Here is a 55,970-nt window from a genome sequence, read left to right as displayed (position 1 = left end):
ACACCGACCGCCGCGTGAGCGAAGGCAAGCCGGTGGCGCCTAGTTTCCTGCTGGCCTGCGTGCTGTGGCAGGACGTCAAGCAGGGCTGGGAGCAGCGTCTGCAACAGCGCCAGCATTCGTTCCCCGCATTGCAGGACGCCATCGACGACGTGTTCAACCAGCGCATTGGCGACGTCTCCGGACGCGGCAAGCTGGCTGCCGACATGCGCGAGATCTGGGTCATGCAGCCACGCTTTGAAAAGCGCACCGGCGTCACGCCGCTGGGCATGGTGGCCCAGGCGCGTTTCCGTGCCGGTTTCGACTTCATGCGCCTGCGCGCCGATGTGGGCGAAGTCGAGGAAGCGCTGGCCAGCTGGTGGCAGGAGTTCCAGCATGCCGACGACGATCGCCGCGACGACCTGATTGCCCAGGCCCGCGAAGAGCTGCGACTGCGCCAGAAAACGGCAGCCCCCGCACCGCGTCGCGCGCCCAAGTCCGAGCAGGCCGCTGCCGCCCCCGCGGCCATCCCGGCCCCCGCGGAAACGGCCGAAGCCGATGACGGTGCAGCGCCCAAGAAACGCCGCCGCCGCCGTCGCAAGCCCACCGAAGGTGCCGAGAGCGCGGATGCAGGCCCGGTCGACAAGGGCGCAGCCCGCGACACCACCGACGACGCATCGCCTTACTGAGTGCCATGGCCGCAGTCAGTCCCCAGGCGCCGGAAGGCGCCGAAGTGTCTGCCTGGATAGGCCTGGGTGCCAATCTGGGCGACCGCGGCGCGGCGCTGGCGCAGGCCGTTGAGGCCCTGGCGGCCTTGCCCGCCACGCGCCTGATCAAGGTCTCTGGCCTGTACGCCAGCGCGCCCATCGATGCGGGCGGACCGGACTACCTCAATGCCGTGGCCGAACTGGCCACGCGGCTGGAGCCGCTGGCCTTGCTGGATGCCTTGCAGGCTATAGAGCAGGCCGCAGGGCGTGAGCGGCCCTACCGCAACGCACCCCGCACGCTGGACCTGGACCTGGTCCTGTACGGCGAGCAGCAGATCCGGAGCGAGCGCCTCACCGTGCCGCACCCACGCCTGACCGAGCGGGCCTTTGTGCTGCTGCCCTTGGCCGAAATCGCACCCGAGCGGGTCACGCCGGCGCAATGCCAGGCCGTGCAGGATCAGCGCATAGCGAGAATTCAAGGCCCTGAGTGGGCGGACTGAGCGTCTGTCTCACGAGATGCAAAAAACCCCGGTGCAGTCAAACTGCACCGGGGTTTTTTGTTGGGCAAGCCAGGGTCAATCCACTTTCGCGCCCGAAGCTTTCACGACCTGCTGGTACTTCTTGCGCTCGGCGGCCATGAACTGGTCGAAAGCGGCGGGCGTGGTCGGCACGGGCTCGGCCATCAGCATCTCGAAGCGGCTCTTGGTTTCCGGCGCCTTGAGGGCGTCGGTGAAGGCCTTGTTGAGCTTGTCGATCACGGGCTGGGGGGTGCCAGCGGGAGCGACCAGGCCCCACCAGGTGTCGATGGAGAAACCGGGGAAAGTCTTGGACAGGGCCGGCACGCCGGGTAGCAGCGGGCTGGGGGCGAGCGAGGTCACGGCCAGGGCCTTGAGCTTGCCCGCGCGGATGTTGGGAGCGGCCGCGGCCAGGTTGTCGATGTTGAAGTCGACTTCACCCGACAGCAGGGCCAGCTGGGCGGGATTGGCGCCGCGGTAGGGCACATGCAGCGCATAGATGCCTGCTTGCTGCTTGAGCATTTCACCGGCCAGGTGGCCGGAGCTGCCGTTGCCGCCGCTGCCGTAGTTGAGCTTGCCGGGGTGGGCCTTGGCGTAGGCCAGCAGGTCGGCAATGCTGTGGATCTTGTTGCGCTCGGCGAACGCGGCGTTCACCACCAGCACATTGGGTACGCGCACCATCTGGGTGATGCCCGCGAAGTCCTTGCCCGCGTCATAGGGCATGCGCGAATACAGCCAGGGGTTGACCGCGTGCGTGGCCGTGGCGGCCAGGCCGATGGTCAGGCCATCGGGAGCGGCCTTGGCAATCGCATCGGCGCCGATGTTGCCGCCAGCGCCGGCCTTGTTTTCAATGATCACCACGCCCAGCGTGTCGCGCACGCGTTCGGCCAGTGCACGCGACGTGATGTCCAGTGGACCACCGGGCGCATAAGGCACGATCAGGCGGATGGGTTCCTGGGCTTGGGCGAAGGGGGCTGCCAGGGCCGCGGTGGCGGCGAGGAGCGAGAGGAGGAGACTGGTGCGACGATTCATTACTTGTCCATTTTCGCAAAAAAGCTGCTCTTTGTCCTCCGGGGAAACCAGTGAACGCAGCTTTCGTGCGTGAATGCGCGAAACATGTCGTTGGGCTGTGGCCTGGCCGTGGCTAGGCTCAAGCTTTGTGCGCTTGCGGGCCGACCCTGGGGGCAGGGACGGCCGCTCTGGGGTTTCAGGCCGGACCGTGCTTGTCTGCTTCAGACGTGAACGCGTCGGCGTAGAACTCATCGTCCGGCAGACCGGCCTGGCTGGTGTAGCTGGCGCGGGCCGAATCCACCACGATGGGCGCGCCACAGGCATAGACCTGGTAGGCCGACAGATCGGCAAAGTCGTCGAGCACGGCCTGGTGCACGTAGCCGCTGCGGCCGGTCCAGGCGTCCTCGGGCAGGGCGTCCGAGACCACGGGCACATAGCGCAGCAAAGGCATTTTCGCGGCCAGTTCGCGCACCCAGCCATCGAGGTACAGGTCTTGGGGACGGCGGCCGCCCCAGTACAGCGTGGTCGCACGGGTCAGGCCGTTTTGCTGCATCTGCTGGAGCACGGCCTTGATGGGCGCAAAGCCCGTGCCCGAAGCCAGCAAGATGATGGGCTTGTCGCTGTCTTCACGCAGGTAGAAACTGCCGAACGGGCCTTCGACGCGCAGGATTTCCTTTTCCTTCATGTCCGCGAACACATGTTCGGTGAACTTGCCGCCGGGCATGTGGCGGATGTGCAGTTCCAGGCCGGGCGTGCTGTCCTGCAGGTAGGGGGCGGTGGCCATGGAATAGGCGCGGCGTGCGCCGTCGCGCAAAATGAATTCCACGTACTGGCCCGCGTGGTAGCGGAATTTCTCGGTGGCGGGCAACTGCAGGCGCAGCTGCATCACGTCGTGGGACATCTTTTCCAGCCCTGCCACGCGCACCGGCATCTTGCGGACCGGGAAAGCGCTTTCGTCGGTGACCTGGCGCGATTCCAGCACGACATCGCTTTCGGGCGTGGCGCAGCAGGTGAGCACAAAGCCCGCGGCTTCTTCCTCGGGGCTCAAGGCCTTGGCTTGGTGCGGGCCATGCACTACGCTGCCGCTGAGCTTCTTGCATTTGCAAGAGCCGCAGGCGCCGTCCTTGCAGCCATAGGGCAGGCCCACGCCGGAGCGGATGGCCGCGGCCAGAATGGTCTCGTCGCCCTGGCTGGCAAAGGCGCGGCCACTGGGCTGCACGGTGATTTGGTGGGAGGCGTTCGCAATCAAAGTCATTCGGTATCCTAGGAGCTTTTTCTGGGCTGGCAGGTGTGCCGTGGCCGGCCCGCACAACAGGTTGAATTTTGCCCTCAAACCAAAACCCTCTCGGGGCGCGACCGGCGCGGTTTCGCCGTCAGCGTCTGCTGATCATCGGCTGTGGCGATGTGGGCCTGCGCGTGGCCAAGGCCCAGCGCGGTGTGCGCCTGCTGGCGCTGACCTCTTCGCCCGAGCGCTGCGCGGCCCTGCGCGCGCAGGGCATCACGCCCTTGTTGGGCGATCTGGACGATCCGCGCAGCCTGCGGCGCCTTGCCGGCTTGGGCACGCGTGTGCTGCACCTGGCACCGCCGCCGCCGGTTTCCGAGGAAACGCCCCAGTGGTGGCTGGACCCGCGTACCACGGCCCTGGTGCGGGCCCTGCGCCGGCGTGCCTTGCCCCAGGCGCTGGTCTATGCCTCGACCACGGGCGTCTACGGTGACTGCGGCGGGGCCTGGGTGGACGAGAGCCGGCCAGCGGCGGCGCACACCGGGCGGGCCATGCGGCGCGTGAATGCCGAGCGCACGCTGCGCTGGGCCGGCCGCCAGGGTCTGCGCGCCAGCATCTTGCGCATTCCCGGCATCTATGCCCCCGACCGCGCTGGCGGCACGCCGCGCGCGCGCCTGCTGCGCGGCACGCCCGTGCTGCGCGCCGAAGACGATGTCTATACCAACCATATCCACGCCGATGATCTGGCGCGGGCCTGCGTGGCGGCGTTGTGGCGCGGGCGTGCGCAGCGCATCTACAACGTGGCCGACGCGAGCGACATGCGCATGGGCGATTATTTCGACCTGGCCGCCGACCTCTACGGCCTGCAGCGCCCGCCCCGGGTGTCGCGTAGCCAGGCCCAGGGCGAGCTGCCCTTGACCCTCCTGAGCTTCATGGGCGAGTCGCGCCGGCTGCGCACCCAGCGCATGACGCAGGAGCTGCGCGTGGCCCTGCGCTACCCCACGGTGGCGCAAGGGCTGAGATCCTGAGCGGGATCAGCGCGGGTAGATATTGCCCTGGCGGTCGTAGCAGCGAAAAACGTTGCACTGGGTGATTTCCGGCCGCGGCTGCGGGCGCGCCGGTGGCGCGGGTCGCACCGGGCGGTGCGGCACCACGATGTAGGGCATGGCGGGCGAGAGCTGCTGGTTGCGGGACTGTTCCAGCTCGCCATAGGCTTGCGGTCCCAGGCAGTCCAGTTCCATCTGGCGCTGCGCGGCAGCGATCTGCAGGCTGTAGGCCTGGGTGTCGTCGCTGGCCTGGTTCAGCAGCTTTTGCAACTGCTGGCGGGACTGGGCGCATTGCACGGTCTCTCCCGGGCCTGGCGCCCGGGCCGGCGCCGGCGCTGGACGGGCGGCAGCGGCCGCCGCTTCCTCGCGCTGCTGCTGCGCCTTGCGTGCCAGGGCTTCGGCGGTGCGCTCGCGATCGCGCGCAATTTCTTCGGGGCTGCGCGCCGGCACGACTTCTTTCGCCTGGCGGCCCGCATCGCAGGCGCCATCGGTGTAGCTGATGGCGCCCGTGCGCGGATCGGTGCAGCGCAGCACCTGAGCTTGCGCCGGAGCGCAGGCCAGGCACAGCGCACCCAACAGGGCCAGCAGTGCTGGCCGGGTGTGGCGGCTTGGGGCAGGCACGTTCATGCTCGCTGGTGAGGGAAGAAACCGGCGCCGGGCTCAGCGCTCGCCGCGGCGTTCGCCATCCCCATCACCCCGGCGCTCGCCGTCGCGGTTGCCCCTGCGGCCATCATCGCGGTCGTGTGGGCGCTGCTGCTGCTGTTGCTGCTGCTGTTGTTGGCGCTGCTGTTGCTGTTGTTGTTGCTGCTGCTGGCGTTGTTGCTGCTGTTGCTGGCGCTGGGCCTGGTCGCGTTCGCGTTGCATGCGCTCGCCGTCGCGTTCCCGTTCGCGTTGCTGCTGTTGCTGTTGCAGCTGTTGTTGGCGCTGGGCCTGGTCGCGTTCGCGCTGCATGCGCTCGCCGTCCCGTTCCCGTTCGCGTTGCATGCGATCGCGATCACGCGCCATCTCCGCGCGGCGGATCTGCTGATCGCGCATTTCGCGTTCGCGTGCCATGCGGGCACGTTCCTGTTCGCGGAACTGGTATTCGCGCCAGGCACGTTCGTCGCGTCGGTCAGGCACGACGTACACCGGCCCGCCGGGATAGATGACGGCGGGTTGTTCATACACCGGCCCACTGCGGTAGACAGCTCCGGGCTGGTCATAGATCACAGCGCCCGACGCGTCGTAGGGGCCGGGCGGCAGCACGCAGCCCGTGAGCAGGGCCGTCAAGGCGCTGGCAGAAAGAAGGCGGATGGATGTCGTGCGCATAGGAGCTCCGTATGGTGCATTCGCTGCGGCGGTTCAGGCCGGGAATGGGGTGGGCACCCAGCCCTGCAGGCCTGTGGCGCAATTACCGTCGGCGCGTGCCGCGTATCTTCTTCTTATACGCGCGGCGCGGGGTTTTGGTTGACCGCGCCAGGTGCCGCCATGCCGACTTTGCCGGCGCGCCATGGTTGTTGCTGAATGTACGCTGTCGGCGAGTTGCATGGTCGAGGTCGCGGTCTTGACAGCTGTTTGCCGGCGCAGGGGTCTGTTGGCCGATAGAATCGGATACGACCCCTGTAGTGGGGTCAGCGTTCTCAGGGCGGGGTGCAATTCCCCACCGGCGGTATCTGTGGCCTGTCTCAGGCAGTGACCACAGCAGCCCGCGAGCGCCTGTCTCCCGTCCTGCAGCCATGCGGGGCGAGAGCCAGGGTCAGCAGACCTGGTGAGATGCCAGGGCCGACGGTCATAGTCCGGATGAAAGAGATCGCGCAACACCACGCAGCCGCAGTGCGCCTGGATTTCGGCCCTGTGGCCGCGCAGCTTCGCGCGCGCCCTGATTCATGTGGTCAACGTGTTAATTACTTGTCATGAATCAGACTTCTACTGCTGTTACTTCTTCGGTTTCCTCTTCGGTGGCAACCGCTTCTCCCTGGGCTTCGGTGGCGCGCGATAGCCGCGTCGGCGTGATCTGCGCCAGCTGGCACACGGATGTCGTGCACCAGGCCCGCGACGCGCTGGTCGCCGAGCTGGGCCAGCAAGGCATGCCGACCGGCCACATCGCGCATTTCGACGTGCCCGGCGCGTTTGAAATCCCGCTGCTGGCCAAGCGCCTGGCGCAAAGCGGCCGTTTCGACGCCATCATCGGCTGCGCCCTGGTGGTCAACGGCGGCATTTACCGCCATGAATTCGTCTCCAGCGCCGTGATCGACGGCCTGATGCGCGTGCAGCTCGACACCGATGTGCCCGTGCTGTCGGCCGTGCTCACGCCGCGCGACTTCCACGAACACGCCGACCACCTGGAATTCTTCCGCGCGCACTTCGTCAAGAAGGGTGTGGAAGTGGCCCAGTCCTGCCTGGCCGCGATCGCGCAGCTGCAGCGCGTCGAAGGCTTGCTCGCCGAGCAGGCGGCCTAAGCCGGCGGTCCGCTGGGCGCCTGCACGCCAGGCAGTTCGGTCAGATAGCTTTGCAAGGCCGCGATGGCCTGGCGCACCTTGGCCGGCTGGCCGTCGCGCTGGGGCGTCATGGCCCAGATGTCCAGCCCGCCCAGCGTCCATTGCGGCAGCAGCCGCAGCAGCCGGCCCTGTTGCACGGCTTCGCTGATGTCCATGGCGCCCAGCAGCGCCGGCCCCAGACCGGCTTCGCACATTTGCTGCAGCGACCAGTGGTTGTTGCTGGTGATGTGCGGCTGCAGCTGCCAGTGGTGCGCCGCTTCCTGGGGGTGGCGGCATTCCCATTCCAGGCGGCCGCTCATGCCCAGCCAGCGCGCGCCGCTCAGCTGCGCCGGATGGCTGGGCTGGCCGTGCTGCGCCACCCAGTCCGGGGCGGCGCACAGCCACCAGGGCATGTGGCCCAGCCGCCGCGCGGTCCAGCTGGAATCGCGCAAATCACCAAAACGTATGGCCATGTCCACGCGGCCTTGCACCAGATCGATGGGGGCATCGTCGACCAGCAGCTGCAGTCGCAGCGCCGGGTGGCTGGCCAGCCAGGTGCCGAGCGCGGGAGCGATATGGCGGGCAAAGCCCACGGGGGCCGCCATGCGCAACTCGCCGCTGGGCTGGTCGCGCTCGGCCGCCAACTCGGCGCGCGCCTGCGCGGCGGCGGCGCACATGGCGGCGCACTGGGTATGGAAGCGGCTGCCGGCATCGGTCAGCGTCAGCTGACGGGTGGTGCGGTGCAGCAGCGTCACGCCGCCTTCGCGTTCGAGCTGGCGCAATTGCTGGCTCACGGCCGAGGGGCTCATGCCCAATGCGCGCGCCGCGCCGCTCATGGAGCCGTGCTGTACGACCTGGGCGAATATCGCCATGCGTTTGAAATCGTCCATGAATGCCTTTGATTGTGAAGTTCAGCTTCAAAGAGATTGTGGACGGGACGGGCTAGTCCTGTGCGGTGTCGAGATTTAAGCTGAGACCTTCTTCACAGTCTGCTCAGGAGTCGATATGAAAGTCGCATTGATTGGTGGCACGGGGTTTGTCGGATCGGCCCTGCTGGACGAGTTGCTGCAGCGCGGCCACCAGGTCGTGGCCCTGGCCCGTGATCCGCAAAAATACACCGCCCGTCCCGGCCTGAGCGTGGTCCGCGCCGACGTGCAGGACGCGCAGCAGGTGCAGCAGGCCGTGGCCGACTGCGATGCCGTACTCAGCGGCTTCAACGCCGGCTGGAACAATCCCGCGATCTACCAGGATTTCATGAACGGTTCGCGCGCCATCCAGGCCGGCACCAAGGCCGCGGGCGTCAAGCGCTACATCGTGGTCGGCGGTGCGGGCAGCCTGTATGCGGCGCCGGGCCTGCAAATCGTGGACACGCCGGAGTTCCCTGCGGCCTTCCGCGATGGCGCGCGCGCGGCGCGCGACCTGCTCAAGGAGCTGCAGGACAGCGAGCAGCAGCTGGACTGGACTTTTCTCAGCCCGCCCATAGGCTTTCATCCGGGTGAACGCGGTCAGCGCACCGGCCAATACCGCGTGGGCAAGGACCAGCCGCTGATGAACGGGGGCCAGCCCGGCACCATCTCGGCGGCCGATCTGGCCGTGGCGGTGGTCGATGAACTCGAACGCCCGGCCCATGTGCGCGAGCGGTTCACCATCGGATACTGAAACTTGCCCGGCGGCTCAGCTGGTGCATTGGTGGCGGGCTGGCACAAGACAGGGCGGTGGTTGGGGACACTGCCGCAGGCCGGCTGCACCGCTGCTGCGTGGCAGCTATGCTTGATCCTTGGGCGCAACTTTTGCGGCGCCCAGGCGGGCGGCAACGGCTGACGCAAGCCTTTTGCCAGGCTTGGCCGCATGCCCACCGGTCCTTTCGAGTTTGAAATGCGCGCACCGCGCGCTCCCCATGTCCACACCAGTTCCTCATCCCCGCACCGCCTGGCTGGCGGTGGTCGCCTTGGCCATTGCGGCCTTTGTTTTCAACACCAGCGAATTCGTACCCGTCGGCCTGCTCAGCGGCATAGGCGCGAGCTTTGGCATGCCCGCCGAGCAGGTCGGGCTGATGCTCACCGTCTATGCCTGGATCGTGGCGCTGGCCTCGTTGCCCTGCATGCTGCTGACCCGCAAGATCGAGCGGCGCCGGCTGCTGATGGGCGTGCTTCTGGTGTTCATCGTGAGCCATGGATTGTCGGCCGTCGCGAACAGCTACGCCTTGCTGCTGGTCAGCCGCGTGGGCATCGCCTTGTCGCATGCCATTTTCTGGTCCATCACGGCCTCGCTCGCGGTGCGCCTGGCCCCAGAGGGCAAAAAAGCACAGGCCTTGAGCCTGCTGGCCGTGGGCACGTCGATGGCCATGGTGCTGGGCATTCCGCTGGGCCGCATGGTGGGCGAACTGCTGGGCTGGCGGATTACGTTCGCGGCGATTGGCGTGGTCGCGGCGCTGGCCATGCTGTGCCTGGCGCGGCTGCTGCCCCTGCTGCCCAGCGAGAACGCAGGGTCGCTGAGCAGCGTTCCCATGCTGCTGCGCCGCCGTTCCCTGGCCTGGCTGTATGTGCTGCTGGTGGTGGTGATCACCGCGCAGTTCACGGCCTATAGCTATATCGAACCGTTTGTGCAGACCCTGGCCGGCCTGGGCAGTGACAGCACCACGCTGGCGCTGCTGCTGTTTGGCGGCATGGGACTGGTCGGCAGCCTGCTGTTCAGCCGCTGGGGCATGCGCTATGCGCGCCGCTTCCTGCTGACCACCTGCGCGGGACTGGTCCTGTGCCTGTGGTTGCTGCTGCCCGCGGCCGGCCATGCCTGGAGCTTGCTGGCCGTGATCTCGGTCTGGGGCGTAGGCATGCTCTGCTTCGGTCTGGTCATGCAGTCCCTGGTGCTGCGCCAGGCTTCGGATGCCACCGACGTGGGCATGGCCATGTTCTCGGGCATCTACAACATCGGCATCGGTGGCGGCGCCTTGCTGGGCAACCAGGTCATTGCGCACTCGGCGCTGGCTAATATCGGCTGGGTGGGTGGCGGCTTGGCCCTGCTCGGCCTGTTGTGGTGTGTCTGGGCCGGCGCGCGCTGGCCTGGTTCTGCCAAGGCCTGAGGGAAGAGCGCTGCGCTGACTTGGCGGGGCCTGGCGCAAGGCGACAATGCCGGCTGTTTCACTTGCCGGTGCTGTCCATGTCCTTCAGTCAAACTTTGTGGCAGGCCCACGCGGACCTGTTTGAATCCACCTTGCAGCTGCCGTTCAACCGGGAGCTGGCCGCCGGCACGCTCAGCCGCGAGCGGTTTTGCCATTACATGATCCAGGATGCGCATTACCTGGTGGCCTATGGCCGGGCGCTGGCCGTGACGGCGGCCAAGGCCGACCAGGCCGAAGCCCTGGTGCAGTTCGCGCAGGCGGCGCATGAGGCCGTGGTGGTGGAGCGCAGCCTGCACGACGGTTTCATGCGCGATTTCGGCATCACGCCCGAGCAGTTCGCGCGCACGCCGTTGAGTCCGGCCTGCCAGCACTACACCAGCTATCTGCTGGCCACGGCCTGGAGCGCCCCGTTCCCGGTGGCGGTCGCGGCCTTGCTGCCGTGTTTCTGGATCTACGCCGAAGTCGGCCGCGATATCCAGAGCCGTTCGGCACCCCACAACCCTTACCAGGGCTGGGTCGATGCCTACGCCAGCGAGGAATTCCACGCGCTGGTGCGTGCGGTCTGCGCGACGGTGGACCGGCTCGCGGTCGACGCCACGCCGGCCACCCTGGCGGCGATGCGCGCCGCCTACACGGACGCGGCCCGGCTGGAGTGGATGTTCTGGGACAGCGCCTACCGGTTGGCCGATTGGCCCGTGGCCGGGCCGCGTTGAAGACTTCTCAGCCGCGGCCCAGCAGGGCCAGGCACAGCGGCATCAGCAGGGCCGTCGCCACACCGTTCAAACCCATGGCCAGGGCGGCAAAGGCGCCCATGGTCGGGTGGATTTGCAGGCCCCGGGCCGTGCCGATGGCATGGGCCGCCAGCCCCAGGGCGAAGCCTTGTTCGGCCGGGTCGGTGGAGCGCAGCAGGCGCACCAGCAGCGGTGCCATCATGGTGCCGGCAATGCCGGTGATGGCCACGGCGACGGCCGTCAGCGAGGCCGTGCCGCCAAAGCGTTCGGCCATGGGCAGGGCGATCGGGATCGTGGCCGATTTCGGCGCCAGCGCCATCAGCGTCGCGTCGCTGGCGCCGAGCAACCAGCCCAGGCCCAGGGCCGACAGCAAGGCCACGCAGCAACCCACCAGCAGGGCCACGCTCAGCGGCAGCCACAGCGCGCGTATGCGCGCACGCTGGGCATACAGCGGAAGCGCCAGCGCCACGGTCGCCGGGCCGATCAGCAGGGTCAGCAGCGACACGCCGCTGCGATAGGTGGCGTAGGGCGTGTCGGTCAGCAACAGCACGCCGACGATGGCTGCCACGGCCGTGAACACCGGAATCAGCAGCGGGTGGCAGCCGCTGCGCCGGTACAGCGCCATCGCGGCCAGATAGCAGCCCAGCGTCAGTACCAGCCAGGGCAGCGCGGACGTGGAGAGCCAGGCGAAGGGGGCGGTCCAGGCGGCGCTCATTCCTGGGTGCCCTTGGCTTGCAGGCGCAGCATCCAGCGAAAGCTCAGCAGCGTCGCCACAAAAGTCAGGGCCGCGCCGACGATGCAGGCCAGCAGGAAAGGCTGCCACTGCCGGGTCAGGTTGTCGAATTCAAGCATCACGCCGGCCACCACGGGAATGAACAACAGCATCATGTTTTGCAGCAGCGTGCTGCCCACGCGCTCCAGCGCTGCGGGTGTGCGCCCGTAGGCGATCAGCGCCGCGAGCAGCAGCAGCGTACCGACCAGGGCGCCGGGCAGGGGCATGCCGGTGAGCTGGACGATGGCTTCCCCGGCCAGTTGGAGGGCAAACAAGGCGGTGATGGCGTAAAGCATGGGTAAAGCTGGAAGTGACTGCGAGCGACGTGCCGGGCCATGGCGCGTCTGAAAGTGAAGGCTTCGATCATCGCAGGCCCGCGCAAAAACTGCCGGACCAGGCTTGCACATTGCAGGTCAAGAGAATACTCTGAGGCTCTGGCTGCAAAACCTGCAGCAAGGAGAAGTCCATGACCGTTAGTTTCCACGCACTGAATTTCGAACCCACCGTGGATGAGTTGGCTGTGCTCAAAAAACTGGAACTGGGAGAGTCGATTTCCCTGGAATCCGCGGCGCGCGAGCATGTGTCCAGGCGCTTGCTTGAGTGGGGCATGGCCCAGCAGGATGGTGCGGGAAAGTGGTCGTTGACACCGCTGGGGCGTGAATTGATTCGCCGCCGGGATTGAAGCGGGGGGCCTGCCGGCCTCTTGCCTCAAATTGCGGCAAGGCAGTCTGCTTCTAGCCAGGTCAAGGGCTTGGCTTGGCTGTGCACATGCTTGTCACAGCTTATCCACAGGTTTGTTCCGCGCATTTGTGGAGAAAAAGCGCTGCCCTGCAGAGCATCTGCGCCCCAATTAACGCACAACAAGGCGCTGCGCGCAATTGGTAGCGGCCCCGGTCGTTTGCCGCGGGCGCGGAAAGCCGGCCGCGGCGTGACGTGTTGGCGTACCAGATGACGGAGTTATTCAGTGCTGTCGCCGTTGTTGGCGAGAAAGTCCAGGGCCAGGACGTTCATATGGCCTTGCGCGCTGACAGCGACGTCGATGCTGATTTCCGAGGACTTTTGCATCAAGGGCGAGCTTTGGACGGTTTCCAGCATGCTGTTTCTGTCGCCTTCATCCTGCATGGTGGCGACATCCTTGTAGGAAAGCGCGTGGACACGGATGACGCCGTCTTCGCGGCTGATGCGGAATTCGACTTTGCTCTCTCCTGGGGAGGGGCACAAACCCAGTGCGCCGGAGACTCGTCCTGCGCTGTCGAGAGGCAGCGATGCCTCCATGATGATGCCGAAGATGGATTGGTTGCTCAGCTCGACGATGGCTTTCCTTTCCTGCGGCGTGCAGTGCATGGCGTTCAGTGCATCCTCGAGTTGCGCCAGCCGGGTCTCTGTGCTGCCTTCGAGCGCGCAGCCGTTGACCAGGTAGCTGCCGCGGCCTATGTCTTTTTCCAGCTGAGGTTGTAGCGCTTCATCTTCCCGGTTGGCGCGCAGTTCAGCCAGGACCCGGCCCTTGTCGCAGTAGATGATTTCACGCGACAGGCAAAAGCTGTCTTCGGGCATGGCCGAGTCCAGCTGCAGGGTGTAGCGCTCCTGGCCGTCTTCTCGAGAAGATTGAAATCTATCCTTGTGGCCTTCCCCCGCCATCGCCTGCAGCGCAAGAAAAGCCGTGATCTTCACTTGATCCGTGGAGGCTGGGGAGTACATGTCGAAAAGGTGCTTCTTGACTTCCGCGCGCTGAGTTCCGCAGAACCAGTCAGACACCTTGTCCAGAATACGCGTGACGACGGAGCCGATCTGGTCCCGGCTGCTGGCATTCTTGACGGTGGCTAGCTCCTGCGATGACACCGTGCTGGGATTGAACGTTGCGGAGAGGGCGGTGGTTACGGTCATGGACGGCTTTCATGCGGTGGTAGGGACGCAAGTTCCCGGGGTCATGGTGGGTAACACCCAGTGGCCACGGGTTCCATCCGGGACAGGGCCGGCGCAGCGGCTACCCGCGCCCACCCCCCGGCCCTTGCCTGGCAAAACCCCGCCCGCTCAACGCTTGAGCAAAATCCGGTTGCTCAGCCCCTCAGGCTTGCGCAGCAGCGGCGCGGTGCGCGCCAGGCTACCCCGTGCGCGCGCAGCAGAAGCCGGGCAGGCGCCGGTGGCCATGTAGGTCAGCGCTGCCGCCATGCGCGCCTCCCGCGGATCACCGAGCGCGTGTTCGAAGTCGTCCGGCGCGGCGCAGGTGGGGGGCATGCCGTCGCTGTAGTCGCCGAACCCCTTGGCGTTCTCGCTCTTGAACTGGATGCTGAAGTAGGTGCTGCCGCAGTTGGCTGCAGCAAAGAAGCCGTAGGGCTTGCCGCAGGTGGTGTCACCGATCTGCACCACATCGATGTCGATGCCGCGCAAGCCATTGATGATGGATTCGCTGGCGGAGCAGGTGTCAGGGCCCGTCAGGACATAGACGCGGCGCAGGTTGAGGCTGGGCAGTTGTTCGTCGTTGGGGATGGATGCACCGAAACCCGTCGAATGAAAGAGCAGGGGCGTGCCAACGCTGCCGTTTGCCTCGATCTTGTCATTGAAGACGGAGCGCTCGAACACCTTGCCCTGCGTGTTCATTCTCCCGGCAATCATGTAGGCGAGCTGGCTGGCGATGTCGAGATAGCCGCCGCCGTTGTAGCGCAGGTCCACGATCAGCTCGGTGGCGCCTTCCGTGCCCATCTTGTTGACAGCGTTGACCAGTTGCCGCTCCGCCGTGAGGAAGTGGTTGTTGAACTGCATGTAGCCGACCGTGCTGCCGTTCGGACCCGGGAAGGTCTTGACGTTTTGCACGGGCACGGAAGTCACGTCGACCGACTGCAGTGTGATGGTGCGCTGCACGCTCGCGCCGGCGTCCTGGATGGTGAACTCGGTGTTCAGGCCGGTGATCGAGGGGAAAAGCGCGGCGTTGAGGGCGTTGATGCCTTCGAGGCTGTTCTCGTTCACCAGGTCGATGCCATTGATTTCCAGCAGCCTTGTGCCGCGCGCAATGCCCGCCGCTGGCGAGCCGGGCTCGACGTAGGCCACGATGAGCTCTCGGGGCGGGGTGTTCTGCAGCCAGGCCCACTGCATGCCATAGCCCGGGGCGGCGTCGCCCGTCGAAAGCGCGTTCCACACGTCGGAGGGGTAGGAGAAATGGAACTGGTCCTTGGGTATCCCCGAGGGCGTCAAGGCCGTGGTCTTGAGCAGCTCGAAGTAGTCCAGCGTGGCATGCAACGCGGGGTTGTTGTCCACGATTTCGCTGTACCAGAGGTAGCTTTCGTTGCTCCAGGAGCGCAGCCAGTTGTTTTCGTCCAGCGTGCTGCCGCTCTTGTCGGGAAAGGGATTGCCGGTGTAGGTGTCTATACCCGTGCGTGGCGCGGCGCAGAGGTTTGCATAGAGGTAGCTCGGCGCGAACACCCCGGCCACCCAAGCCGTCGGGAGGGGCGGACCGCCGCCGCTGCCCGGCTTGCCGGGCGTTTCGGGTGGCGTGGTGCCTGGGCTGGCGCCGTCCCCGCCGCCGCAGGCGGTCAGCAAGGCAAGAGAGCAGGATGCAAGCAAGCGAGTCAGCCAGAGGCTGGAGGGGTAGGTGGCAGGCACGGCAAAGTCCTTGAAGGGTCCATGGGGGGCCACGAGCCCGGGCAGGCTGCTGTGCGCCGCTACACATTGAAATATAACGGATGCTGATTTGGGCCTTTCGGCCGCTTGCCCGCCCCTTGGTCTCTCGCTCAAGGCGTCTGCAAAATCCTGTTGCTCAGACCCGCGGGTTTGCGCAGCAGTGGCGCGGTCATCCGGCCCTGATCCAGCCGTGGTTATGCGTGGACAACCAGGCCAAACAAGGATTTCTTCGGAAACGAAAAAAGCCGTTAAGTCATTGAAAATTAACGGCTTTTTTGCTTTGGTGCCGGGGCCGGAATCGCAAACTAATCTGTAGGCCGCATGGGTGCTAGTTTTCAGTCGATATGTTTTAAAAAATACCGACAAAAATACCGACATTTTTGAATCTGTCTGGCCTGTTGTGAAGATGAGACGTGCTGAGCGTTGCTGACAGTCAGCGATTGCTTGGGAGGGTGTCGGGTGCGCGGTAGTATCCAGTAACAACTACCTGCTGTCTCTGGTCGCCCAAAGATGGCGCGATCCGCCGCATGCACAAGACAAATCTCTCTGAAAGCGACATCTGCGACAAGTTCATTCGCCCTGCCATGGAGCAAGCAGGGTGGAACGGCTTAGATCAGATTTTTCGCGAGTACCCCCTGCGGGCCGGACGCGTTGTGGTTCGCGGCAGCAAGGCTTACCGCGATAAGAGTTCAGTGCTCAGGGCCGACTACGCCCTGTTCTACAAGGCCAATATTCCCCTGGCGGTCGTCGAAGCCAAAGACAATAAACATGCCGTAGGCGCTGGCATGGCGCAGGCCATGAACTACGCCCAATTGCTCGATGTACCGTTCAGCTTCTCCAGCAATGGCGACGGCTTCGTGTTCCGCGATGCAACCATGTCCACCGGCGTGCTGGAGCAAAACCTCACCCTCGAAGAATTCCCATCGCCGCTGGAACTGTGGCGCCGCTACTGCGACTGGAAGGGCTGGTCCCCCGAGGAAAGCCGCGTCGCCGGGTTCGACTACGCGCCCCACAAAACCCCGCGCTACTACCAACTTAACGCTGTGAACCGTGCGGTAGAGGCCATCGCCGCTGGCCAAAACCGCGTGCTGCTGGTCATGGCCACTGGCACCGGCAAGACATACACCGCGTTCCAGATCATCTGGCGCCTGTGGAAGAGCGGCGCCAAGAAGCGCATCCTGTTCCTGGCCGACCGCAACATCCTCATCGACCAGACCATGGTCAACGACTTTCGCCCTTTCAAGGGCGCTATGGCCAAACTCAGCCCCAATGCCAAGGGTGTTGAGCGGGTCGATGCGCAGGGCAAGGCGTCGATGGAAGACGTGGACCTGGCCGTCAACAAAACCACCAAGTTGGTGGATAAAAGCTACGAGATCTATTTGTCGCTCTACCAGGCAGTCACGGGCACCGAGGAAGAGCGCAACATCTACAAGCAGTTCAGCGCCGATTTTTTCGACCTGATCGTGGTGGACGAATGCCACCGCGGCAGTGCGTCGGAAGACTCCGCCTGGCGCGACATCCTTACTTACTTCAGCAGCGCCACGCAGATTGGCCTCACGGCCACGCCCAAGGAAACCAAAGACGTTTCCAATAGCGAGTACTTTGGCGAGCCCGTCTATACCTACAGCCTCAAGCAAGGCATCGAGGATGGTTACCTCGCGCCCTACAAAGTCATCCGTGTGGACCTGGACAAGGACACCTTCGGCTGGCGCCCCACGGCCGGCATGACCGACAAACACGGCCACGCCATCGAAGATCGCATCTACACCGGCGCCGACATGAACCGCAAGCTGGTACTGGAACAGCGCGACGTGGCAGTGGCCGCCAAGATCACTGAATACCTCAAAGCGACCGACCGCTACGCCAAGACTATTGTTTTTTGCGAAGATATCGACCACGCCGCGCGCATGCGCCAGGCTCTGAGCAATGCCAACGCCGATCTCTGCGCGACCCAACCAAAATACGTAGTGCAGATCACCGGAGACAACACCGAGGGCAAGCTGGAGCTCGACAATTTTATCGACCCCGAGAAGACTTACCCCGTCATCGCCACCACCTCCAAGCTAATGAGCACCGGGGTAGATGCCCAAACCTGCAAGCTCATTGTGCTGGACCAGGGCATCAAGTCCATGACGCTGTTCAAGCAGATCATCGGGCGGGGTACCCGGCTACGCGAAGACCTGGGCAAGACCTGGTTCACCATTCTCGATTTCAAGCGCGCCACCGAGCTGTTTGCCGACAAGGACTTTGACGGCGAGCCCGTGCAAATCTACGAGCCCGGTAGCGACGAGCCCGTGGCGCCGCCCGAACCGGCAGTGCCAGGGGCCATCCCGGGTGGAGCCAACCCGCTCGGTGATGCGCCAGTGCCTCAAGACCCTTTGGGCCCCTTCGCGGGCGGTGGCGGTGGCGCCCCCGACGGCCCCAAGAAATACATCCTTGGCAACAACGTCACCGTGGCCGTGGCCCGCGAGCGCGTGCAGTACCTCAATGCCGAGGGAAAGCTCATCACCGAAAGCCTGCGCGACTACACGCGCATCAACCTCCGCAAGCGTTTTGACTCGCTAGATCAGTTTTTGCAGGCTTGGCAGCAGGCCGACCGTAAGGCTGTTTTGCTGCAGGAGCTTGAAGGGCAGGGCGTGCTGCTGGAGGCCCTGGCCGATGAAGTGGGCAAGGACCTTGATGCCTTTGACTTGCTGCTGCATGTGGCCTACGACCAGCCACCCCTCACCCGCAGCGAGCGCGCGCGCCGCGTGCAAAAGCGCAACGTATTCACCCAATACGGCCCCGTGGCCCGCAAGGTGCTCGAAGCCCTGCTCGACAAATACGCCGATGAAGGCATTGCCACCATCGAGAGCAACGAGGTCTTCAAGCTCCAGCCCTTTACCGATCTGGGCAGTCCGGTGGAGCTGGTGCGCAGCTTCGGTGGTCGCCCCCAATACCTGGGTGCGTTGCAGGTGCTGCAGCGCGAGCTGTACGCTACGCACCCGGGCACTTGATAGCGGCCCCCTCAGTTACTCTGTTTTTGATAGCTGCCAGCGCTTGCAAAGCAAGTGGTGGAGCTTGTATTTTTTCAAAGTTTGCAATCCATGTCCAACCTCACCCCCATCATCAAGTCAATCCAGGACATCATGCGCCAGGACAGCGGCGTCGATGGCGACGCCCAGCGCATCAGCCAGCTCACCTGGCTGCTGTTTTTGAAGGTGTTTGATGCGCTCGAAGAAGAGCTTGAACTGACCCGCGACAATTACCAAAGCCCCATCCCCGAAGCCATGCGCTGGCGCGTCTGGGCGGCAGATGCCGAAGGCATGACCGGCGATGCGCTGCTCGACTTTGTGGACAACCAGCTCTTTGCCACCCTCAAAAGCCTCAACGCCGACCCCGTGCGCAACCCGCGTGGCTATGTGGTGCGCGGCGTGTTTGAGGACGCCTACAACTACATGAAAAGCGGCCATCTGCTGCGCCAGGTAGTCAACAAGCTGAACGTCATCGACTTCAACCGCCAATCCGAGCGCCACCAGTTCAACGACCTGTATGAAAAAATCCTCAAGGATTTGCAAAGCGCCGGCAACGCGGGCGAGTTCTACACCCCCCGCGCCGTCACCCAGTTCATGGTGGACATGGTCAACCCGCAGCTCGGTGAGGTGGTGCTCGACCCCGCTACCGGCACCGGCGGCTTTCTGGTTTGCGCCATCGAACACCTGCGCAAACAGGTGCAAAACACCGACCAAGAGGCAGTGCTGCAAAACAGCATTCGCGGCGTCGAGAAAAAGCAGATGCCTCACATGCTCTGCGTCACCAACCTGATGCTGCACGGCATTGAAGTGCCCAGCCAAATCCGCCACGACAACACCTTGGTGCGGCCCCTGCGCGACTACACCCAGGCAGACCGCGTGGATGTGGTGCTGACCAACCCACCCTTTGGCGGCGTGGAAGAACCCGGAATCGAACAAGGCTACCCCGCCGATGTGCGCACCAAGGAAACGGCCGACCTGTTTCTGGTACTCATCAAACACATTCTCAAAGTCAACGGCCGCGCCGCTGTGGTGCTGCCCGACGGCACCCTTTTTGGTGAAGGCGTCAAAAGCCGCATCAAAGAGCAACTGCTGGCCGAGTGCAACCTGCACACCATCGTGCGCCTGCCCAATGGCGTGTTTGCGCCCTATACCGGCATCAAGACCAATCTGCTGTTCTTCACCAAGGGCCAGCCCACCCAGCATGTTTGGTACTACGAGCACCCGTACCCGCCGGGCGTGAAGAACTACAACAAGACCAAGCCCATCCGCATTGAAGAATTTGATGCCGAAAAAGCCTGGTGGGGCGTTGAAGCCGACGGCTTTGCCAGCCGCGTGGAAAACGAACGCGCTTGGAAGGTCAGCATCGACACCATCCGCGCCGCCAACTGGAACCTCGATCAGAAAAACCCCCATGTGGGCGAGCAAGTCAGCCATGACCCCGCCGTACTGTTGGTCGACTACAACCGCCTGCAGCAAGAGGCGCAGGTACTGCGCGATAAGCTGAAAAACATCCTCGCCCAGTCTTTATCAGTCAAATCAGCCGCTGGCGCTTGAGGAATAAGCGTATGTTGCTATCAAATTTGGATTTATTGGCCACTGCACTCGGCGGTGTCACCCGTCTGCGCGAACTTATCCTCACCCTGGCCGTGCAAGGCAAGCTGGTGCCGCAAGACCCGGCGGACGAGCCTGCGGGTGAACTGCTGCAAAAAATTCGGACGGAGAAGGACCGGCTGATTGCGGAGGGCAAGATCAAGCGGGATAAGCCTTTGACGAGAATCGCTGAGGAGGAGAAGCCGTTTGAGTTGCCAAAGGGATGGGCATTCTGCCGACTCGGCGAGCTCCTGCTTTCGATTCGGAGCGGCGGCACGCCTAGCAAACAAAATCCCGATTTCTGGGGTGGCAGTATTCCGTGGGCAAGCGTTAAAGACCTTTATTTCGGCGAACCAATTTCCGATACGCAAGATCGAATCACTCAAGCTGGTTTGGACGCCGGTTCAGAATTGGCTCCCGCTGGCTCGATTTTGATTTGTACGCGAATGGGCCTCGGCAAGATCGGTGAAGCCCTCATTGATGTAGCTATCAATCAGGATCTGAAAGCAGTATTGCTTGGTGTCGGTGTCGATAAGCAGTACTTCATCAATTACTTCAAGACTCTAGCCGTGGTTGGCTCGGGGATGACCGTCGCAGGAATTAAGCAAGACGAATTGCTGGGATTTGTTGTACCCCTTCCACCTTCAACCGAACAATCCCGCATCGTCACTCGCGTCGAAGAACTGATGCGCCTGTGCGATGCGCTAGAGACCAAAGGCCAACTGGAGGCCACGCAACACGCCCAACTCGTCAGTACCCTGCTGGGCACGCTCACCGCCAGCGCCTCGCCCGAAGAACTGGCCGACAACTGGCAGCGCGTGGCCCAGCACTTTGACCTGCTGCTCGACCGCCCCCAAACCATCGACGCCCTGGAGCAAACCCTGCTGCAACTGGCCGTGCGCGGCCTGCTGGTGCCCCAAGATCCCACCGATGAACCCGCCAGCGCCCTGCTGGCCTGTATCCGCACAGAAAAAGACCGCCTCATCGACGAAGGCAAGATCAAACGCGACAAGCCCCTGCCGCCCATCACCGACGAGGAAAAGCCGTTTGAGTTGCCTGTGGGGTGGGAGTGGGTGAGGTTTGGTCAAATCGCCAGCATCGCATCGAAACTCGTGCCACCTGCACTGCATGCCAAGAAGTGGCAAGTGGCGCCTGATTGCATCGAGAAGGGTACAGGCCGATTGCTCGAAAGGCGAACGGTTGCACAGGCGGAGATCATTAGCCCAAATCATCTGTTCAAGCCCGGTCAGATCCTTTATTCGAAGATTCGCCCATCGCTCTCAAAGGCGGTGCTAGTCGATTTTGAAGGGCTTTGCAGCGCAGATATGTACCCAATTGAGTCGCCGTTGGATTCGCAGTACCTACTTATGTACATCCTCAGTCAACCTTTCTTGGATCAGGTAAGCGTTGCTGAGAACAGGGTAAAAATGCCGAAGCTGAACCAAGAAGCGTTGGTAGCGTTTACGGTCGCGCTCCCGCCTCTCGCCGAACAATCCCGCATCGTCACCCGCGTCACGGCCCTGCGCCGCCTGTGCGCCGACCTTCGCCAGCGTTTGGCAGAGCGCCAGTCCGTGCAGGCCCGTCTGGCCGAGGCGCTGGTGCACGAGGTGGCTTCCGCCTGAACTGCCATGCCCATTCCACAGCCCGTTCGCCTGTTCCACATCACGGCCATCGACAACTTGCCTGCGCTGTGCCGTGCCGGGGCGTTGCTCTCCAAAACTCAGGGCGCGGCGGCAGGTGTGGCCTACCAGAACATCGCCCACGATGGCGCGCAAAGGGCGCGGGCCGCCAAGCTGGTGGCATTGCCGCCGCGCGGCTCGGTGCACGACTATGTACCGTTTTACTTTGCGCCGCGCTCACCCATGCTCAGTGCTATCCACCACGGCCGGGTGGTGGACTGCGCGCTTCAACAGCAAGACATCGTGCACTTAGAGACCACGGTGGACAGAGTGACGGCGGGCGGTACCCCGTTCGTTTTCTATGACCGCAATGCAACGCTGGCCTATAGCAGACCGTACGACGATGTGGAGCAGTTGGCCGATGCAGTGGCGTGGGACTTGATCACCGCGCCACCCGCATTGGACGGGTTTTGCAAGTATTTCCACAACCAGCACCAGAACGAACGGTACGTGGACCGAAGGGAGCGGCGCATGGCCGAGTTCTTGGTTCATGGACGGGTGCCACTCGGGGTTCTCACTCGCGTGGGCGTGTGCAATGCCCCGCAGGCCCGGGCGGTTCAAGCCATTTTGGATGCCGCAGGGGTACCATTGCAGGCTGAAGTAAAGACCGACTGGTACTTTTTGGGCCAGTAACCATGACCATCCACACCACTTACGGCGATTTGTTAAAGCAGGACGATGTTGACGCGATTGTCAACACGGTTAACTGCGTGGGGGTCATGGGCAAAGGCATTGCGCTGCAGTTCAAGAACAAGTGGCCCGCTAATTTTGCGGCCTATCATGCCGCCTCCAAGTCGGGCCAGGTGCGGCCAGGCCGCATGATGGTGTTTGATGCGGGAGCCTATGCCCAGCCGCACTTCATCATCAACTTTCCCACCAAAGACCATTGGCGCGGCAACTCGCAGCTTGCATTCATTGAGGACGGCCTCAAGGATTTGGTGGCGCAGGTGCGTGCGCTGGATATTCAATCGTTGGCTATTCCGCCTTTGGGTTGTGGCAACGGTGGGCTGGATTGGCGTGATGTGAAGCCGCTGATCGAAGCAGCGTTCGCTGATATGCCAGAAGTGGAGGTGCGGTTGTTTGAGCCGGGAGCCCCCCCTGCCGCCAAAGACATGATGGTTCTTACCCATCGCCCCAAGATGACGGCCGGACGTGCTGCGATTTTGAAGTCCATCGATACCTACCGCGATCTGGACTATGGCCTGACCAAGATCGAAGTCCAGAAACTCGGGTACTTCTTGCAGGTGGCCGGTCAGGATTTGAGGCTGCGCTTTGAAAAGCACCTCTACGGCCCATATTCTGACCAACTGCGCCACGCACTACAGCGCATGGAGGGGCATTTCATTGTGGGCTTGGGCGATGGCTCTGTCGATTCCGAAATCGCGCCGACCCGGGATGCACTGGCCGAGGCCGAGGTATTTTTGGCTGAGCAGGGCGATGCTGAGATGGCGGACCGCCTGGGGCGCCTGCAGCGTTTAATTGATGGTTTCCAGTCGCCCTACGGTATGGAGCTGCTCTCCACTGTGCATTGGGTAGCTGCGCAGGAAGGTGCAGGTCAGTCACCGCAGACGGCGCTGGCGGCATTGCAGCAGTGGAACGCGCGCAAGAAAAAGCTGATGCGTGCGGAGCATGTAGACGCGGCCTGGGATCGATTGGCAGAGCAAGGTTGGATCAAAGAAGTAGCTGTGTAAATAGCTTGCCAGCATGACCAAGGCCGCCGGCGCCATCACCCTCGCCGCACCCTGTTGCGGAGCCCGCTACGCCTATCCCCGGTACACGTCCATGAACTTTACAGCCTGGGCGCACTGGACGGACGGTTGGCGCGACCGCTCATTGATGCCCAATGATGAGGGCCTGCGGCGGTGTACCTGCGGACAATTCTTCCTGCTCAAGGACATGAAGGCCGACAAGGAAGGTGGCGCTGCTGGGGGCGAAGGCTTGCCAAGCACGTTGGCCGTCCAGGACGAACAATTGCCGGAGTGTTTTGCTTCACCGGTCAGCGCGGAGGTGGAAGTCGCCGCCCGGCTCGGTTATTGGCGGTATCTGAACCATGGCTATCGCAGAGACTATGTGGCGCATCGCGATGCGGAGGAAGCCGCCACGCGGGCGGCGTGGCTCGCACAAAACTCGGATCGGCGCACTTGGTGGAATCGCCTGCTCAGGCGCCCAGTGCCCCGCTACAGCAGGCCCGAGGGCAGTCCCTTCACCTATCCGCCATACGAGCCCAACCCGGAGCAATTGGCGAACATGGAGCTCCTGTGCGAGCTTTTGCAGCCATCAGGGCCAGTACCGCATGGACACACTTTGGAGCTGGCCGAGATCTACCGGGCCCTGGGCCGCTTTGATGGGGCCCGCGCCGTGCTGCAGGCGATGGCCCCAAAGGATTTCGGCACACCTGGTCGGTTGATTGCGCAGATGGTCGAGGAAAAAGAGCGCGCGCCGATGCGGTATGCGATGTGAGCTTTGAGTGGCAAGCGACGGATGCTTGAAGTTTGTTCGGGGACAGGCTGCTCAGGTCAGGATTGCTCGCAATGGTGCTTGCTAGAACTGATCCAGTAGACGCTGCTGCTCTTGTAGCCCTGCATTGAATCGTCGGCGGATGTCTTGCATTGCACGCCAGACCCCACCCTTGAACGCATTGCGCGACACCACGGCTTTACCGGCTGCGCTTGTCGGTCCGGTGGATTGGAGCCAGGGCTTTTGCTTCCTGATGCGCGCTGCCTGCTGCGCTCGGCGTTCCGGTGTCCAGCCATTGCTGTTGGTCATGGTTCAGCTCCTTCAGTTTGTTTTTTTGAAAATTTGTTTCCCGTGTGCCCGTGGGGGAGGTCGGCAGTCCGTTATTGATCTGCTGCGGGCCAGTGGTCACGTTGGCCTGCTTGGCATAGACGACTGGCGGGTTCTTGATGTTGGCCAGGGTTTCAAGGGTGGCGCGGCACTGGCTTTGGGCTTTGAGCGCCAGGCGCAGTGCCGTTTCCTGTTGGCGCAGCAAACTCGCTTGCAGGCCGGTCTCCGTCAGCTTCACGAACAGCGACTGCAGGGCTGTGGCCTGATTCATCAGCATGGCTTCTGCTGCCCGAAGATCGCCTTTTTGTACCGCTTTCGTCTGCGCGCGCAGGGCGTCGATCAAAGCTGGCGTGTCCAGCTGATCCATCAGCTCCTGGCGCTCGCGGTTGGTGATGACCCGAAAACTGGCCATCTCCGGCGAGATCATCAAGTTGGCAAAATTCAGGGCACTTTCTTCCGGTGTGTTCCCGTCAAAACTGAGAACCTCTTTGCGTGCCAAGCGTTGGGGAGAGGGATTGCTCACAAGTGAGTCAGATTTCTTTTTGCGGTCGCTCATCAGTTTGCTCCTTGTTCATGGGGAATCCGGCGCAGCGTTGTAGCTGCCGTGTCAGTTCACCTGGTAGATATGCATCTGCTGCTCTCAGGGTCACGCCTGCCACCAGCCCATTGCCACAGCGCCAGCGTCCAATTCCACCTTGAAGGTGACGGCATTCCAGGCACAGACGACGGTCGTCCGTCTCGCGATCACGCTGCACCAGCGTGTCAGCGAGGGCCTCTGCATCGGCAAAGCGCAGCCCCATGCGGGTGAAGCGCTCCAGCCGCCGGGTGAAAGTGTCGATCTCAAGCGCGTTCATGGCTGTGCTGCCGGGCCAGCAACCATGATCGGGGTCTGTCGTCTGCACGCTGGCGCTGTCGGCCTCATTCAGGGCTTGGGATGTGGTCTGGGAGGTCGCCGCCGCCGTCGCCGAGGACGCAGGCTCCCGTGTGACGTGCATGGAAGAAAATTCAGGTTTTTTAAGGTCGGGCTCAGGGTCGTTGGCTGCGCCTGCAACTACCGTTGTTTTTCGCGAAAGCCCAGGAATGGACGCTACGAACGCTACGTTGGGGGTATTCGTAGCGTTTGTAGCGTGTGCTTCTGGGGCGTTTTCTGTTTTCAGTCGTGCGAGCCACTTCATTGCAGGCTCCCTGCACGCAGCTCGGGGTGCACCAGATAGCGTTTGCTGTCGCGTCTTCCGGGCACAACGACCACTTCTTTGTATAGCCAGCCGTAATCGACCAGCAGGTCCGCCGCCTTGTGAACAGCATCTGTCGCACCCAGTCCGGCCCAATGCTTCACGGCGACCTCCCTTGGCGTGAAGCTCTCGCACAGCAGGCCGTTGGCATCGGTCAATTTGCCCGTTTTGATCTTGGTCAGCAGGGTTGCCGCTCCAGTTGTTTCGGGCATGACCGCTGCTGCGTACAAGCGCTCGGCATGGCTGCGCAGATACTCCCCCCATGCCAATGCCCGCGTCAGTTCGCGCTTGTGGATCACGTTGGCACTGTCTGGGGTATCAACGAGGGCGAAGATCAGCGCCAGCGCGGGAATCAGCTTGCGGTACTTGGAAAGGTGCGACACCAGCGCCGGGTGCAGCTCATTGCCGCGAATCTCGTTCTCGAATGGCACCATCCATTCTTCAAAGATGGCCTGTGCCTCGGTGCTGAAACGCCACTCCATCGCCGTGTCGTCGTTGGCGGGTTGCAGTTGATTCAAGCGCTCGAATACGTCCCAAGCCGCTTGCCGCGCCTGCGTGTCGGGCTCACGGTCAACATAGGCAAACTCGCGATGGATGTCTGGCCATACGGTCAGTCCAAAGCGTTGCAACAGGCCATCGTCGCCTGCGCCACCTGCCACGGCCTCGCGAACGTAGCTTTGTACCTTGCCCGGCTGAATACCGCCCAACATGGCGAGGCAGACACGCGGCACATACGATTCACCGCGCCCAATGCGATCCACTGCATGGCCTTGGTTGCCGTCGTAGCCCGTGAGGTAAAAGCCGCGCGCGCCTTCCTGCCCTTGCTTATCCATGCTGCACAGCAGGCCGTGCATTTCATCGCGGTACACCAGGGTGCCCCATTCGTTGGTCACCAGCAGGTCTGCCAACTTTTCCACGGTGGCGTCGTTGACGACATAGCGGCGCATGGTCGGCTTGGTCGGGGTGTCGGAGGGCTGCAGCAGTGCACGCGCTGCCGCCGGGTCTTTGGCTGCAAGGCCCTTGGCCTGGCGCTCGTTGGCCACGTCAGCCAGGGCCGACACCTAGCAATCGAGCTCCCATGCATCGTGCGCTACCTGCCACAGCTCGCGCTCGGCCTTCTCCAGTTGGTGCAAAGGCTTCAAGACTTCGGCGAGGGCCGGCGACTTCATCACGCCGGGTCTGCCGACGACGGCTCCCCACAGGTTGGGCACCACGGCCCAGTCGTCGTGCGCCTTGGGTTTGACCACGGCGCGCGCGCCGATGAGGCTGGACAGTGCCACGATGGCTCCCACCGCAGTGAAGTCCGGCGGGCACTGCATTCGCTCGGCGATGTCAGTTACCCAGCCGCGCAGTGCAAAGGGCAAAAGCGCCAGATCAAACGCTGCCACCGGTGGCAAACCATCTGGCAGTGGGGTCGGATCAGGCCATGCGCCAGAGTTTCCCGAGTCGTTCGCATCGGCATCTTCAGCGACTGCTGGCGCGGTTGCTTTTTCAAAGCACTGGCGCACGACTGTCACGCCGGCAAACTGATACAGGTCGTTGAAGTCGGTTGCCTTGTCAGGGCGGTCGGTGCCAAAAACGGGCACAGCCAGAAACCCGTTCACCGCCAGCGCTGCCGCCGAGGCTTTGACCAGGCCGGGGTTGCCCTCGGTCAGGTGGTCGTCGTCGGCTGCAACGATGATCTTCAGCTCCGGGTACTTGCTGCGCAGCGCCAGCGCCACCTCCTGCACGTTGCCTGCGTTGAAGGCCACGGCCACGGCATGTCCGGTGCATTCGTGGATGGAGGCGCCGGTAGCGAAACCTTCGGCAACGACAACAGCGCCAGCGGGTTTTCCAATGGCGTGATAGCAGCCCTTGATGCGTCCGCCGGAATGGAAGCGCTTGGTGCCATCAGTGGCAATGGTTTGCAAGCTGTGCAGCGTGCCTGCCGTGTCGCGCATGGGAACCAGCAGACGCTCGCCAAACTCGCGGACCCCATGAGGCTGCACACCCTTGCGTGCCAGGTACACATGATCGGCCGTGGCTGGTGCAGCCTGGGCCCACAGTGCCGCCGCTGCATGGCTTGCATCGTGCTGGCGCTGCACTTGGTCGGCATTGCGCTGCGCCTGCAACGCCTTGATGCGCTGGCGGTGGACTTCTTGCTCGGCTTGGGTCATGTCGGTGTCTGACTTGCCGCACCATATTTGTGTCAGCCCTTCACGCCAGCAGCCGAAGGAGCCCGCAGGAACGCCATCACCGTGCAATGCATACCAGCCATCCTTGTTGCTAGGTTTTCCGTTGCTGCTGAACCGGTGGAGTGCGCCATCGTCTTCGATTGGGTCCGGCGGGCTGATGCCTGCCGCAGCAATGGCGGCCCGGAAATGGTCGATATGGGGGCTCATTGCGCACCCCCCATCTGCACCAGGTACTGAATTGCAGCGGTCAGGTCGGGCAGGGCGCGATTCACGCCCCACTTGGCCGCTATGTACATGCCTGCACCGTTTGCTGGGTTGTTGCGGGTGAGGGTGTGGGCTGCCAGGGCAAAGCGGGTCGTCAGGGCTGCAATTGCCTTGCAGGTGCTGGAGGCGTCCGGTACGATGCCCCCGTCTGTGTCGCCTGCCGTGGAGTTCGAGCTCCCGGCGGGCTTTTTTTCGTCTGTGCGGTGCATGGGCTATGCCCTTTACGCTGCAGCCTGGGCGGCGATCCAAGCGCGCACCTCGCCGACCTTAAAAGCAGTGACGCGCTCGGACAACTTGATGGGTTTGGGGAACGTGCCCGCCTTCACCTTGCGCCACAGCGTAGGGGCGCTGAATGGCAATGGTGCCGTGGTGTAGGGGCGCTTGGGGCTGCGAACCAGGTCAGCCTCGCGCAGCAGAGCGCTATCGGGCAGCTGGTCGAAGACGGACGTGGTGATGACAGGGAGAGCGGCTTTGGTTGGTGCTTGGTTGGGCGCGAGTTTGGACGACATGTCTTGCCTTTTTGTGATGGAAGACTTGACTTTCCGGCATTGCTCGTCGCCTTTGAAGACCGCCTTGCGGCAGCACTTACAACCTGCTGGCAGGAGTTACGGTGTGCCGGTAGAGGGGAGTTTTTTCCATTGACCCACCCAGTTGCGTGCCGTCCGGAATTCCACTGGCGCGACCTTGACTGCAATGGCTTTTGCAGCTGAATCCATACTTTTAAATCTGGCCATATTTGCATCCAGCCATGCAAATACTTCCGCCTTCATTGCTCGGTTCTCCTGGTGTCTTGAGTCCAAACCGAGAGCGGACTGGCTATGTACTGTCTTGACCGAAGTTCGGCCTTGGAGGCAACCTAAAAAATAGTTGGATTCGACCACATGCGACCAGATTTCATCCTCAGGGCGCTCTTCTACATCAGCGATGATGGTTTTTGCAAAAAACGCACATGAGGCAACGTAGAGCACCAGCCGTATCGCCGTTTCTTGGCCGGCCTTGCCAATCTGTTTTCCACTGGTGTAATGCTTTAGCTCTTCCGCATCACTTATCCACTTGCGAATTTCATTCGCGCTCTTCTCTCTACGTAGTTGTGGATCCAAAAACGAGATTTTGAAATCCGACTCATCTCGCTCAGGAAGCAGCAAACGATGCATTGCTATCAGCCTTGTAAACAGCGAATTTTTTGCGAGGGATAGCGGTGTGAAGTCATCATTGACCTCAATGTTTTCTGTAATTTTTTTTGTCATGTTTTTCAATCACACCGCCCCAAAATAGAAAGCCAGCGCCATTCGGTGAGGGTTTCCCGGTTTTCGCCATGGAAGATGAGTCGATAGCTCGGGATGGCTCAAAAACTGTCTACTGTGCCTACGCAATTTTGAGATGGATCACATCTGCACCCACGCGCAGCTTGTCCAGGTAGTCCGCCCAGCGCTGCATCATTTCCCGCCGTGCAGGTAGGTGTGCTGTGCGGTTGTAGGCCCGCCCGTTCACGTCTTTGACCGCGTGCGCCAGTTGGTGCTCGATCAAGTCAACCCGCTCGCCCAGTACCTCATCCATGATGGTGCGCGCCGTGGCCCGAAAGCCGTGGGCGCTGTGCACCTCTTTGGCGTAGCCCATACTGCGCAGGGCCGCATTGATGGTGTTCTCGCTCATGGGGCGTTCGCCGGTGCGCAGGCTGGGGAAAACAAACTTGCCATGTCCGGTGGCTGGGTGTATGTCTTGCAGCAGCGCCAGCGCCTGGGTAGACAGCGGCACGATGTGATCTGTCTTCATCTTCATCTTGGCGCCAGGGATGCGCCACTCGGCTGTTTCCAGGTCTATCTCGGCCCATTCCATGGTGCGCAGCTCGCCGGGCCTCACAAACACCAGGGGCGTCAGTCGCAGCGCTGTGACGACGTTGGGGTGGCCGCTGTAGGCGAATATGGAGCGCAACAAGTCGCCCAACAGCTTTGGTTCGGTGATGGCTGCAAAGTGGCTTGGAGCGGCTTTGGCCAGAGAACCCTTGAGGTCTTGGGTGATGTCACGCTCTGCTGCGCCAATGGCCACGGCATAGCGGAACACCTGCCCAGTCACCTGCTTGACCCGGTGAACGCTGTCCAGAGCGCCGCGTGCTTCCATCTTCCGCAACGCGGTCAGTACGTCACGCGGCCCGATGGCCGACATGGGCATGGCGCCAATGAAGGGGATCACGTCCTTTTCCAGCCAGGAGGTGATTTTGTTCTGTGTGGTGGGTGCACGCTCGGCGGCCGTCTTGGTCAGCCAGTCGCGCGCGACAAGTGCAAACGTGTGTGCCGCAGCGTCCGCTTTGGCTTGTTTTTCCTCACGCTTGGCGATGCTGGGGTCTATCCCGTCTGCCAGCTGCTCGCGCGCCTTCTCACGTCGTTGGCGGGCTTTGGCCAGGGAGACCTCGGGGTATACGCCCAGCGCCAGCGTTTTGCGCTTGTCGGCAAAGCGGTAGTCCATGCGCCAGTACTTGCCACTTGGGTTGATCAGCAAATACATGCCGCCACCGTCTGTGTGCTTGTCGCCTGACGACTTGCCGGTGTGCTTCGTGTTCTTGGTGAAAGTATCTGTGAGTGCCATGCATCCCCCGCTGACGGTATGTCGAGTGGCGGTATCTGGGGCATACCGTCAGAAGTACCGTCTTTTTGACGGTATGTCATGGTAGCCAGTGAGATGCGATGAGGCAAAGAAAAACCCGCTACACCTATGAGATGTAGCGGGTTTGATCCGTCTAGAGTCTGCTTGAGACTATAAGATGGTGCCCGGGGCCGGAATCGAACCGGCACACCTTTCGGTGGGGGATTTTGAGTCCCCTGCGTCTACCAATTTCACCACCCGGGCTGTAATTTGCGCAGTGCCGAATTATGGCACATTTGAGCTCTATGAAAACGTATTTGACCATCGAAGACGCAATTGGCCAGACGCCCCTGGTTGCGCTGCAACGTATTGGGGCCCAAGAGAACCAGGTACGCGGCAACGTGGTGCTGGGCAAGCTGGAAGGCAACAACCCGGCCGGCTCGGTCAAGGACCGGCCTGCGGTGTCCATGATCCGGCGTGCCGAAGAGCGCGGCGAGATCAAGCCCGGCGACACGCTGATCGAGGCGACTTCCGGCAATACCGGCATTGCGCTGGCCATGGCGGCGGCCATCAAGGGCTACCGCATGGTGCTGGTGATGCCCGAGGATTTGTCCATCGAGCGTGCGCAGACCATGAAGGCCTATGGCGCCGAGCTGGTGCTCACGCCCAAGAGCGGCGGCATGGAATACGCGCGCGACCTGGCCGACCAGATGGTTGCCCAGGGCAAGGGCCGGGTGCTCGATCAGTTTGCGAATCCCGACAACCCGCGCTCCCACTATGAGACCACGGGCCCCGAGCTGTGGGAGCAGACCGGCGGCGAGATCACCCACTTTGTCAGCGCCATGGGCACGACGGGCACGATCACCGGCGTGGCCAAGTACCTCAAGGAAAAGAACCCCGCGATCCGCATCATCGGCGCCCAGCCCAATGAAGGCTCGCGCATTCCCGGCATCCGCAAGTGGCCCGAGGAATACCTGCCCAAGATCTACGACGCGTCGCTGGTCGATGAGCTGGTCTACGTGAGCCAGGACGATGCCGAGGAAATGTGCCGCCGCATGGCGCGCGAGGAAGGCATTTTTGCAGGCATCTCGGCCGCCGGGGCCTGCTGGGTCGCGCAGGAGATTGCGCAGCGCGAAAAAAATGCGACCATCGTGTTTGTGGTCTGCGATCGCGGCGACCGCTACCTGTCCACCGGCGTGTTCCCGGCTTGAACCAGCCCCGCTGCGGTTTTCGCAGCGCGTGCGCGCCTTTTTTCGTCTTTTGGGAATGGTTTGCATGCACTACGAAACCCGTTTTTGCAGCCACTGCGCGACGCCGTTGCAGTGGTTGATGGTGGCTGAAGACGGCGGCGAGGTGTCGCGTCTGCGCTGCCCGGCCTGCGGCTTCACGCACTGGAACAACCCCACGCCGGTGCTCGCGGCCATCGTCGAGTACGAAGGCCGGGTGCTGCTGGCGCGCAACGCCGCCTGGCCCGAGAAAGTGTTCGGTCTGATCACCGGCTTTATGGAGGCCGGCGAGTCGCCCGAGCAGGGCATTGCGCGCGAAGTGCTCGAAGAGACCGGGTTGGTGGTGCAGTCGCACCAGTTGATCGGCGCCTATGAGTTCCTGCGCATGAACCAGGTCATCATTGCCTACCATGTGCACGCCACGGGGCAGGTGCAGCTGTCGCCCGAATTGCTCGAGTACCGCCTGATCGCGCCCGAGAAGGTGCAATGCTGGCCCGCAGGCACGGGGATGGCGCTGGCGACCTGGCTGCGCAGCCAGGGCCATGAGCCGGAAGTGATCGATTTCTGGCGCCGCGGCGAGAGCCAGCAGGCAGCCTAAAATGTATTGATTGCTTCAGGAAGACCCATGGATATTCACAAAGAAATCGACACCCGGGGGCTCAATTGCCCGTTGCCCATCCTCAAGGCCAAGAAAGCCCTGGCGGAGATGGCCAGCGGCCAGTTGCTCAAGGTGGTGTCCACCGACACCGGCTCGCTGCGTGACTTTCAGGCCTTTGCCAAGCAGACCGGCAACGAGCTGGTCGAGCAGCAGACGCTGGGCAGCGATTTCATCCACGTGCTGCGCCGGCGCTGAGCGCGGGCGGCGGGCTGCTGCCAATCAGTTTGCATCACCCGCAGCCTATGAAACTGGCGTGTCCCAGGCCAGGGACACCGAGCAAGGGCCGCCCCGCAGCGATGGTGTCGTCCCTGGCCGGGCGCCCCCCTCCACCGAAGGATGAGAGGGGGAAGCGGCGCAGCCGCTCAGGGGGTCAGAGCGTCAGCGACTTCAAATACGCGCGGAACTCGTCGCCCACCTGTGGGTGCTGCAGGGCCAGTTCGACCGTGGCCTGCAGAAAGCCTTCCTTGCTGCCGCAATCGTAGCGCTTGCCCTGGTACTGGAAGGCGTAGACGGCTTCGTGTTCCATCAGGCGCTCGATGGCGTCGGTGAGCTGGATTTCTCCGCCCACGCCCTTGGGCTGGTTGCGGATCTCGCGGAAGATGCCTGGCGTGAGCACATAGCGCCCGGCCACGCCCATGCGCGAAGGCGCGTCTGCCGGGGCCGGCTTTTCCACGATGCGGTCGATGCGCATCAAGGCGCCGCCCGCGGGTTCGCCCGCGACGATGCCGTAGCGCTTGACCTGGTCCAGCGGCACTTCCTGCACGGCCAGCAATGAGCGGCCCTGTTTCTTGAAGGCTTCGGTCATCTGGGCCAGCACGGGCTTGCCGCCTTCGGGGCCGACCATGAGGTCGTCCGCGAGAATCACCGCAAACGGCTCGTCGCCGACCAGCGCTTCGGCGCACAGCACGGCATGGCCCAGGCCCAGCGAGCGGTTCTGGCGCACAAAGGCGCAGTGCATGTCGTCCGGCAGGATGGAGCGCACCAGTTCCAGCATTTCCTGCTTGCCAGCCGATTCGAGCTCATTCTCGAGCTCGTAGGCAGTGTCGAAATGGTCTTCGATGGCGCGCTTGCTGCGGCCGGTGACGAAAATCATGTGGCGTATGCCGGCGGCATAGGCTTCTTCCACGGCGTACTGGATCAGCGGCTTGTCGACCACGGGCAGCATTTCCTTGGGCGATGCCTTGGTGGCCGGCAAGAAGCGCGTGCCCAGGCCGGCGACAGGAAACACGGCCTTGCGCACAGCGGTGGTGATGGGGGGCATGTTCTTCCTCTGTAGAGCGGTGAAGCGCCACCGGCGGCAGCGCCAGGCGCTGCCACCGGAGGTCAGGGCATCAGCCCAGACGGGCGAGTTGGTCGCGCAGGCGGGCCAGCGTGGCGCCGAATTCGGCGACGCGCTTTTTCTCCTGTTCGATCACGGCGGGAGGCGCCTTGGCGACGAAAGCTTCGTTGCCCAGCTTCACGTTGGCGCGGGCAATCTCGCCTTCCACGCGTGCGGCTTCCTTGGCCAGGCGGATCTTTTCGGCGGCCACGTCGATTTCGATGAACAGGCACAGGCGGATGTCACCGACCACGGCCACGGGCGCGGCCTGGGCGGCGGCAGCCCATTCGGCGTCGTCGTCAAACACCTTGACTTCGCTGAGCTTGGCCAGGGCCTGCAGCACGGGCGCCACGGTGCGCAGGAAGGCGCTTTCCTCGGCATTGCCGGCCACGGCGAACAGCGGCACGCGCTGGGCGGGCGACACGCTCATCTCGCCGCGCAGCGTGCGGCAGGCATCGACCATGGACTTGATGCGCGCCACATGGGCGATCGCGGCCTCGTCGATCTTCTCGGGCTGGGCTTCGGGGTAGCGCGCAATGCTCACCGACTCGCCGGGCAGGCCGGCGACGGGGGCCACCTTCTGCCACAGTTCTTCGGTGACGAACGGGATGATGGGGTGGGCCAGGCGCAGGATGGCTTCAAGCGTGCGGATCAGCGTGCGGCGCGTGGCGCGCTGCTGGGCCGCATTGCCCTGCTGGATCTGCGTCTTGGCGATTTCCAGGTACCAGTCGCAGAACTCGTTCCAGACGAATTCGTAGAGGACATGGGCCACGTTGTCGAGGCGGAATTCGGCAAAGCCCTTGGCGATGTCGGCTTCGACCTTCTGCAGCGCCGACGTGATCCAGCGGTCGCACTGGCTGAACTCCATGTAGCCTTCCATGGCGCCGCCGCTCTGGCATTGCTCCTTGGTGTGGGCTTGCAGGCCGCAGTCCTGGCCTTCGCAGTTCATCAGCACGAAGCGGCTGGCGTTCCAGAGCTTGTTGCAGAAGTTGCGGTAGCCTTCGCAGCGCTTGCTATCGAAGTTGATAGCACGGCCCAGCGAGGCCAGCGCGGCAAAGGTGAAGCGCAGCGCATCGGCGCCGTAGGCCGGAATGCCTTCGGGGAATTCCTTTTGCGTGTTCTTGCGCACCTGGGGGGCGGTCTCGGGGCGGCGCAGGCCGACCGTGCGCTTGTCCAGCAGGGCGTCAAGCGCGATGCCGTCGATCAGGTCGACCGGATCGAGCACGTTGCCTTCGGACTTGGACATCTTCTTGCCCTGGGAGTCGCGCACCAGGCCGTGCATATAGACATGCTTGAACGGCACGCGGCCGGTGAAGTGCTTGGTCATCATGATCATCCGGGCAACCCAGAAGAAAATGATGTCGTAGCCGGTCACCAGCACCGAGGAGGGCAGGTAGAGGTTGAAGTCGTCGTCGGCGGCGTCGGTCTGGTTGGGCCAGCCCATGGTGCTGAACGGCACCAGGGCCGCGGAGTACCAGGTGTCGAGCACGTCTTCGTCGCGGCGCAGCGTCTTGCCCGGGGCCTTGGCCTGGGCTTCGGCTTCGTCGCGGGCGACGATGATGTTGCCGTCCTCGTCATACCAGGCCGGGATCTGGTGGCCCCACCACAGCTGGCGCGAGATGCACCAGTCCTGGATGTTGTTCATCCACTGGTTGTAGGTGTTGACCCAGTTTTCGGGCACGAACTTGACTTCGCCCGAAGCCACGGCTTTGATCGCCTTGTCGGTGATGGACTGGCCCGTGGGGTCGCCTTCGCCGACCTTGCTCATGGCGATGAACCACTGGTCGGTGAGCATGGGCTCGACCACCTGGCCGGTACGCGTGCAGATCGGCACCATCAGCTTGTGCTTCTTGGTGTCGACCAGCAGGCCGGCGGCATCGAGGTCGGCAACAATGGCCTTGCGGGCCACGAAGCGGTCCATGCCGCGGTATTTTTCCGGCGCTTCGTCGTTGACGGTGGCTTGCAGCGTCAGCACCACGATCATCGGCAGCTTGTGGCGCTGGCCGACCTGGTAATCGTTGGTGTCGTGCGCGGGCGTGACCTTGACCACGCCGGTGCCGAATTCCTTGTCGACATAGCTGTCGGCAATGATAGGGATCTCGCGGCCGACCAGGGGCAGCGTCACGGTCTTGCCGATCAGGTGGGCGTAACGCTCGTCTTCGGGGTGGACCATCACGGCCACGTCGCCGAGCATGGTTTCAGGGCGGGTGGTGGCCACCACCAGCTGGCCCGAGCCGTCGCTCAGCGGATAGGCGATGTGCCACATCCAGCCGTCTTTTTCTTCGCTTTCCACTTCCAGGTCGGACACGGCCGACTGCAGCTTGGGATCCCAGTTCACCAGGCGCTTGCCACGGTAGATCAGGCCTTGCTCATAGAGGCGCACGAAAGTCTCGTTGACCACGCTGGACAGCTTGGGGTCCATGGTGAAGTACTCGCGCTCCCAGTCCACGCTGTCGCCCATGCGGCGCATCTGCGTGGTGATGGTGTTGCCCGACTGCTCTTTCCACTCCCAGACCTTGCTGACGAAGTTCTTGCGCGCCTCGAAGGGCGTGGCGCCCATGTCGTGGCGGCTGATGCCTTGCTCCTGCAACTGGCGCTCGACCACGATTTGCGTGGCGATGCCCGCATGGTCGGTGCCCGGCACCCAGGTGGTGTTGAAGCCCTTCATGCGGTGGTAGCGCGTGAGGGCATCCATGATGGTCTGGTTGAACGCATGGCCCATGTGCAGCGTGCCGGTCACATTGGGTGGCGGCAGCTGGATGGAGAACGAAGGCTGGCTGGCATCGGGCTTGCCCGTGCCGCGCACGCCGCCCGCGCCATAACCGCGCTTTTCCCACTCGGGCCCCCAATGGGCTTCAAGGGCCGCAGGTTCAAAGGATTTGGAGAGGCTGTCGAGGCCCGGCTGTGCAATGGATTCGCTCATGGAGGGGGTGCCAACGCAAACGGCACCCTTAAGAGGATGCCGTCCACAGGGTTAATAGATGACGGATTGGCACTGATTTTACCGACCCCGTCGGACTGCGGGTGCGGCATGTCGAATACCCGGCACAAACCGGTCCGCGCGGGGGGTCAGGCTGCGCTGCTGCCCGGTGTGAATTCGGGTCTGTCGTTGCTCTGCGGCTTGAGTGGTTCGGCGGTCTTGCCGGCCGCGCGCTCCTGGCGCCATTGCTGCTTGCGCGCGGTCCATTCGGCCAGGCGCGCGTGGGCCGTGGTGCTCTCCTTGGCCATTTGCACCGCGTCGGCGAGCTGGGCCGACAGCTCCAGGCGGATGCCGTTGGGGTCGAAGAAGTAGATGCTCTTGAAGATGTGGTGGTCGGTTACGCCCAGCACTTCGACGCCGTGGGCCTGCAGGCGGATCTTGGCGTTCTCCAGTTCTTCGACGGTGTTGACGCGAAAGGCAATGTGGTTGACCCAGGCCGGCGTATTGGGCGAAGGCTCGGCCGCGACGTCGTCGCCCAGATCGAAGAAGGCGATGAAGGAGCCATCCTGCAGGCGAAAGAAGAAGTGGGTGTAAGGGCAGTACTCGCCCGTGCTGGGCACGTAGTCGCTCTGGATGATGTGGTACAGCGGCAGGCCCAGGATGTCTTCATAGAAGTGGCGCGTTTCTTCGGCGTCACGTGCCTTGTAGGCGAAATGGTGCAGCTGCTGGATGGGGGCGGCAGGCGGCAGCGCGGACAGGGAAGGATGGACGGCCATGGTGTCTCCTTGAAAAAGTTTTATCCATTTTAAATGAATTCACCTAAACGTAATTTTTAAATATCCAGATCGGTGTCGGGTGCTCGCGTTGCGCAATAAAAAAGGCCGGTACCTCTTGCGAAGTACCGGCCTCGGTCGGGGTCAGGCCCCCGGGGTGAATTACTGCTTCACGGCTTCGATCTGCAGCACCAGGCGCACCTGCTTGGAGAAGCCCCAGTCCACGCCGTAGTTCACGCCGAAGGCCGTGCGGTCGATGGTGGTCTCGAAGTCGCCGCCGCAGACTTCACGCTTTTGCAGCATGGGGCTGGGGTAGCAGTTGAACTTGTTGGCCTTGAGGGTCACAGCCTGGGCCTTGTCCAGCAGGGTCAGCTGACCGGTGACTTCCTTGAGCTTGTCGCCGTCGAACACGAACTTGTCCGACACGAACTTGGCCGTGGGGAATTGGGCCACGTTGAAGAGGTCGGCGCTTTGCAGGTGCTTGTCAAAGCCGGCCGTGCCCGAGTTCACCGAAGTCATGTCCAGCACCACTTCGACCTTGCCGGTCTTGCCTGCGCGGTCGAATTCCACGGTGCCTTGCTTCTTGTCGAAGCGCACGCGGTTGGTGGTCGCGCCCATGTGGTCGATTTCGAACGTCGCGAAAGTGTGCGTGGGATCGATGGCGTAGGTCGCGGGGGCGGCCTGGGCAGCGGTGGCCAGCAGGCTGGCGGCGGCGATAGCGAAAAGCGTGGTGCGCATGCGAAAGAACTCCGGTAAAGAAAAAGGCAGAGAAAGAGAAAAAATCAGAGCTTGCCGACGCCGCTCAGTGCGAGCTTGAACTGGACTTGCACGTCGTCGGCGACCATGGAGGTGTCGCTCCAGTCGCCTTCGCCGATCTTGAAGGCCAGGCGCTTGATCGGCAGGGTGCCGGCAGCGATGGTGGTGGCGCCGTTTTGCGTCAGCGTCACGGGCAGGCTCACGTCTTGCGACTGGCCCTTGATGCTCAGCTTGCCCTGAACCTGATATTTTCCGCCGCCCAATGGCTTGACGGCGGTGGAGGCAAAAGTGGCCTGGGGGAAGCTGGCCACGTTGAACCAGGGGGCCTTGGGCATTTCAGCGTCGGTTTCCTTGGCGCCCATGGTGGCGCTGCCGGTGGCGACGGTGAACTGGATCTTGCTGGCTTCGGGCTTGGCCGTGTCGAACTGCACCTGGGCGGAAAACTGCTTGAACTGGCCTTGCAGCGGTACGCCCATCTGCTTGATGGTGAAGCCCACCGAGCTTTGGGCCGGCACCAGTTGTTGCTGGGCCCAGGCGGCGGGAGCCAGGACGGCACCGGCCAGTGCAATGGAGGAAACCAGGAAACGCAAAGTCATGAAGAAACTCCCGACATTCAAAAAAACAAGAAAAGGCAAAGCTGTTGGGGCGCTCAACCGCGCTGGCCGGGCAGCATGCGCTGCATCAGGCCGTCACGGTCGATGAAATGGTGCTTCAGGGCCGCGGCAATGTGCAAAACAATCAGCGCGGCCAAGGCGTAGGCGCTCCACTGGTGCAGGGGCTTGAGCAGTTCCGCCAGGGATTCGCTGGCCGGCACCCAGTCGGGCAGCGGCACCAGGCCCAGGAAAACGATGGGAAAGCCCGCGGCCGAGCTGTAGGCCCAGCCCAGCAGCGGCACGGCAAAGAACAGCGCATACAGCGCCACATGCGTGGCGTGGTGGGCCGTCTGCTGCCAGGCGGGCATGGCGGCTTGCATGCTTGCGGGCAGCGCCGGCGGGCGGTGGCTCAGGCGCCAGCCCAGGCGCAGCAGGCTCAGCAGCAAAATCGAGACGCCCAGCCACTTGTGCCAGTTGTAGAGCTTGAGACGCAGCGGCGAGAACGACAGGCTGACCATGTACAGGCCCATGCCGATGGCGGCGATCAGGGCCAGGGCCAGGATCCAGTGCAGCAGCTTGGCGGTACCGGTGTAGCGGGTGGGAGCGGCGGATTGCGCAGCGAAAGAAGAGGTGGATGGCATAACTGGGAGAAGGGCGGGGCCGGATGGCAGGCTGATTCCCAGTGTATGAAGCGCGGACCTGAAAAGAGTTCAGTGAGATTGATGTCTGAATTCAAAAAAAATGAACTTAGCATCGTGCCGTCTCCCCCTCTGCCGCTGAGAGGGGGGCGGAGGCCGGCCATCCGGCGTCAGCGGCTCAGGGGGTGAGGGCCACCGCCGCTTGCTTCCAGGCCGCGGCCGCGGCTTCGCTGTCGTTGCGGTGTTCTGCCATGCGGGCCAGTTGCTGCCAGGCCTGGGCGCGCAGGGGGCCGGGGCTCAGCTGCGGCGCGCACTGGTTCAGCAATTGCTGGGCCTTGCCCCAGAGCTGGCGCTGCACGCAGGCCATGCCGGCCAGGTATTGCAGCCGGGGCTCGCGCGGGTTGTCGCGGCAGGCGGCTTCGATGCGGGCCAGCCACTGGCTGTCCAGGCCGTCGAGGCACTCCTGCAGCGCCAGGACCAGGGTTTGCATCTGGCTGTCGCTCAAGGCATCCATGCGGGCCGTGGCGTGCTCCCACACGGGCAGCAGCCAGGCGCGTGCCTGCGCGACTTCGCCGCCCAGGCTGATCAGGCGGCGCGCTGCGGGGATGGCGATTTCGGGCATGGCGCGTTCCGCCGGGTCGAGCTCCAGCCACAGCTGCTGCAGCCGGGCCGTGTCGCGTGTGTCGTGGATCAGTTCCAGAACCAGCCCGCGCACGATGCTGGCCGAGGCGGCTGGCGAAAACGCGCGGTGCTTTGCCAGCATGCGCGCGGTTTCCAGCGCATGTTCGGTATGGCGCGCCAGGCGCGCGGCCTTGAGCTTGATGCGCAGGGCCAGCGTGCGCCGGGCCGCGCCCTGGGGCAGGGTGGCCAGGCGTTCCAGGGCCAAAGAGGCGTCGCGGTCGTCCAGCGCCCAGCGCGCGGAACGCATTTGCGCGCCTTCACGGGTTTCCTGCTCGACGGCCGTGCCGTTGAGCGGCGCGCATTCGAGCACCTGGGCCAGATGGACTTCGCGCTGGGCCTGGTCTTGCAGCGCATGCGAGCCTTCGGCGGCCACCAGGTGGGCGGTGGCGCGCAGCTGCCGGCCGTGGGGCACGGTGGCCGACATGGCGGTCAGGGATTCTTCCAGCGCCAGTGCGGCCAGCGCCGATTTGCGGGCGCGCAGAAAGCGCCCGGCCTGCAGGTGGGACAGCGCGTCGAGCAGGGCATGGTGCATGGCGCGCTCTTTTTGCTGCTCGCGCCAGCGGCGTGCCTGGCGCGGCAGCTGCAGCAGCACGGCCAGGCCGCGCAGGGCCGCGTACCACAGCACAAATGACGCCACCAGCAGCAGCAGCACCATGTTGAGCGACAGGTCGATACGGTAAGGGGGCCAGAACAGGGTGACCGATCCCTGGTTGTTGCCTACGAACAATGCCACCGCCACAGCGATGCCAAACAGGCCGATGAACCACAGTGCAGCGCGCATGGATGTTTCCTCGTCGTACGGGACTAGCGTCCGGCGGCCGCGGTGGCCAGCGCCGCCAGGGTCTCATCCAGGGAGGGCGGCTCGTTGTTCTTCAAATGGGATTGGATCTGCAGCAGCTGGGCCTGCGCCTGCTGGGTGCGGCGCGAGGCCGGGTCAAAGTACTTGCCTATCGCGTTGCTCGCGGTGGTGAGGTCGGCGCGCGCCGCGTCGAACTGGCGCGCCAGCACGCCCAGGCGCGCGTTGAGCAGCGTGAGCTTGAGGTTTTCGCGCAGGAAAAAGCCCTGGTCGGGCGACAGCAGCACGGCTTCGGGCTGGTCAATGCGGCTGACCCGCACCAGATCGTAGGCTTCTTCACGCACCACGTCCCAGCCGCGCGCGCCCCAGGCCTGCCACCAGGCCCAATCGGTGGGCGACAGGGCTGCGTCGGGTTCCGGCGACGGCTGCGGTGCGGCGCTGGCGCGGTTGTTTTTCCAGGCGCCGGGCGTGGCGACGGCGTTGAGCAGGCGCAGGTCGTCGACACTGCGCAGCAAGTCGTCGAGCCGGGTCAGCAGGCCGGCGGTATCGGTCACGGCCAGGCGCGACAGGCCTTCCAGATCGCGTTCTATGGCGTGCTGCACGGGCGTGAGCCGGGGCTGGGCCGTGCGTTCTATGCGTTGGGCGGCGCTGCGCAGGGCGGCCACCAGGGGTTCGGGGCTGCCGGTCAGCAGGGCTTGCTGCTGGGCCATGCGGATGGCGGCGTCAATGTCCACCACCAGGGTCTCGTCGCGGGTGCGCGACATGCCCTGGATCAATTCTTCGAGCTGGGTGCGCTGCAGCGCGACTTCGCCCACGCGGGCTTCCATCACCGAGATGCGCGCCGCGCTGTCGCGGGCCACGTCCTGGGCGTCGCGCGCCATGGTGCGCGCTTCGATCGCCTGGGTGCCCGAGTCGGCGCTCTGGCGCGCGAGCTGCTCCTGGATGCTGCTCAGCCGCTGCCACAGCATGCCGCTGCCAACCAGGGCCACGACGGCTACGGCGCCGACCAGGTACAGGACGACGGGGGAAGACGTGCGGGTCGCAGCGACGGCTGCCGCGGTTGTAGGTGCGGCAAAGGCCTGGGCCGAATGGGGCGCAGGGGAAGACTGGTCGTGGACGGCGTCAGAGCTCATGCGCTGATTCTATCGAGGCCACCACGTCATTGAGCGAAGGTCGGCATTCCACTACAAGTCCAAAGCCTGCATTGCGCGCGGCCGCGGCGATGCGCGGGTGAGTGGCGAGGGCGCGTGCCTGGCGCCAATCGGTGCCGGGCAGGGCCTGTTGCAAATTGACAACGGCCTCGGAGCTGCTGAACAGCCACAGCGCGCCGTCGCTGGCCGAGGCCAGTGCCAGTGCCTGGGCCGTGGGCGTGAGCTGGGGCGCGCGGCGTTGGTAGACGGCGATGAAGTCGACCTGGGCGCCGGCCTGGCGCAGCTGATCGGCCAGCCACTCGCGGCCTTGGCCAGCCGTACCCGATGCCGTGGCGCCGGCCTGGCTGCCGCGCACCAGCAGCACGCGGTCGCCGGGCTGGATTTGCGCGCGCACCTGGGGCCAAAGCGCTTCGGAGTCGAATTGCGCAGCATCGGCGGGCGGGCCGTCGATCTGCTCCAGCGGGATGCCCGCGGCCAGCAAGGCCTTGGCCGTTCCCGGGCCGGGCGACCAGGCCCGCGCGGGCGGCGCGATGCGCGCCGAGCCATCCGCCTGGTCGGCGAAAAAGTACTGCACGGCATTGCCGCTGACAAACATCAGCGCGCGGTAGTGGCCGGGCGTGGTGCTGTGGGCGCGCGCCTGCTGCAGCGCGGCGGGCGCGGGTTCGCAACTGCCGATATCGATCAGCGGCAGGGCGGTGGCGGCAAGGCCGTGGGCCTGCAGCTGCTCAACCCATAGCTGGGCGTCGGCCGCGGGGCGGGTGACGAGGACGCGGACCGGGCGCATGGCCTTGGGCACGCGGCTCAAGTGTTGGGAACCGACCGTGCGCCGCTGGCGCGCAGCTGGGCCGCGACGGATTCGCCCAGCGCTTCGGCCTGGGCCAGGGTGGTGACGGTGGCGTTGTCGTCCACCTGCACCAGGGCCAGTTGGCCGTCGAGGTCGCCCCAGGCGGCCTGCAGGTGCAACTGGTCGCCGTGCCAGACGCCGTGGGCGGCCAGAGGCATGGAGCAGCTGCCGCCCATGCTGCGGCTGACCGCACGTTCGGCGGCCACGCCCAGCCAGGTGGGCTGGTGGGCCAGCGGGGCCAGGGCGGCGATCAGGTCGGCGCGGTCGGCGCGCACTTCGATGCCCAAGGCGCCTTGACCGGCGGCGGGCAGCATGTCGTCGGTGGCGAAGGCGGTGCGGATGCGCTCGCCCAGACCCAGGCGCTTGAGGCCGGCCGCGGCGAGCACGATGGCGTCGTACTGGCCGTCGTCGAGCTTGCGCAAACGGGTGTCGAGGTTGCCGCGCAGCGGCGCGATCTTCAGGTCGGGGCGCAAGGCCTGCAGCAGCACCTGGCGGCGCAGGCTGGACGTGCCGACCGTGGCGCCCAGGGGCAGGTCGTCAAGGCTGGCGTAGTTGGGCGAGACAAAGGCATCGCGCGGATCTTCGCGCTCCATCACGCAGGCCAGCACAAAGCCTTCGGGCAGTTCCATGGGAACGTCCTTGAGCGAATGCACGGCGATGTCGGCGCGGCCTTCTTCCAGAGCGACTTCCAGTTCCTTGACGAACAAGCCCTTGCCGCCAACCTTGGACAGCGAGCGGTCGAGAATCTGGTCGCCCTTGGTGGTCATGCCCAGCAACGTCACCGTGTGGCCCAGGCTTTGCAGCCGGGCTTGCACATGCTCGGCCTGCCATATGGCCAGGCGGCTTTCGCGCGTTGCGATCACAAGGGGAGAATTGGGGGGTGTAGCGGTGTTCATGGCAGTGGCCTCAAGGCAACGGGGAATGCTAGCATGCTGCGCTGCAATAGATCCGCCCCAGGAAATATCTCCATGACCCACCCTTCGCGCAAGAGTAACGAGCTTTCAACCACCAAGGCCGGTCGCAAGACTGACAAAGACTGGCCGTTGATTCAGGATATTCGCCTGCTGGGCCGTATCCTGGGTGACGTGATTCGCGAGCAGGATGGCGTCGCCGCCTATGAGCTGGTGGAGCAGGTGCGCCAGCTGTCGGTGGCGTTCCGGCGCGATGCCGACCACGATGCCGACAAGCAGCTCAAGAAGCTGCTCAAGAGCCTCAGCGGCGACCAGACCGTGAGCGTGATCCGCGCCTTCACCTATTTCAGCCATCTGGCCAATCTGGCCGAAGACCGTCACCATATCCGTCGCCGCACCTTGCACGAGCGCGCGGGCAATACCCAGGAAGGCAGCATAGGCGTGGCGCTGGCGCGCCTGCGCTGGGCCGGTATTGCGCCCAGCGTGATCTCCGAGACCCTGGCCAAAAGCTATCTGTCGCCGGTGCTCACCGCCCACCCCACGGAAGTGCAGCGCCACAGCATTCTGTCGGCCGAGCGCGACATCGCCCAGCTGCTGGCGGCGCGCGACGACATCAGCGACCGCGCCCAGCTCTACAACAGCGCCAAGGACGCGCTCACGCCGCGCGCCCTGGCCGACAACGAGGCCCAACTGCGCGCACGCGTGTCCCAACTGTGGCAAACGCGCCTGCTGCGCTATACCAAGCTGACGGTGGCCGATGAGATCGAGAACGCGCTGACCTATTACGAAGCGACTTTCCTGCGCGAGATTCCCAAGCTCTACGCGGAGCTGGAGCAGGAGCTGGGCGATCTGCCCGTGGCCAACTTCCTGCGCATGGGCCAGTGGATTGGCGGCGACCGCGACGGCAACCCGAACGTCACGGCCGACACCTTGCAACTGGCGCTGCGCCGCCAGGCCGATGTGGCCTTGCGCCATTACCTGACCGAAGTGCATTACCTGGGCGGCGAGCTGTCGCTGTCGGCGCACCTGGTGCAGCTGACGCCCGAGATGCAGGCCCTGGCCGAGAGTTCGCCCGACACCAGCGAGCACCGCCGCGACGAGCCTTACCGCCGCGCGCTCACCGGCATCTACGCGCGCCTGGCTGCGAGCCTCAAGACGCTGACCGGCGGGGACGCGGCGCGCCACGCGGTGGCGCCGCAAAACGGCTACACCTGCGCCGAGGAGTTCCTGGCCGACCTGCGGGTGATCGACCAGTCGCTGCGCAGCCACCATGGCGGGCCGCTGGCCGCGCAGCGCCTGCATCCGCTGATCCGCGCGGTGCAGGTGTTCGGTTTTCACCTGGCGACGGTGGATCTGCGCCAGAGCTCCGACCAGCATGAGACCGTGGTCGCCGAGCTGCTGGCCACGGCCCGGCTGGAGCCCGACTACTGCGGCCTGGAAGAACACGCCAAGCAGGCATTGCTGGTGCGCCTGCTCGAAGACGCGCGCCCGCTGCGCGTGATGGGCGTGCAGTATTCGGCGCACACCTGCAGCGAGCTGGCGATCTTCGAAACCGCGCGGCGCATGCGCGCGGCCTATGGCGACCAGGCGATACGCCACTACATCATCAGCCACACGGAAACCGTCAGCGACCTGCTCGAAGCGCTGCTGCTGCAAAAGGAAGTCGGCCTGATGCAGGGCACGCTGGACAATGACGGGCGCTCGGACCTGATCGTCGTGCCGCTGTTCGAGACCATAGAAGACCTGCGCAACGCCGCGCCCATCATGCGTGCCTACTACCAACTGCCCGGCGTGGCGGCCCAGGTGCAGCGCTCGGGCGGCGAGCAGGACATCATGCTGGGTTACAGCGACAGCAACAAGGACGGCGGCATCTTCACCAGCAACTGGGAACTGTACCGCGCGGAAATCGCCCTGGTCGAGTTGTTCGACGAGCTGGCCGCGACCCATGGCATACGGCTGCGCATGTTCCATGGCCGTGGCGGTACCGTGGGGCGCGGCGGCGGTCCTAGCTACCAGGCCATCCTGGCCCAGCCTCCGGGCACGGTGCGCGGCCAGATCCGCCTGACCGAGCAGGGCGAAGTCATCGCCTCGAAGTACGCGAACCCCGACATCGGCCGGCGCAACCTCGAAACCCTGGTCGCGGCGACGCTCGAAGCCACGCTGCTGCAGCCCACCAAGTCGGCGACGCCGGCTTTCCTCGCGGCCGCGGCACAGCTGTCGCAGGCCAGCATGACGGCCTACCGCTCGCTGGTCTACGAGACTCCGGGCTTCACCTCCTATTTCTTCGGCAGCACGCCGATCCGCGAAATCGCCGAACTCAACATCGGCTCGCGCCCCGCGTCGCGCAAGCCTTCGCAGAAGATCGAAGACCTGCGCGCCATTCCCTGGGGCTTCAGCTGGGGCCAGTGCCGACTGACCTTGCCGGGCTGGTATGGCTTTGGCGCGGCGGTGCAGGACTTCCTGCAGCAGCCAGGCAAGGACGCCAAGGCGCAGATGGCGTTGCTGCAGCGCATGTACCGCCAGTGGCCGTTCTTTCGCACCCTGCTGTCGAACATGGACATGGTGCTGGCCAAGAGCGATCTGGCGCTGGCCTCGCGCTACAGCGAACTGGTCAGCGACACCCGCGTGCGCCGGCGCATCTTCGAGGCCATCGAGGCCGAATGGCACCGCACGGCCGAAGCGCTGACCCACATCACCGGCGACAAGCAGCGCCTGGCACACAACTCCGCGCTGGCGCGCTCCATCCGTCACCGTTTCCCCTACATCGATCCGCTGCACCACCTGCAGGTGGAGCTGGTGCGGCGCTGGCGTGCGGGCCAGGGAGACGAGCGGGTGCAGACCGGCATCCATATCTCGATCAACGGCATCGCGGCGGGATTGCGGAATACTGGATGACACCCCCTGAGCCGCTTCGCGTCTTCCCCCTCTCAACCTTCGGTGGAGGGGGACGGCAGCCTCGGTGCGGGGCGGCCCTTCCTCGCTGCCCCTTGCTGGGGCGCGCCAGTTGCGCGGGCTGTGGGTGGTGCCAGTGCGGCCCCAGCGGTTGGCGCCGTTTTCTCGCTGCCCCCCAGCCGGGCACGCCATTTGCATGGGCTGGGTGTGTGTGAATGAAAGAGAAGAATAGTGGCCACTGACGTCGGAATCTGGTTGAAGCGCACGCTGGCGCAGGGGAGCTGGGCCTATGGCCTGCGGGTGTGCATCGCGCTGGGCGGGGCCATGGCGCTTTGCTGGTGGCTGGACCGCCTGCCCCAGGTGATGCCGCTGTTCCTGGGCATCATCGCCAGCGCGCTGGCCGAGACCGACGACAGCTGGCGCGGTCGCTGCCGGGCCCTGGCCGCCACGCTGGCGTGTTTTGCGCTGGTGGCCTTTTCCGTCGAGGCGCTGCAGCCCTGGCCGCTGGGTTTTGCGGCGGCCTTGCTGCTGTTCACTTTTGCGTTCACCCTGCTCGGCGCCATGGGCGAGCGCTACCGGGCGATTGCTTCGGCGGCCGTGATCCTGGCCTTGTACACCGCGATCAGCATGGCGCCGGGCGCGGCCGCAGCGCACGCGCGGCCTGGCGCCTGGCCCGTGCCGGCGCTGCTGGTCGCGGGCGCGGCCTGGTACGGATTGTTGTCCGTGGGCTGGTGCGCGCTGTTTCCCCATGCGCCGGTGCGGCAGAACCTGGCCCAGCTGTATGCACAGCTCGGTGCCTACCTGCGGCTCAAGGCCAGCCTGTTCGAGCCGGTGCGGGCGGTGGACCTGGAGCGGCGGCGCATGGCCCTGGCCCAGACCAATGGCCAGGTCGTGGCCTGCCTGAACCAGGTCAAGGAAAGCCTGTTCAGCCGCCTCGGGCCGCAGCCGCGCCAGCAGGTCAGCGGCGAGATGCTGCGCCACATGAACCTGTACTTCATCGCCCAGGACATCCACGAGCGGGCCAGCTCCTCCCACTACCGCTACAACGAATGGGCGCAGCTGCTGTTCCACAGTGACGTGCTGTACCGCTGCCAGCGGGTGCTGAGTCTGCAGGGCGCGGCCTGCAGCCAGCTGGCCGAGGCGCTGCGCCAGCGTGTGCCTTTTGCGCCGGATGCCGAAGGCGCGCGGGCGATGGAAGACCTGCGCGCGGCCATCGACTACCTTGAGGCGCAGCAGCAGCCCGCATGGCAGCGGCCGCTGCGTTCTCTGCGCGCCCTGGTGCGCAACCTGGCCACGCTGGACGCGCAACTGGCCGCGGCCACGCACCCTACGGGCGGCAGCCAGCTGGCCGATTCCAGCTTGTTCAACCGCCGGCCGCGTTCGCTGACCGAAGCCTGGGCCCGCATCCGCGCCCAGCTGCATCCGAGCGCGCCGTTGCTGCGCCATGCGCTGCGGCTGTCGCTGGCGCTGGCCGCGGGCTTTGCCGCCATGCAGTTCACCGATCCAGAGCATGGCTACTGGATCGTGATGACCACCTTGTTCGTCTGCCTGCCGACCTATGGCGCGACGCTGGCGCGCGTCTCCCAGCGCATTCTGGGCACCGTCATCGGACTGGTCGCGGGCTGGGCGCTGCTGCGGCTGTTTCCCGGCCTGGCGTTGCAGTCGCTGATCGTCGTGGCCGCGGGCGTGATGTTTTTCGTCACCCGCACCCAGCGCTATGTCACGGCCACGGCAGCCATCACCTTGCTGGTGCTGCTGAGCTTTCACCAGACCACGGGCGACGCCTATGCGCTGATCTGGCCGCGGCTGATCGATACCCTGCTCGGCGCGGCCATCGCCACGGCGGCCATGCTGCTGGTGCTGCCCGACTGGCAAGGCCGGCGCCTGCACCTGCTGGTGGCGCAGGCGATTGCGGCGCATGCGGCCTACCTGCGCGAAATCATGTCGCAGTACGCGACCGGCAAGGACGATGACCTCGACTACCGGCTGGCGCGCCGCAACGCCCACAACGCGGACGCGGCCCTGTCCACGGCCCTGGCGCAATTGCTGCTCGAGCCGCGCGCCGTGCGCCGTCATGCGCGCGTGGGCATGCAGTTGCTGCTGCTGTCCCACACCTTGCTCAACTACCTTTCGGCGCTGGGCGCCCACCGCGAACAGTTGTTCCAGAGCGAGAGCCACCCCTTGGCCGTCGAAGCGGCGCGCCATGCCGCCGACCGCCTGGAGCAGATGGCCCAGGCCTTGAAGACGCGCCAGCCGCTGCCCGCGGAAGACGGGCGCAGCGCGGAACTGGCGCAGGCGCTGGAGCAGTGCGGCGATGCGCCCACGGATCCGCTGATGCCGGTACTCACGCCGCTGGTGCTGGTCTGCCAGCAACTCGCGCCTTTGCGCGCGGCCTGCGCGCAGCTGCAGTCGGGCTGAAGAATGCAAAAAGCCCCGAACATCGGGGCTTTGAGGACAGCGGGCGAAACGCTCAGTGCAGCATCAGCGCGCCGGCGCTCTTGCTCTTGCCGGCGCGTGCGGGCGGGTTGCACAGGCCGCATTGGTAGTGGCGTGCGTTCTCGTAGGGTTCGGTCACGAATTGGCCCTTGCAGGTGGAGCAGGGCGTGCGTGTGAGCATGTTGGCGTCGACGAACTTCACCAGGCGCCAGGCGCGGGTGAAGGACAGCAGCGGGTCCAGCCCGGCGGTCTCGATCTGCTCGGCGTACAGGCGATAGGCCTTGGTCAACTGTTCGGCCGTGTCCAGGCTCACGCCCTTGGACAGGTATTCGTAGATGTTGAGGAACAGCGAGCTGTGGATGTTTTCCTGCCAGGTCAGAAACCAGTCGGTCGAAAACGGCAGCTGTCCTTTGGATGGCGACTTGCCAGCGATCTCCTTGTACAGGCGGATCAGGCGTTCGTAGGACAGCGTGGTTTCCGACTCCAGCACTTGCATGCGCGCGCCCATTTCGATGAGCATGGCAGCGCGTTCAATCTGCTTGGATTCGTTGAGAACGCTTTTGGTGGTGACGGACATGGGGCAGGGCTTTCGCGGAATAAGAGGCGGGGACGGTGCAGGCAGCGGCGAGCGCGGCTTACAGCACTTCCGAGACGCGGCTGGCCATCAGGATGTTGGCGTGCAGCGTGTTGGTGGCGTCGTTGGCGATCTTGTTGGACGAGTGGTTGGTCAGCAGGCTCCAGACCAGTTCGTCGTCGACGCGGAAGCTGCACAGTAGGGTGCTGCGCGATGCCAGCTTGAGGACTTGTGCCGAAGACAGGGCGGTCAGGATGTCCGCTGCCTCTTCGTTCAGACCCAGACGGAACACAGCCTCGGCCTTGTCCTTGCGAATCAGGGTCTGGGCCAACATCAGGTAAGTGAGGTTGGCTTCACGGATCTCAGCAAGCAATTGTTCGTTCGTCATGGGGTAATCCTTTTCAAGTCCATCAGGGCAACACAGAGCACAAAAACCGGAGGTGTCTGGTGTCGCGATCTGTTGAATTGGATTGTTAAACAGGCCCAATCAAAATTTAAGTCAGGTGAGGGAGCTGCCGTTTGTCTGGTTCGGCCAGGGGGCTTGTAGGATAAATTCCTACATGAACTGTCGAAGATTGGATATTGCGCTCCAGTAGGCGGCCTGCTGCCTGCGCATGGGTAACAACCCTTGGTCCGCCGATTTCGGGGCCCGGGAATTTGGTGTCAGCGCTTTTTTTTTCCGCAGGGGGCGTGGTGGTTGCTGCTTGTGCGCAACAACGGCCCCCGCGGATAAGGGCATATCAGCCGCGCGCCACGGGCCGCGTGGCGTCCGCGCACCATTCGCTCCAGCTGCCCGCAAACAGCGCCGTCGGGCCCAGGCCCGCGACTTCCATGGCCAGCAGATTGGGCAAGGCGCTGACGCCGCTGCCGCACTGGTGGACCACGCTGTCGGCCGGACGCTCGCCCAGCAGCTGCTGGAACTCGGCACGCAGCAGCTCGCGCGGCTTGAAACGGCCATCGGCGCCGAGGTTCTCGCTGAACGGACGATTGAGCGCCCCTGGAATGTGGCCGGCCACGGGGTCCAGCGGCTCGACTTCACCGCGGTAGCGGGCCGGTGCGCGTGCGTCTATCAGCGTCTGGTCCGGGGAGTTCAGCCCGGCCAGCACTTCGGCGGCCGTGACCAGGCGACGCAGTGGCGGATGCAAAGCAAAGCTGGTCTGGAAATGGCTGGCTTCCGCGCCCTGGGCGACGGGCTGGCCTGCGGCCTGCCAGGCTTGCAGGCCGCCATCGAGCACGGCCACGGCATCGTGGCCGGCCCACTTGAGCATCCACCACAGCCGGCCGCAGAAATTGGCGCCGTTGCGGTCATAGACGACGGCCTGCATGTTGTTGGCAAAGCCGATGCTGGACAGCCACACCGCGAAGCGCTCGCGGCTGGGCAGCGGGTGGCGCCCGCCGGAAGCGGGCTGGTCGGCCTGCGATACGGCGACCGATCCGTCGCTGCTGGGCATGCCGTGCTTGGCGCTCAGGTCTTGATCCAGGTCGGCGAAGACCGCGCCCGGAATATGGACCTGCTCATACAACTGGCGGCCGACGCTGGGCTTGCCCAGGTCGAAGCTGCAATCGAACACCATGCAGGGCTTGCCGCCCGCGGCATGGCCGCCTGCGGCATGGCCACTGGCCTGCAGGGCAACGAGTTGCGCGGGAGAAATCAGGGTGGTGTAAGTGGTCATGGACGTGAACGCTCCCCGACAAGAGAGGCCCCGCCGCGCAGGGCTCTGAAATCGCTTGGCGGTGTTCCGCAATTATCCGACGCAGCGCACGTGCCTGCAGCGGTTTCGCTGGCGCCACAGGTCACAAGTCCATGCAACTGGCGCGCCCTAGCAAGGAGACATCGAGCAAGGGCCGCCCCGCAGCGAGGATGTCGTCCCCCTGGGGGGAAGCAGGGGCCGGCCATCCGGCGCAGTCGCTCAGGGGGGGTCAATTCCTACTGCGCATCACCGTAGCCACAATCGCACTGCCGACGATCAAGGCCATGCCCAGCCAGCCCAGGGGCGGAATCACGTCGCCGAACACCAGCACGCTATAGGCCCCGCCGAAGGCAATGCCGGAATACTGCAGGTTGGCCACGACCATGGTGCCGCGGCGGGTCTTGGCGTTGGCGTAGGCGCGGGTCATGCACAACTGGCCGCCGGCCGCCAGGACGCCAATGGGAATCAGCCACAGCGCAGGCCAGCCGGGGAAGCTGGACGTGCCGACGAAGAGCATGGCCGCACCGCCCGCCACGGCCGAGCCGAGGGAGAAATAGAACACCACGCGCTGCTCGGGCTCACCCAGGCGCGACAGCGCCACCACTTGCATATAGGCCAGCGCGGAAATCATGCCCGACATCAGGCCGACGATGCCGGCCAGTCCCTGGTCCGCGTTGATGCTGGGGCGCATCATCAGCACCACACCGACAAAGCCCACCAGCACGCTGCACACCACGGGCATGTGCAGCGCCGGCCGGGGCGTGGCCGGTGACGGTCGCCAGGCCATCAGCGCTCCGCCGACCATGAACGCGGCGATCCACAGGCTGCTCATATAGTTGAGCGTCATGGCCGTGGCCAGAGGCAGCTTGGCGATGGCGTAGAACCAGGCGCTCATGGAGATCACGCCGACCAGCGAGCGCCAGGCGTGCATCAGCGGGTACTCGGTACGCAGCGTCACGCCCTGGGCGCGGGTCAGGGCCCACAGCAGTGCCATGCTGATGAGGCCGCGGTAGAAAATGATTTCTGCGGTATTGAAGTACTCGGCGGCGAACTTGATGCACACGCCCATGGTGGCAAAGAAAAAGGCCGCGAGCACCATCCAGAGAACTTGCATAAGAAGAAAACGCCAGACATAAAAAAAGCTGCAAACGCTTGTTGGTCAAGCGGGTGCAGCTGGGGTGTTGAGCCGGAAGGCTCAGGCTTGCTTCAAGTCAGCGCTCATGGCGCCGCGGTACCACTCATGAAAATGCTGCATGCCATCTTCCATGGGGCTTTGGTAGGGACCGACCTCATTGTCGCCGCGTGCCAGCAGCGCGCGCCGTCCAGCGTCCATGCGCTCGGCGATTTCATCGTCTTCGAGGCAGGTTTCCATGTAGGCGGCTTTCTGGGCCTCGACGAATTCACGCTCGAAAGCGGCAATTTCCTCGGGGTAATAGAACTCCACCATGTTCATGGTCTTGGTCGGGCTCACCGGGTGCAGGGTCGAGACCGTGAGCACATGCGGATACCACTCGACCATGATGTGCGGGTAGTAGGTCAGCCAGATCGCGCCGCGCTCGGGCAGTTGGCCGTTGCGGTAGTTGAGCAGCACTTCGTGCCAGATCTTGTAGACCTCCGAGCCCGGCTGGCCGAACGACGGCGCCACGCCCACGGTCTGCACCGAGTATTCCTTCTGGAATTCCCATTGCAGATCGTCGCAGGTGACGAAATTGCCCAGGCCGGGGTGGAAGGGCCCTACGTGGTAGTCCTCGAGGTAGACCTCGATGAAGGTTTTCCAGTTGTAGTTGCACTCGTGCATTTCGACATGGTCGAGCACGTAGCCGTCAAAGCTCAGCTGCGCACGCGGGCCCATGCCGGCGAGATCGGCGGCGATGTCACGGCCGTTGTCTTCGAACAACAGGCCGTTCCACTCGCGCAGGCGGTAATTGTTGAGGTTCAGGCAGGGGTCCTGGCTGAAGTGGGGCGCGCCCAGCAGTTGACCGCTGGGGTTGTAAGTCCAGCGGTGCAGCGGGCAGACGATGTTGCCGCCGGCATGGCCCTTGCCCTGGCCTTGCAGCGAACCGCGGCCTTTGAGCATCACCGCCTGGCGGTGGCGGCAGACGTTGGAGACCAGCTCCACGCCGCCCTGGGCATTGCGCACCAGCGCTCGGCCTTCCCCCTCCTGGGGCAAGGCGTAGTAGTCGCCGGGATTGGGAACGCTCAACTGGTGCCCGACATAGCGGGGGCCGGACGCAAAAATAGTGTTCAACTCACGCTGGAACAGCGCTTCGTCGAAGTAGCTTGAAACTGGTAGTTGGCTTGCGGCCTGCTGCAGTTGAAGACTTAAATCAGACATGGATGACCTGACCTAAAGACTCCCCACAGGGAGGGTGCGCGGGCGCACACGATAGAAAAAACAAAACCGGCCAGGGACGCTGGCATGCTGCAGGGCAGGCGCATCAGACCGTCAATGCCGGGCACCAATGCTGCAAGCTCCGAAGGATGTGGCCATGCGTCAGGCCGGTTCGACGGGAATGGGATTATAGCTGGCAGGGTTATTTCCGCTTTTAGGGTGCGTGTATTGGGGGCCATGGGGAGGGGGTGAATGGGCTTGCTGCCGCTGCTGCTCTGGTGTCTTTCTGCCTGAATGTGGGCGCTGCGCCTAAAATCAGCTGCTTTACCTTCATCTTCCTGCTCTCATGCCCAAGGCTTCCGCTGCTAAAACCACCCCGTCCGAGCCGTCAAGTTACGAAGCTGCGCTGGAGGAGCTGGAGCAGCTGATCGCCCGCATTGAATCGGGCCAGTTGCCGCTGGACCAGATGCTCAGTGGTTACCAGCGCGCCGCCACACTGCTGGCTTATTGCCGCAAGCAGTTGGACGCCGTCCAGGACCAGATTCAGCTGCTCGACGAAGGCACGCTGCAACCCTGGAGCCAGGAATGAACCACGCCATGAATGCCTCGATGACGCTGTTACCTGTTTTTGACCTGTCCGCCTGGATGCAAAGCCGCCTGGACGATGTGGAGCAGGGGCTGTCGCGCTGGGTCGGCGTGGATGCGCCGGCGCAACTGGGCGAAGCCATGCGCTATGCCGTGCTCGACGGCGGCAAGCGCCTGCGGCCCTTGCTGGTGCTGGCCGCCAGCGATGCGGTCGGCGGCCTGCCCGCCGCTGCCTTGCGCGCGGCCTGCGCGGTGGAGCTGGTGCACGCTTACTCGCTGGTCCACGACGACATGCCTTGCATGGACAACGATGTGCTGCGCCGTGGCAAGCCCACGGTGCATGTGCAGTTCGGCGAAGCCCAGGCCTTGCTGGCCGGCGACGCGCTGCAGGCCCTGGCGTTCGAGCTGCTCGTGCCCTTGCGGCCAGACGAAGCGCCGGCTGCGGCCAACGATGAAGCCGATATTCCCGCAGCCGTGCAGGCCGGACTGTGCAGCCTGCTGGCGCGTGCCGCTGGCGCGCATGGCATGGCCGGCGGCCAGGCGATCGACCTGGCCAGCGTGGGCCTGCAGCTGTCCGAAGACCAACTGCGTCAGATGCACCGCCTCAAGACCGGCGCCTTGCTCCAGGGCAGCGTGCTCATGGGCGCGGCCTGCGGCAGCGTCAGCGAAAGCGCGCGCAGCGCCCTGTCCGAATATGGCGCGGCGCTGGGCCTGGCCTTCCAGGTGGTCGATGACATTCTCGACGTGGTCGCGGACTCGGCCACTCTGGGCAAGACGGCCGGCAAGGACGCGGCCAACGACAAGCCCACTTATGTATCGCTGATGGGGCTGGCTGGCGCCCGCGCCTACGCCGACAGCCTGGCCGCGCAAGCCCAGGCAGCGCTGGCGCGCAGCGGCCTGGCCGACACCCGTGCGCTGTCGGCATTGGCTGATCAGGTGATTCGCCGCTCGCACTGATGGCGCAGGCAAGCTTGCGATGAAGCAGGTCTTGCCCAGCGGTCGGTGTGCCGAATGTGATATCTATAGTAAATTGGCTTTTAACGCTTGTTTTTCAAGCATTGGCTGCTACTAAAAAAATAGCAAATGTCCACGAATTCCTATCCCCTCTTGCAGGCTGTCAACAGCCCTGCGGACTTGCGCCGTTTCTCGCGCGCACAGCTCAAGGCGCTGGCCGCGGAGCTGCGCAGCTATGTGCTCGACAGCGTGTCGCGCACCGGCGGCCACCTCAGCTCCAACCTGGGGACGGTGGAGCTCACGGTAGCCCTGCATGCAGTGTTCGACACCCCCCGTGACCGGCTGGTCTGGGATGTGGGTCACCAGACCTACCCCCACAAGATTCTCACCGGCCGGCGCGACCGCATGCCCAGCCTGCGCCAGCTCGGCGGCCTGTCGGGCTTCCCGCTGCGCAGCGAAAGCGAGTACGACACGTTCGGCACGGCGCATTCGTCGACCAGCATTTCGGCGGCCCTGGGCATGGCCCTGGCTGCCAAGCGCAAGGGCGAAGACCGCCGCGCCGTGGCCATCATCGGCGACGGCGCCATGACGGCCGGCATGGCCTTCGAAGCGCTGAACAACGGCGGCGTGTCCGACGCCAACCTGCTGGTGATCCTCAACGACAACGACATGAGCATCAGCCCGCCGGTGGGCGCGCTCAACCGTTACCTGGCCCAGCTGATGAGCGGGCAGTTCTATGCCAAGGCGCGCGGCGT

At 64.3% G+C, this 55,970-nt stretch carries 52 protein-coding genes, 1 tRNA gene, 1 pseudogene and 1 riboswitch (2 of these 55 running past the window's edge); of the genes and pseudogenes, 22 read left to right on the top strand and 32 right to left on the bottom strand.

Going from position 1 to position 55,970, the window contains the following annotated elements; all coding sequences use genetic code 11:
- Both pcnB and folK read left to right on the top strand, forming a co-directional pair.
- Positions 1-665, top strand: partial view of a polynucleotide adenylyltransferase PcnB gene (gene pcnB / locus N0K08_RS04125; protein WP_261498773.1) — the 3' end only. The gene continues 946 nt to the left of window position 1, outside the view; only the last 665 of its 1,611 coding nucleotides appear in the window; the start codon falls outside the window, past its left edge; its stop codon occupies positions 663-665.
- Positions 666-670: 5 nt separating this feature from the next.
- Positions 671-1,183 (top strand): 2-amino-4-hydroxy-6-hydroxymethyldihydropteridine diphosphokinase, encoded by a 513-nt coding sequence (gene folK / locus N0K08_RS04120; protein ID WP_261498772.1) that lies wholly within the window; start codon positions 671-673, stop codon positions 1,181-1,183.
- 75 nt (positions 1,184-1,258) lie between these two features.
- Here the strand turns inward: folK and N0K08_RS04115 are convergent, their stop codons facing one another.
- Both N0K08_RS04115 and N0K08_RS04110 read right to left on the bottom strand, forming a co-directional pair.
- A complete protein-coding gene (locus tag N0K08_RS04115; protein ID WP_261498771.1) occupies positions 1,259-2,230 on the bottom strand; it encodes a Bug family tripartite tricarboxylate transporter substrate binding protein in 972 nt (323 codons plus the stop codon).
- Positions 2,231-2,405: 175 nt separating this feature from the next.
- Entirely contained in the window at positions 2,406-3,464 is a 1,059-nt protein-coding gene (locus N0K08_RS04110) for a CDP-6-deoxy-delta-3,4-glucoseen reductase (RefSeq protein ID WP_261498770.1), read from the bottom strand.
- Positions 3,465-3,532: 68 nt separating this feature from the next.
- Here N0K08_RS04110 and N0K08_RS04105 point away from each other — a divergent pair, with 68 nt between their 5' ends.
- The gene (locus N0K08_RS04105; protein WP_261498769.1) at positions 3,533-4,459 is read left to right on the top strand and encodes an SDR family oxidoreductase; all 927 of its coding nucleotides are present in this window, start codon (positions 3,533-3,535) and stop codon (positions 4,457-4,459) included.
- Between the two features lie 6 nt (positions 4,460-4,465).
- On the opposite strand, the gene N0K08_RS04100 is transcribed toward N0K08_RS04105, so the two are convergent.
- Both N0K08_RS04100 and N0K08_RS04095 read right to left on the bottom strand, forming a co-directional pair.
- Positions 4,466-5,104, bottom strand: coding sequence for a DUF4124 domain-containing protein (locus N0K08_RS04100; RefSeq protein ID WP_261498768.1), 639 nt, complete (start codon positions 5,102-5,104; stop codon positions 4,466-4,468).
- Positions 5,105-5,137: 33 nt separating this feature from the next.
- On the bottom strand, positions 5,138-5,785 hold the full coding sequence (locus N0K08_RS04095) for a hypothetical protein (RefSeq protein ID WP_261498767.1): 648 nt from the start codon (positions 5,783-5,785) through the stop codon (positions 5,138-5,140).
- A 303-nt stretch (positions 5,786-6,088) separates the two neighbouring features.
- Positions 6,089-6,272, top strand: a riboswitch (FMN riboswitch).
- 97 nt (positions 6,273-6,369) lie between these two features.
- Here N0K08_RS04095 and N0K08_RS04090 point away from each other — a divergent pair.
- Positions 6,370-6,915, top strand: a complete 546-nt coding sequence (locus N0K08_RS04090) for a 6,7-dimethyl-8-ribityllumazine synthase (protein WP_261498766.1) — start codon at positions 6,370-6,372, stop codon at positions 6,913-6,915.
- Here the strand turns inward: N0K08_RS04090 and N0K08_RS04085 are convergent.
- Positions 6,912-7,823: a LysR family transcriptional regulator gene (locus N0K08_RS04085; protein WP_261498765.1), complete on the bottom strand. Its 912-nt coding sequence runs from the start codon at positions 7,821-7,823 to the stop codon at positions 6,912-6,914. The two genes, N0K08_RS04090 and N0K08_RS04085, sit on opposite strands and share 4 nt — an antisense overlap.
- 115 nt (positions 7,824-7,938) lie before the next feature.
- On the opposite strand from N0K08_RS04085, the gene N0K08_RS04080 reads away from it, so the two are divergent.
- The 3 genes from N0K08_RS04080 to tenA all read left to right on the top strand — a co-directional run bounded on the left by N0K08_RS04080 (position 7,939) and on the right by tenA (position 10,764).
- Positions 7,939-8,592: an NAD(P)-dependent oxidoreductase gene (locus tag N0K08_RS04080; RefSeq protein WP_261498764.1), complete on the top strand. Its 654-nt coding sequence runs from the start codon at positions 7,939-7,941 to the stop codon at positions 8,590-8,592.
- Between the two features lie 238 nt (positions 8,593-8,830).
- Positions 8,831-10,012: a sugar transporter gene (locus N0K08_RS04075; RefSeq protein ID WP_261498762.1), complete on the top strand. Its 1,182-nt coding sequence runs from the start codon at positions 8,831-8,833 to the stop codon at positions 10,010-10,012.
- A 77-nt stretch (positions 10,013-10,089) separates the two neighbouring features.
- Entirely contained in the window at positions 10,090-10,764 is a 675-nt protein-coding gene (gene tenA / locus N0K08_RS04070) for a thiaminase II (RefSeq protein WP_261498760.1), read from the top strand.
- A gap of 7 nt (positions 10,765-10,771) precedes the next feature.
- Here tenA and N0K08_RS04065 read toward each other — a convergent pair whose 3' ends face one another.
- Positions 10,772-11,497 (bottom strand): LrgB family protein, encoded by a 726-nt coding sequence (locus N0K08_RS04065; RefSeq protein WP_261498759.1) that lies wholly within the window; start codon positions 11,495-11,497, stop codon positions 10,772-10,774.
- Positions 11,494-11,850, bottom strand: coding sequence for a CidA/LrgA family protein (locus tag N0K08_RS04060; protein ID WP_261498758.1), 357 nt, complete (start codon positions 11,848-11,850; stop codon positions 11,494-11,496). Before N0K08_RS04060 ends, N0K08_RS04065 begins: the two co-directional genes overlap by 4 nt.
- Positions 11,851-12,020: 170 nt before the next feature.
- Between N0K08_RS04060 and N0K08_RS04055 the strand changes: the two genes are divergently transcribed.
- Entirely contained in the window at positions 12,021-12,236 is a 216-nt protein-coding gene (locus N0K08_RS04055) for a hypothetical protein (protein ID WP_261498757.1), read from the top strand.
- 275 nt (positions 12,237-12,511) lie between these two features.
- On the opposite strand, the gene N0K08_RS04050 is transcribed toward N0K08_RS04055, so the two are convergent.
- Both N0K08_RS04050 and N0K08_RS04045 read right to left on the bottom strand, forming a co-directional pair.
- A complete protein-coding gene (locus N0K08_RS04050; RefSeq protein ID WP_261498756.1) occupies positions 12,512-13,438 on the bottom strand; it encodes a hypothetical protein in 927 nt (308 codons plus the stop codon).
- A gap of 147 nt (positions 13,439-13,585) precedes the next feature.
- Positions 13,586-15,151 (bottom strand): S41 family peptidase, encoded by a 1,566-nt coding sequence (locus N0K08_RS04045; RefSeq protein WP_261498755.1) that lies wholly within the window; start codon positions 15,149-15,151, stop codon positions 13,586-13,588.
- 545 nt (positions 15,152-15,696) lie between these two features.
- On the opposite strand from N0K08_RS04045, the gene hsdR reads away from it, so the two are divergent.
- From hsdR to N0K08_RS04015, 6 genes are all read left to right on the top strand, one after another.
- Positions 15,697-18,165, top strand: a complete 2,469-nt coding sequence (hsdR, locus tag N0K08_RS04040) for an EcoAI/FtnUII family type I restriction enzme subunit R (RefSeq protein WP_261498754.1) — start codon at positions 15,697-15,699, stop codon at positions 18,163-18,165.
- Between the two features lie 90 nt (positions 18,166-18,255).
- Positions 18,256-19,737: a type I restriction-modification system subunit M gene (locus N0K08_RS04035; RefSeq protein ID WP_261498753.1), complete on the top strand. Its 1,482-nt coding sequence runs from the start codon at positions 18,256-18,258 to the stop codon at positions 19,735-19,737.
- A gap of 11 nt (positions 19,738-19,748) precedes the next feature.
- Positions 19,749-21,395, top strand: coding sequence for a restriction endonuclease subunit S (locus N0K08_RS04030; RefSeq protein WP_261498752.1), 1,647 nt, complete (start codon positions 19,749-19,751; stop codon positions 21,393-21,395).
- A gap of 6 nt (positions 21,396-21,401) precedes the next feature.
- The gene (gene darT / locus N0K08_RS04025; RefSeq protein WP_261498751.1) at positions 21,402-22,085 is read left to right on the top strand and encodes a type II toxin-antitoxin system toxin DNA ADP-ribosyl transferase DarT; all 684 of its coding nucleotides are present in this window, start codon (positions 21,402-21,404) and stop codon (positions 22,083-22,085) included.
- Positions 22,086-22,087: 2 nt separating this feature from the next.
- Entirely contained in the window at positions 22,088-23,143 is a 1,056-nt protein-coding gene (darG, locus tag N0K08_RS04020) for a type II toxin-antitoxin system antitoxin DNA ADP-ribosyl glycohydrolase DarG (protein ID WP_261498750.1), read from the top strand.
- 91 nt (positions 23,144-23,234) lie between these two features.
- Complete coding sequence (locus N0K08_RS04015) at positions 23,235-23,912, top strand: hypothetical protein (RefSeq protein WP_261498748.1); 678 nt, start codon at positions 23,235-23,237, stop codon at positions 23,910-23,912.
- A 196-nt stretch (positions 23,913-24,108) separates the two neighbouring features.
- On the opposite strand, the gene N0K08_RS04010 is transcribed toward N0K08_RS04015, so the two are convergent.
- The 8 genes and pseudogenes from N0K08_RS04010 to N0K08_RS03975 form a co-directional block, all read right to left on the bottom strand.
- Positions 24,109-24,792: a hypothetical protein gene (locus tag N0K08_RS04010; protein WP_261498747.1), complete on the bottom strand. Its 684-nt coding sequence runs from the start codon at positions 24,790-24,792 to the stop codon at positions 24,109-24,111.
- Complete coding sequence (locus tag N0K08_RS04005) at positions 24,767-25,411, bottom strand: hypothetical protein (RefSeq protein ID WP_261498745.1); 645 nt, start codon at positions 25,409-25,411, stop codon at positions 24,767-24,769. Before N0K08_RS04005 ends, N0K08_RS04010 begins: the two co-directional genes overlap by 26 nt.
- Positions 25,408-27,408: pseudogene (locus N0K08_RS04000) on the bottom strand (DUF3987 domain-containing protein). Before N0K08_RS04000 ends, N0K08_RS04005 begins: the two are co-directional and overlap by 4 nt.
- 437 nt (positions 27,409-27,845) lie before the next feature.
- Positions 27,846-28,115: a hypothetical protein gene (locus N0K08_RS03995; protein WP_261498744.1), complete on the bottom strand. Its 270-nt coding sequence runs from the start codon at positions 28,113-28,115 to the stop codon at positions 27,846-27,848.
- A gap of 12 nt (positions 28,116-28,127) precedes the next feature.
- Complete coding sequence (locus N0K08_RS03990; RefSeq protein ID WP_261498743.1) at positions 28,128-28,415, bottom strand: helix-turn-helix transcriptional regulator; 288 nt, start codon at positions 28,413-28,415, stop codon at positions 28,128-28,130.
- 96 nt (positions 28,416-28,511) lie between these two features.
- Positions 28,512-29,153, bottom strand: a complete 642-nt coding sequence (locus tag N0K08_RS03985) for a hypothetical protein (protein ID WP_261498742.1) — start codon at positions 29,151-29,153, stop codon at positions 28,512-28,514.
- 118 nt (positions 29,154-29,271) lie between these two features.
- A complete protein-coding gene (locus N0K08_RS03980) occupies positions 29,272-30,489 on the bottom strand; it encodes a tyrosine-type recombinase/integrase (RefSeq protein WP_261498741.1) in 1,218 nt (405 codons plus the stop codon).
- Positions 30,490-30,665: 176 nt separating this feature from the next.
- Positions 30,666-30,750: transfer RNA gene (locus N0K08_RS03975), tRNA-Leu, on the bottom strand.
- Positions 30,751-30,791: 41 nt separating this feature from the next.
- On the opposite strand from N0K08_RS03975, the gene cysM reads away from it, so the two are divergent.
- From cysM to N0K08_RS03960, 3 genes are all read left to right on the top strand, one after another.
- Complete coding sequence (gene cysM, locus N0K08_RS03970; RefSeq protein ID WP_261498739.1) at positions 30,792-31,697, top strand: cysteine synthase CysM; 906 nt, start codon at positions 30,792-30,794, stop codon at positions 31,695-31,697.
- 64 nt (positions 31,698-31,761) lie between these two features.
- Positions 31,762-32,310, top strand: a complete 549-nt coding sequence (locus N0K08_RS03965) for an NUDIX hydrolase (RefSeq protein WP_261498738.1) — start codon at positions 31,762-31,764, stop codon at positions 32,308-32,310.
- Positions 32,311-32,337: 27 nt separating this feature from the next.
- A complete protein-coding gene (locus N0K08_RS03960; protein WP_261498737.1) occupies positions 32,338-32,565 on the top strand; it encodes a sulfurtransferase TusA family protein in 228 nt (75 codons plus the stop codon).
- Between the two features lie 175 nt (positions 32,566-32,740).
- On the opposite strand, the gene galU is transcribed toward N0K08_RS03960, so the two are convergent.
- The 10 genes from galU to hemC form a co-directional block, all read right to left on the bottom strand.
- Entirely contained in the window at positions 32,741-33,631 is an 891-nt protein-coding gene (gene galU / locus N0K08_RS03955; RefSeq protein WP_261498736.1) for a UTP--glucose-1-phosphate uridylyltransferase GalU, read from the bottom strand.
- A gap of 70 nt (positions 33,632-33,701) precedes the next feature.
- A complete protein-coding gene (locus tag N0K08_RS03950; RefSeq protein ID WP_261498734.1) occupies positions 33,702-36,611 on the bottom strand; it encodes a valine--tRNA ligase in 2,910 nt (969 codons plus the stop codon).
- A 146-nt stretch (positions 36,612-36,757) separates the two neighbouring features.
- On the bottom strand, positions 36,758-37,384 hold the full coding sequence (locus N0K08_RS03945; protein WP_261498733.1) for a VOC family protein: 627 nt from the start codon (positions 37,382-37,384) through the stop codon (positions 36,758-36,760).
- Between the two features lie 159 nt (positions 37,385-37,543).
- Entirely contained in the window at positions 37,544-38,119 is a 576-nt protein-coding gene (locus N0K08_RS03940; RefSeq protein WP_261498732.1) for a YceI family protein, read from the bottom strand.
- 44 nt (positions 38,120-38,163) lie between these two features.
- Positions 38,164-38,733, bottom strand: coding sequence for a YceI family protein (locus N0K08_RS03935; RefSeq protein WP_261498731.1), 570 nt, complete (start codon positions 38,731-38,733; stop codon positions 38,164-38,166).
- A 53-nt stretch (positions 38,734-38,786) separates the two neighbouring features.
- The gene (locus N0K08_RS03930; protein WP_261498730.1) at positions 38,787-39,371 is read right to left on the bottom strand and encodes a cytochrome b; all 585 of its coding nucleotides are present in this window, start codon (positions 39,369-39,371) and stop codon (positions 38,787-38,789) included.
- Positions 39,372-39,546: 175 nt separating this feature from the next.
- Positions 39,547-40,830 (bottom strand): heme biosynthesis HemY N-terminal domain-containing protein, encoded by a 1,284-nt coding sequence (locus N0K08_RS03925; protein WP_261498729.1) that lies wholly within the window; start codon positions 40,828-40,830, stop codon positions 39,547-39,549.
- A gap of 23 nt (positions 40,831-40,853) precedes the next feature.
- Positions 40,854-41,978 carry a uroporphyrinogen-III C-methyltransferase gene (locus N0K08_RS03920; RefSeq protein ID WP_261498728.1) on the bottom strand — a complete coding sequence of 375 codons (1,125 nt, stop codon included), beginning with the start codon at positions 41,976-41,978 and terminating at the stop codon, positions 40,854-40,856.
- Complete coding sequence (locus N0K08_RS03915) at positions 41,968-42,780, bottom strand: uroporphyrinogen-III synthase (protein ID WP_261499637.1); 813 nt, start codon at positions 42,778-42,780, stop codon at positions 41,968-41,970. The genes N0K08_RS03920 and N0K08_RS03915 overlap by 11 nt, the downstream gene beginning before the upstream one ends.
- 17 nt (positions 42,781-42,797) lie before the next feature.
- The gene (gene hemC, locus N0K08_RS03910; RefSeq protein ID WP_261498727.1) at positions 42,798-43,736 is read right to left on the bottom strand and encodes a hydroxymethylbilane synthase; all 939 of its coding nucleotides are present in this window, start codon (positions 43,734-43,736) and stop codon (positions 42,798-42,800) included.
- Positions 43,737-43,808: 72 nt separating this feature from the next.
- Here hemC and ppc point away from each other — a divergent pair, with 72 nt between their 5' ends.
- Positions 43,809-46,646, top strand: coding sequence for a phosphoenolpyruvate carboxylase (ppc, locus tag N0K08_RS03905; RefSeq protein WP_261498726.1), 2,838 nt, complete (start codon positions 43,809-43,811; stop codon positions 46,644-46,646).
- 228 nt (positions 46,647-46,874) lie between these two features.
- Complete coding sequence (gene yccS, locus N0K08_RS03900) at positions 46,875-49,061, top strand: YccS family putative transporter (RefSeq protein WP_261498725.1); 2,187 nt, start codon at positions 46,875-46,877, stop codon at positions 49,059-49,061.
- Between the two features lie 52 nt (positions 49,062-49,113).
- Here the strand turns inward: yccS and flhC are convergent, their stop codons facing one another.
- The 5 genes from flhC to N0K08_RS03875 form a co-directional block, all read right to left on the bottom strand.
- The gene (gene flhC / locus N0K08_RS03895; RefSeq protein WP_261498724.1) at positions 49,114-49,656 is read right to left on the bottom strand and encodes a flagellar transcriptional regulator FlhC; all 543 of its coding nucleotides are present in this window, start codon (positions 49,654-49,656) and stop codon (positions 49,114-49,116) included.
- Between the two features lie 58 nt (positions 49,657-49,714).
- Positions 49,715-50,041: a flagellar transcriptional regulator FlhD gene (gene flhD / locus N0K08_RS03890; protein ID WP_261498722.1), complete on the bottom strand. Its 327-nt coding sequence runs from the start codon at positions 50,039-50,041 to the stop codon at positions 49,715-49,717.
- Between the two features lie 352 nt (positions 50,042-50,393).
- On the bottom strand, positions 50,394-51,326 hold the full coding sequence (locus N0K08_RS03885) for a sulfurtransferase (protein WP_261498721.1): 933 nt from the start codon (positions 51,324-51,326) through the stop codon (positions 50,394-50,396).
- Positions 51,327-51,573: 247 nt separating this feature from the next.
- A complete protein-coding gene (locus tag N0K08_RS03880) occupies positions 51,574-52,458 on the bottom strand; it encodes a DMT family transporter (RefSeq protein WP_261498719.1) in 885 nt (294 codons plus the stop codon).
- A gap of 81 nt (positions 52,459-52,539) precedes the next feature.
- On the bottom strand, positions 52,540-53,679 hold the full coding sequence (locus N0K08_RS03875; RefSeq protein ID WP_261498717.1) for an aromatic ring-hydroxylating oxygenase subunit alpha: 1,140 nt from the start codon (positions 53,677-53,679) through the stop codon (positions 52,540-52,542).
- A 343-nt stretch (positions 53,680-54,022) separates the two neighbouring features.
- On the opposite strand from N0K08_RS03875, the gene xseB reads away from it, so the two are divergent.
- The 3 genes from xseB to dxs all read left to right on the top strand — a co-directional run.
- Positions 54,023-54,265, top strand: a complete 243-nt coding sequence (xseB, locus tag N0K08_RS03870) for an exodeoxyribonuclease VII small subunit (RefSeq protein ID WP_261498716.1) — start codon at positions 54,023-54,025, stop codon at positions 54,263-54,265.
- Entirely contained in the window at positions 54,262-55,218 is a 957-nt protein-coding gene (locus tag N0K08_RS03865) for a polyprenyl synthetase family protein (protein ID WP_408642899.1), read from the top strand. Before xseB ends, N0K08_RS03865 begins: the two co-directional genes overlap by 4 nt.
- A gap of 126 nt (positions 55,219-55,344) precedes the next feature.
- Positions 55,345-55,970: the start of a 1-deoxy-D-xylulose-5-phosphate synthase gene (gene dxs, locus N0K08_RS03860; RefSeq protein ID WP_261498714.1), read on the top strand. 1,258 nt of this gene lie beyond the right edge of the window; 626 of the gene's 1,884 nt are visible here — the first part of the coding sequence; it begins with the start codon at positions 55,345-55,347; its stop codon lies off the right edge, out of view.

Origin of the sequence: Acidovorax bellezanensis, assembly GCF_025421555.1 — a bacterium.
In the GTDB taxonomy this organism is placed as follows: domain Bacteria; phylum Pseudomonadota; class Gammaproteobacteria; order Burkholderiales; family Burkholderiaceae_C; genus Comamonas; species Comamonas bellezanensis.
The sequence above is the reverse complement of the archived record's forward strand: the minus strand, read 5'-3'. Positions and strand labels throughout refer to the sequence as shown.

Excerpts from the sequence above, each read along its gene's own strand:
- folK (WP_261498772.1), top strand. The coding sequence starts at position 671 with ATGGCCGCAGTCAGTCCCCAGGCGCCGGAAGGCGCCGAAGTGTCTGCC.
- N0K08_RS04115 (WP_261498771.1), bottom strand. The coding sequence starts at position 2,230 with ATGAATCGTCGCACCAGTCTCCTCCTCTCGCTCCTCGCCGCCACCGCG.
- N0K08_RS04110 (WP_261498770.1), bottom strand. The coding sequence starts at position 3,464 with ATGACTTTGATTGCGAACGCCTCCCACCAAATCACCGTGCAGCCCAGT.
- N0K08_RS04100 (WP_261498768.1), bottom strand. The coding sequence starts at position 5,104 with ATGAACGTGCCTGCCCCAAGCCGCCACACCCGGCCAGCACTGCTGGCC.
- N0K08_RS04095 (WP_261498767.1), bottom strand. The coding sequence starts at position 5,785 with ATGCGCACGACATCCATCCGCCTTCTTTCTGCCAGCGCCTTGACGGCC.
- N0K08_RS04090 (WP_261498766.1), top strand. The coding sequence starts at position 6,370 with ATGAATCAGACTTCTACTGCTGTTACTTCTTCGGTTTCCTCTTCGGTG.
- N0K08_RS04085 (WP_261498765.1), bottom strand. The coding sequence starts at position 7,823 with ATGGACGATTTCAAACGCATGGCGATATTCGCCCAGGTCGTACAGCAC.
- N0K08_RS04080 (WP_261498764.1), top strand. The coding sequence starts at position 7,939 with ATGAAAGTCGCATTGATTGGTGGCACGGGGTTTGTCGGATCGGCCCTG.
- N0K08_RS04075 (WP_261498762.1), top strand. The coding sequence starts at position 8,831 with ATGTCCACACCAGTTCCTCATCCCCGCACCGCCTGGCTGGCGGTGGTC.
- tenA (WP_261498760.1), top strand. The coding sequence starts at position 10,090 with ATGTCCTTCAGTCAAACTTTGTGGCAGGCCCACGCGGACCTGTTTGAA.
- N0K08_RS04065 (WP_261498759.1), bottom strand. The coding sequence starts at position 11,497 with ATGAGCGCCGCCTGGACCGCCCCCTTCGCCTGGCTCTCCACGTCCGCG.
- N0K08_RS04060 (WP_261498758.1), bottom strand. The coding sequence starts at position 11,850 with ATGCTTTACGCCATCACCGCCTTGTTTGCCCTCCAACTGGCCGGGGAA.
- N0K08_RS04055 (WP_261498757.1), top strand. The coding sequence starts at position 12,021 with ATGACCGTTAGTTTCCACGCACTGAATTTCGAACCCACCGTGGATGAG.
- N0K08_RS04050 (WP_261498756.1), bottom strand. The coding sequence starts at position 13,438 with ATGACCGTAACCACCGCCCTCTCCGCAACGTTCAATCCCAGCACGGTG.
- hsdR (WP_261498754.1), top strand. The coding sequence starts at position 15,697 with ATGCACAAGACAAATCTCTCTGAAAGCGACATCTGCGACAAGTTCATT.
- N0K08_RS04035 (WP_261498753.1), top strand. The coding sequence starts at position 18,256 with ATGTCCAACCTCACCCCCATCATCAAGTCAATCCAGGACATCATGCGC.
- N0K08_RS04030 (WP_261498752.1), top strand. The coding sequence starts at position 19,749 with ATGTTGCTATCAAATTTGGATTTATTGGCCACTGCACTCGGCGGTGTC.
- darT (WP_261498751.1), top strand. The coding sequence starts at position 21,402 with ATGCCCATTCCACAGCCCGTTCGCCTGTTCCACATCACGGCCATCGAC.
- darG (WP_261498750.1), top strand. The coding sequence starts at position 22,088 with ATGACCATCCACACCACTTACGGCGATTTGTTAAAGCAGGACGATGTT.
- N0K08_RS04015 (WP_261498748.1), top strand. The coding sequence starts at position 23,235 with ATGAACTTTACAGCCTGGGCGCACTGGACGGACGGTTGGCGCGACCGC.
- N0K08_RS04010 (WP_261498747.1), bottom strand. The coding sequence starts at position 24,792 with ATGAGCGACCGCAAAAAGAAATCTGACTCACTTGTGAGCAATCCCTCT.
- N0K08_RS04005 (WP_261498745.1), bottom strand. The coding sequence starts at position 25,411 with ATGAAGTGGCTCGCACGACTGAAAACAGAAAACGCCCCAGAAGCACAC.
- N0K08_RS03995 (WP_261498744.1), bottom strand. The coding sequence starts at position 28,115 with ATGCACCGCACAGACGAAAAAAAGCCCGCCGGGAGCTCGAACTCCACG.
- N0K08_RS03990 (WP_261498743.1), bottom strand. The coding sequence starts at position 28,415 with ATGTCGTCCAAACTCGCGCCCAACCAAGCACCAACCAAAGCCGCTCTC.
- N0K08_RS03985 (WP_261498742.1), bottom strand. The coding sequence starts at position 29,153 with ATGACAAAAAAAATTACAGAAAACATTGAGGTCAATGATGACTTCACA.
- N0K08_RS03980 (WP_261498741.1), bottom strand. The coding sequence starts at position 30,489 with ATGGCACTCACAGATACTTTCACCAAGAACACGAAGCACACCGGCAAG.
- cysM (WP_261498739.1), top strand. The coding sequence starts at position 30,792 with ATGAAAACGTATTTGACCATCGAAGACGCAATTGGCCAGACGCCCCTG.
- N0K08_RS03965 (WP_261498738.1), top strand. The coding sequence starts at position 31,762 with ATGCACTACGAAACCCGTTTTTGCAGCCACTGCGCGACGCCGTTGCAG.
- N0K08_RS03960 (WP_261498737.1), top strand. The coding sequence starts at position 32,338 with ATGGATATTCACAAAGAAATCGACACCCGGGGGCTCAATTGCCCGTTG.
- galU (WP_261498736.1), bottom strand. The coding sequence starts at position 33,631 with ATGCCCCCCATCACCACCGCTGTGCGCAAGGCCGTGTTTCCTGTCGCC.
- N0K08_RS03950 (WP_261498734.1), bottom strand. The coding sequence starts at position 36,611 with ATGAGCGAATCCATTGCACAGCCGGGCCTCGACAGCCTCTCCAAATCC.
- N0K08_RS03945 (WP_261498733.1), bottom strand. The coding sequence starts at position 37,384 with ATGGCCGTCCATCCTTCCCTGTCCGCGCTGCCGCCTGCCGCCCCCATC.
- N0K08_RS03940 (WP_261498732.1), bottom strand. The coding sequence starts at position 38,119 with ATGCGCACCACGCTTTTCGCTATCGCCGCCGCCAGCCTGCTGGCCACC.
- N0K08_RS03935 (WP_261498731.1), bottom strand. The coding sequence starts at position 38,733 with ATGACTTTGCGTTTCCTGGTTTCCTCCATTGCACTGGCCGGTGCCGTC.
- N0K08_RS03930 (WP_261498730.1), bottom strand. The coding sequence starts at position 39,371 with ATGCCATCCACCTCTTCTTTCGCTGCGCAATCCGCCGCTCCCACCCGC.
- N0K08_RS03925 (WP_261498729.1), bottom strand. The coding sequence starts at position 40,830 with ATGCGCGCTGCACTGTGGTTCATCGGCCTGTTTGGCATCGCTGTGGCG.
- N0K08_RS03920 (WP_261498728.1), bottom strand. The coding sequence starts at position 41,978 with ATGAGCTCTGACGCCGTCCACGACCAGTCTTCCCCTGCGCCCCATTCG.
- N0K08_RS03915 (WP_261499637.1), bottom strand. The coding sequence starts at position 42,780 with ATGCGCCCGGTCCGCGTCCTCGTCACCCGCCCCGCGGCCGACGCCCAG.
- hemC (WP_261498727.1), bottom strand. The coding sequence starts at position 43,736 with ATGAACACCGCTACACCCCCCAATTCTCCCCTTGTGATCGCAACGCGC.
- ppc (WP_261498726.1), top strand. The coding sequence starts at position 43,809 with ATGACCCACCCTTCGCGCAAGAGTAACGAGCTTTCAACCACCAAGGCC.
- flhC (WP_261498724.1), bottom strand. The coding sequence starts at position 49,656 with ATGTCCGTCACCACCAAAAGCGTTCTCAACGAATCCAAGCAGATTGAA.
- flhD (WP_261498722.1), bottom strand. The coding sequence starts at position 50,041 with ATGACGAACGAACAATTGCTTGCTGAGATCCGTGAAGCCAACCTCACT.
- N0K08_RS03885 (WP_261498721.1), bottom strand. The coding sequence starts at position 51,326 with ATGACCACTTACACCACCCTGATTTCTCCCGCGCAACTCGTTGCCCTG.
- N0K08_RS03880 (WP_261498719.1), bottom strand. The coding sequence starts at position 52,458 with ATGCAAGTTCTCTGGATGGTGCTCGCGGCCTTTTTCTTTGCCACCATG.
- N0K08_RS03875 (WP_261498717.1), bottom strand. The coding sequence starts at position 53,679 with ATGTCTGATTTAAGTCTTCAACTGCAGCAGGCCGCAAGCCAACTACCA.
- xseB (WP_261498716.1), top strand. The coding sequence starts at position 54,023 with ATGCCCAAGGCTTCCGCTGCTAAAACCACCCCGTCCGAGCCGTCAAGT.
- N0K08_RS03865 (WP_408642899.1), top strand. The coding sequence starts at position 54,262 with ATGAACCACGCCATGAATGCCTCGATGACGCTGTTACCTGTTTTTGAC.